Raw genomic sequence first — 57,671 nt, 5'->3', positions numbered from 1 at the left:
ACCGATCCCGCGCTCCACAGCAGCGACGGCACGCCGGGCAGGGCGCCGCGCCACATCGCGCCGAAGATCCGGAACAGCAGCTGCGGATAGCGCATGTTCGGCAGCGAGGGGTCCTCGTGCACAAGGAATTTCGTGCCGCGCCCGACCAGGCACAGGAAGATCGGGAAGACCATCAGCATCAGCGCGCAGCGGCGCAGGTAGCCGATGTCGAAGTAGCGCGCGACATCGTGGGCCACGTGCCGGTGCTCGACCTCCTCCGCGCCGTGCCAGCGGAACAGATCCAGCACCCGCGGATCGGCGCCGAACTGCTCCAGGTCGGCGTTGAGCACCCAGTCGCCGAGGAAGGCGAAGAAATGCTCCAGCGTCGCGATGACGCCCAGGCGCTCGACGAGGGTCTGGAACACCGCGGCGGCGTCGCGTCCGGGGCGGGGACCCAGGGTGTTGCGGAACAGATACTCCATCTGCCGCACATAGGCCTCGACGTCGATGCCGTGCGTGGTGAGCACCTGCTCGAGCACGCCGTTGTGCGTCTCGGCGTGCATCGATTCCTGCCCGATGAATCCGAGCATCTGCTCGTGCAGCTTCTCGTCGCGCACCAGCGCCAACGCCTCGGAGAAGGCCAGGCAGAACATCCGCTCCCCCTCGGGAAGCAACAGATTCAACGCGTTGATCACGTGCGAGGCGATCGGCTCGTCCGGCATCCAGTGCAGCGGGGTGTCGCGCCAGTCGAACTGCACGTTGCGCGCGTGCAGAGCTACCTCGCCCGGATCGGCCGCCTCCTGGCGGGTACGCCAGGCAGACAGCATGGGAAGTAACTTCATCGGGCACTCCTGGTCATCGTCGACGCGGTCGCTACATGAGCGTAGCAAAATTTCGCGTGTATATGCGACCAGGAGTAACAGCTATAGTCGAAAGGGCGTCATCGCTGCTTGACCAGCGGAACGCTGTAGATCTTGCCCTTCTCGTCGGTGGTCGTGGCCTTGGTATAGAGATTGGCCGGCTGGGCGGGATCGGACAGCACGACGTGCACCGGCTTGGTGATGTAATGCCCGGCGGCGCAGTTGGGAATGCAGGTGTTGTCGCGCTCGGTACCCTCGCCCTCGGCCTTGTCCGCCGTCCAGGATTTCCAGGTGATCTTGTCGACCTCGGCGCCCAGATCGGCACAGGCAAGGATCAGGTTCACCGGCCGCACGGCCGGCTTGTCGAAGGAACAGTCGATCACTTCCGGGAGGTTCTTCGGCTGCGCGGAGGCATCGGTGCCCGACCCCGGGGGATTCGATGTGCCCGAACCGCACGCCGCGGCCGTCGCGGCCAGGCACGCCAGCACCAGCGCGCCCGCGATACGCGGGCGAATCGATCCCATCACCGTCATACTCTCGCTCCCAGCCCGTGCCGCCGCATCCGCGGCCCGTCGTCGATTCCGGCAGGCTAGCGCACACCCGCCCCGGGTGGCACCCCCACGCGCCGGATCGCGCTGCCCACCGGGTAAGACGGTAGCGCCGCTCCGGTGACGATGCTAGGAATGGAGAGACGGAAGATCGCGTTGGAATCGCCATCGGTGAACCACTCCCGTGGGCGCCCGCAGCGATGAAAAGTCCACGCTAGGAGAAACATTGACCGGGGGCGCACCGGAGACCGGCGGCCGGGGGGCACGCAGATGGTGACGATCCTCGGCGGCGGCATCGCGGGGACCGTGCTCGCGGGCGCGCTGGCCCAGGCGGGCCATCAGGCGATCGTCTACGAGCGCCGGCCCAACGTGCGCGGCGGCGCGTTCCTGTTCCTGGACGGCCGAGCGCACCGCACGCTGACCGAGCTGGGGGTTCCCGCGGACGAGCTGGAGCGCGCGTCGTATCCGACGACCGGGTTCCGGGTGAGCTCCCCCGCCGAGGAGATGCGGGAGAATCCCGCCGCGGGCCACCGCCTCTACCACCGCACCGACCTGATGCGGGTGCTGACCGAATTCGCCGACGACTCCAAGGCCGAGATCCACTACGGCACCGCCATCACCGATCTGGATCCCGACACCGGCGTGCTGTACCCGGGCGGCACCGCGGCCGAGCTGCTCATCGCCGCCGACGGCATCGATTCGATCGCCCGCACCCGCCTCGAGCCCGCCCGGCAGCCCGAATACGCCGGCCAGGTGGTGCTGTATGCCACCGCCGCACCGGGCACCCGGCCCAACACCGCCCCGTCCGTCCTGCATTTCCATCGCCGGGTGGACGCGAGCCCGGCCACCTTCGGGCACTTCTGGAACGATCAGGTCACGGTGTGGTTCGTGCGACTAACCCGCGAGCCGATCCCGGTGGGCTACACGGGATTTCATCCGCTGGCCCGCTGGATCGCCCCGATCCGCCAGGCCCTGCCCACGATTCCGTTCCTGCTCGACACCCTGCTCGAGGCCACCACAATGGTGCACGTCTCCAATGCCCGCACGGTGCCGCTGACCCGCGCGCTCCCGCCCCGCGCGCCGGTGATCCTGTGCGGCGACGCCGATCACGCGCTCAGCCCCGCCGCCGGGGTGGGCGCCCGCGACGCCATCGAGGATGCCGCGGCGCTGTGCCGGGCGCTGCTGTCCGGGGCCGATCCCGCCGCCGCCATGCGCCGCCGCCGGGAGGAAGTTCTCGCCGTCCACGGGCGAGCGAGGCGGCAGCGGGAGCCGGCTCAGAACGCGAACACGTATGTGCTGCGGTTCAGCTCCCCGCAGGAGTTGGGGTAGGTGTGCCGATACGAGACCGAGGCGCCGTTCCAGACACCCTCGGCGGTGATGGTGACGGGATCGTAGATCATCGGGCAGAAGCGCATCGGGTGGCCGTGCAGGCGCTCGAAGTCGCCGCCCACCGCGGCCAGTTCGCCACAGGCCGCCGCGGCGTTCGGATGGGTGCCGCCCACCGTCGGGGAGCAGACGAGTAGCACCGTGCGCGGACCCGCTGCGGGCACAGTGCTCTTGGACACCGTCAGCGTGAGGGCCGAGGGCAGCGGGGTCGAGGACTGGGCCTGCGCGGGCGCCGCGGCGACTCCCGCGACGGCCACGGCCAGGACCGCGGCACGGAGGGCGATCATCGGCTTCTCCTCATCGTCGAGTTGTGCATGGACTGTCGATCGCGGCGGGCGGAATGTTTCAGGCGGGGTTCTCGTCCGGGGGGCTGATCGTGTCGCGCCACCGGTCGGACCACTTCCACAGCCGCTCCAGGGCGCGGCCCAGTTCGACTCCCGGATAGGTCAACTCGTAGGACTTGTCGGGTCGCTTGACGATGATCCCGGCGCTCTGCAGCGTCTGCAGGCGCACCGACAGCATGCTGGAGGAGCAGTTGCCCATCCGGCGGCGCAGCTCCAGGAATCCCAGCGGCCCGGGTTCGAGCTCCCAGATCACGCGCAGCATCCAGCGCTGGCCGAGCAGCTCCATCGCCTGCTTCGGCCCTGCGGCCGGGTCGCGCCCGGTGGACCCCGAATCGTTTGCGCTTCTCATTTAGAACCAGCATAGTGGTTCTGAAATAGAAGCAGCGGAGGAGGGCGGGCATATGGAGTCGAGCAGAATCGCGCTGGTGACGGGCGCCTCGCGCGGCATCGGGGCCGAGACGGCGCGCGTGCTGGCCGCGCGCGGCGATCACGTGGTGCTCAACTATCGCGAGAAGCGCAGGCGCGCACAGGACCTCGCCGACGAGATCGCCGCGGCGGGCGGCAGCGCCTCGATCGCGGGCGCGGACCTGTCCGACGAGGCCGCCGCACGCGGGCTGAGCACGGAGATCGCCGAGCGGTTCGGGCGCCTGGATGTGCTGGTGCTCAACGCATCCGGCGGACTCGAGCGCGGCGCGAGGCCGGACTACGCCATGGCCATCAACCGGGACGCGCAGCTGCGCCTGGTGCAATTGTTCCTGCCACTGATCCCCCGCGGCGGCCGCATCGTCTTCGTCACCAGCCACCAGGCACATTTCCACGGCCGCAAACCCGTCCCGTCCGAGTACGAGCCCATCGCCGCGAGCAAGCGCGCCGGCGAGGATGCGCTGCGCGCTTTGACCGGCGAATTCGATTCCCGGGGAATCGGTTTCACGATCGTCTCGGGCGACATGATCGACGGCACCATCATCGTGCGGCTGCTGGAGCGCCGCGATCCGGACGCGGTCGCCGCCCGGACCGAGCACGGCGCGCTGCCGACGATCGAGGAATTCGCGACCGCCGTCGCCGATGCCACCACGGGCAATCACGCCTCCGGGCACACGGTATACATCGGCGGCGCGGACTACCTCGCGCAGTGGCCGCCATCCCCCGCTACAGCCTGACGTATCGCCGCACCGCCGTCTCCAAGGCGGTCAGATCCTCGCCCGTCAGGAACCCGACCATGTCGTACAGATACTGGGTATCGATCGAGCGCATCTGGTCCACCAGCAGCCGCGTTCTCCGCTCATTGAGCTCGATCTCCGGCCGAAAAGGTGACGCCTGCGCGCTGGTGGATGTCGGGACCACGGTGACCACCGTCCAGTCCGTCACCGAAAGCACGACCCCCGTACCTGCGGCCGCGCTGTTCGTGACCCCGTTTCTCGTCGCCGAGATTGATGCGGTGTACCGCGCCGCGGATCACGCTCACCACTCATCCGGTTCGTCGCCGAGGTTCTCACCACTGGCCATGATGGCTCGCGCCGTCTGCTGGGCTTCGCGTTCCCACTCGATCCGCTCCAGAGCAGCCAGAGCCCTGCGAATGACGTCCGCGATGGATTCGTCGCGATGCTGAAGCTTGGCCAGTAGCTGCTGGTCGTGCTCGTTGGCCCGGAAGTTGATCGCGCTCATACACCCATGATCAACCCGGGGCCGGTACCACGGTCGATCAACCGGCATCGATCAGGCGACGGCTTCCAGCACCTCGTCCCGGGACAAGAGCCCCGCGTAGAAACCGTTGCGTTCCAGCAGTTCCCGATGGGTGCCTCGCTCGACGACGTGCCCGGAGTCCAGCACCACGATCTGGTCGGCGTCGCGAATCGTGGACAGGCGGTGCGCGATCGTGATGGTGGTGCGGTCCTGTGCCAGCGCGTCGATGGCGGCCTGCACCTCGCGTTCGGTACGAGTGTCCAGGGCGCTGGTGGCCTCGTCCAGGACCATGATCGGCGGATTGCGCAGGATGGCGCGGGCAACGGCGAGACGCTGTTTCTCGCCGCCGGAGAAGCGATAGCCCCGCTCGCCCACGAGGGTGTCATAGCCGTCGGGCAGGCTCGCGATGTGCTCGTGAATCTGCGCGGCCCGGGCGGCGGCGATCAATTCCTCGTCCGTCGCATCGGGTTTGGCGAAGCGCAGGTTGTCCGCGACCGAGGCGTGGAACAGATAGGTCTCCTGGGACACGACGCCCACGGCCGCCGACAGATCGGCGAAACTCAGCTCGCGCACGTCGATTCCATCGATGGTGACCGCTCCGGTGCTGGCGTCGTACAGCCGCGCCACCAGATAGCCGAGAGTGGTCTTGCCCGAGCCGGTCTCGCCGACGATGGCCAGCGAGGTCCCCGCGGGAACCGTGATGTCGACGTCGCTGAGCACATTCCGGTCCTGCGGATCGTAGGCGAAGCCGACCCGGTCGAATCGCACCGCGCCCGAGGCGGCCGGTAGCGGCACCGGATCGGCCGGTTCCTCGATATCGGGGCGCAGATCCAGGTATTCGAAGATCCTGCCGAACAACGCCATCGAGCTCTGCATATCCACACCGGTGGACAGCAGCTGCACGGCGGGGCGCAGCAGCCCGGTCTGCAGCGTGGTGAAGGCCACCAGGGTGCCGATCGAGACCAGCGGATGCCCTGAGGCCACGGTGAGCCCGGCGGCCCAGTAGATCACCGCGGGCATGGCCGACATGACGATCTGAATCGTCGCCTGCCGCCAGCGCCCGGCCATGCTCGCACGGATCTCCATATCCACCAGCCCGCGCGATTCGCGCGAGAAGTCGTCCACGAGTTCCGGCGCGCGACCCATGGTGCGCCCCAGCAGAATTCCGCTCACCGACAGCGATTCCTCCACGATCGCCGACATTCCCGCGAGCTGGCGCTGGCGCTGGCCGGTGATCCGGCGGCGCTCGTCGCCGACGCGGCGGCTGATCCAGACGAAGAAGGGCAGCATCAGCATCGAGACGGCCGTCAGGCGCCAGTCCAGCGCGATCATCGCGATGATCGCCGCGGCGACCGAGGTGAAGTTCGATACCAGCGAGGTGGCGGTCGAGGTGACCGTGGACTGCATGCCGCCGATATCGTTGGCAATCCTGGACTGCACCTCGCCGGTGCGGGTGGTGGTGAAGAAGGCCAGCGGCATGCTCTGCAGCCGCGCGTACACCGCCGCGCGCAGATCGTGCATGACCTGCTGGCCGACGGCGGTCGAGATATAGGTCTGCAGCACGCCGAACACGCTGGTCAGCACGACGACCGCGATCATGCCGGCGGCGAGCAGGGTCAGCAGGCCGACGCGGCCGTGCGGCAGGGCGTCGTCCAGGACCGCGCGCAACATGAACGGCGAGGCGAGGGAGACGACGGACGACAGGGCCACCAGCGCGGCGACCAGGGCCAGGCGGGCGCGATAGGGACGGAAGAGCCGGAGGATCCGGCGGAGCTGAGGTGGGGATTGGGCTGCCATAGGCGCCTCCTTCCGGGAACTACCGCTCATAACTGAGCTTGGCTCACAATTATTCCATAGAACAGTGAGCTAAGCTCAGAGTTATGGGTGAAGCCACTCCGACCGACACCGCGGAGATCGATCTGCCCGAGCTGTTCCTGCGGACCAGCAAGCGCATCCGGCGCAATCAGATGGCCCGCCTCGCCCCCCTGGGCCTGACGCCCGCCCAGAGCAGGGCGCTGCGCATCATCGGCCAGGATCCCGATCCGCTGCGCATGTCCGCACTCGCCGATCGCCTGGGCATCGTGCCCCGATCGGCCACCACGGTCGTGGATGCGCTGGTGTCCGCGGGCCTGGTCACTCGTGCGCCGGACCCGGCGAATCGCCGCTCCACGTTGGTGTCTCCCACCGACGCGGGCCGCCGCACCCTCACCCGGATGTCGCAGGCGCGCCGCGATGCCGCCAGCGAGACGTTCGCGGCGCTGTCGTCGGCGCAGCGAGAAACGTTGCGGGAGTTGCTGGCCGCCCTCGAGCCGGGGGATCCGGCCTGAGCATTGCGGTCATCGGGCTCTCCCGGCCGACCCGTCCCGGAAAGGCCTATCCCGGCCGTCATACCCTGCAGTGAATTGTCCATGCGACGCGCCCGGCGGATTGTGGAGCGCGTGAACGATATTCGATACGGACTACTGCTTCCCGCCGGTCAGGCTCAGCTCCAGGCCGGCGGGTCGGCCGCCGCGCTGCTGGACCTGGTGGTGACCGCGGAACGACGGGGATTCGATTCGATCTGGGTGGGCGATTCGCTGCGCCGGGCGCGCATCGAGCCGCTGACCCTGCTCGCGGCCGCAGCTGCGGTCACCGAGCGGATCACGCTCGGCACGGCGATACTCATGCCCGCCTACCGGCAGCCGGTGCACACCGCGCTGACGATCGCATCGCTCGACCTGCTGTCGCGGGGACGGCTCGTGCTGGGTGTCGGGGCCGGATTCCCGGGTTTGAGCGAGAACGAGTTCGAGCTGTCCCGGGTGGAATTCCGAACGCGCTTCTCCCAGCTCGACGACACCGTCCGGCTGTGGCGGCAGCTGTGGTCGGGAGACTCGAACCCCTTCCACGGCAAGGTTTTACACTACGACTGGCTCCCCGAGGTGCCGAGCCCGCATCGCCCCGGCGGCCCGCCGATCTGGCTGGGCGGCATCACCCCGGCCGCCCTGAGACGCACCGGCCGCCTCTACGACGGCTGGCTCCCCTATCCGCCCGAGGTTTCCGACTACGCCACGGGACTCGAGGCGATCCACGCATCGAGCGCCGAGGCCGGGCGCGACGAGAAGGACATCACCCCAGCTCTTTTCGCGACGGTCTTCATCGACGACGACGCCGAGCGCGGCCGCGCCGCCCTGGCGGCCTTCTGCGAGGCGAACTACCGCATGCCGCTGGAACAGGTCGGGCAGATCCAGGTGATGCTGACCGGATCCGCGAATGAGGTTGCCGCACAACTAAACCGGTACGTCGACGCGGGCGCGCGGCACCTGCTCATCCGAATCGCCGCGATCACACCCGATTCGTTCGCCACCCAGCTGGACCGCGTCACGCAGCTGATATAGCGGCACCGAAATCACCGAGCGGTTCGGCGAGGCGGAGTTGGTACCGTGCGAGGCAGTACTATTCACCGCGGGGCGTTCGCCCTACAGCCCGGGCGGCGCACCCGGATCACCCCGTCAGTGCCGACGAATTACCGTGCGGGAAGGACGGTCCGGGCCGGTTCCAGCGTGGACTCCATGGGTGGCGGACCCAGCGTCTCCCCCGGCTGCAGGCGGTGGATCGAGGCGTCGGTGCCGCGCAGTTCCGCGCCCGAGCCGCCGCGGCGTACCGCGACGATCTCCGCCGCGACGGCCACGGCCGTCTCCTCGGGGGTGTGCCCGCCCAGGTCCAGGCCGATCGGCGAATGCAGCCGGGACAGTTCGGGTTCGGTCAGCCCGGCGGCGAGCAGCCGGGCGGTGCGGTCGCGGTGGGTGCGCCGCGAGCCCATCGCGCCGACATACGCGACGCGGCGGCGCAGGGCCACCTCCAGCACGGGCACATCGAATTTGGCGTCGTGGGTCAGCACACAGATCACCGTGCGGGAATCGGTGCGCGTCTGCTCCAGATAGCGGTGCGGCCAGTCCACGGCGACCTCGTCGGCCTCGGGGAAGCGGGCCGTGGTGGCGAAGATCGGCCGGGCGTCGCAAACAGTGACGTGATAGCCGAGGAATTTCCCGATTCGTGCGACGGCGGCAGCGAAATCGATGGCGCCGAAGACGATCATGCGCGGCGGCGGCGTCGAGGATTCCACGAACACCGTGACTTCCTCGGCGTCGCAGCCGATCACGCGAATCCCGGTGGCGCCGAGGTCGAGCATGGCCCGGGCATCGGCGACGATCCGGGCATCGGCGGCCGCCACCGGGCCGGGCGCGCTCCCCTCATCGAGTGCGCCCGCCCCGGACTTCACGAGCCAGTCCGGGCCGACCGCCAGCATGTCGCCGGAGGTCGTATCCCGTACCAGCGCAACGGCTTCCTCGGTCCGCAGCGCCTTGTCGAGAACAGCGTGGTCGCGTGAGCCGACCGGGTGCACGAACACCTCGAGCACTCCGCCACAGGTCAATCCGACCGCGAAGGCGTCGGAATCGCTGTAGCCGAACGTCTCCCGCACCGGAACCCCGGTGGCCAGCGCCTCGCGGCACAACTCGTACACCGCGCCCTCGACGCACCCGCCGGAGATCGACCCGATGACGACGCCGTCCTCGTCGACCGCCATCGCGGCCCCGATCGGGCGCGGCGCGCTGCCGGTGACGCCGACGATGCTGGCGACGGCGAACCGCTTGCCGGCGGCCTGCCACGCGAGAATGTGCTCGGTCAGCTCACGCATTCCTCTTTATCCTCTCAGGAGTACTTCGATTCCGGATATGGCGAAGTAGCAGGCGAACACCGCAGTGACCACCCACACCAGCCAATGGATCTCCCGGAACTTGCCGCGCGCGGCCTTGATCACGGTGTAGGCGATCAGGCCCGCACCCACACCGTTGGTGATCGAGTAGGTGAACGGCATCGCGACGATGGTCAGGAATGCGGGGATGGCGACCTCCAGGTCGTTCCAGTCGATCTTGCGAGCCTGAGTCATCATCAGCGCCCCGACCAGCACCAGCGCGGGCGAGGCCGCCTGGATCGGCACCACCCCGGCGATCGGGGTGAAGAACATGACAGCCGCGAACAGCCCGCCGCTGACCAGGCTCGTCAGACCGGTACGGGAACCCTCACCGACACCCGTCGCCGATTCGACGTACACCGTTGCCCCCGCGCCGCCGGACACGCCGCCGATCACCTGGGCGATGCCGTCCAGGGTCAGCACCTTGCCCATGCCGGGCATGTTGCCCTTCTCGTCGACCAGGCCCGCCTCGTCGCAGACACCGAACACGGTGCCCATCGCGTCGAAGAATCCCGTCAGCACCAGCGTGAACAGCACCACGCCCGCGGTCAGCGCGCCGGCGGTGTGAAAGCCGCCGACCGGATCGACGTGCGCCATCAGCCCGAAGTTCGGCGCCGCGAAGAAGTTGTGCGGAACGTTGGGAACCGCTGTGCCCCAGTCCTTGTCCGGAATCTTGGCGACCGCGTTGATGATGATCGCCAGCACGGTCGAGGCCGCGATGCTGATCAGGATCGCGCCCGGCACCTTGCGGATGTACAGGGCCAGCATCATCAGCAGGCTGAATCCGAAGACCACCACCGGCCAGCCCGCGAGGTGTCCGCCGACACCCAGTGTCACCGGCGGCCCGTCCGAGGGACCGTGGCCGACCACGCCGGCCGACACCAGGCCGATCATCGCGATGAACAGGCCGATTCCCACACAAATGGCGTTCTTTATCGCTAGCGGAATCGCATTGATGATCATCGTCCGCAGGCCGGTGGCGGCCATGATCACGATGACCACACCCATCAGCGCGACCAGGCCCATCGTCTGCGGCCAGGTCATGTGCGGTGCGGCCTGATAGGCGACCACGGGCACCACGCCCAGGCCCGCCGCCAGGGCCAGCGGCACGTTGCCGACCAGGCCCATCAGAATTGTCGACAATCCTGCGGCAAATGCTGTCGCCGTGGTGATCTGTGCCTTGTCCAGGTGCGCACCGTGGATGTCGGTCGCGCTGCTCAGAATCAGGGGGACCAGCAGAATGACGTATGCCATCGCTAGGAAAGTGGTGATACCGCCGCGAATTTCGCGCGAAACGGTGCTGCCCCGCTCCCGGATCCGGAACAGCCGCTCCAGCGGCGGTCTCCCGGGTTCGGTGCTGACTTCGGGGCGGGTATCTACTTGGGTCATGGCTGCCCTCCTTTGGGCATAGCCGACCTGCGGTCCGAGCCGTCTCCGGACTTGGGTGCGGTTTGCGGTTGTGCGGCTCCGGCCCGCCTTTGGTCCCCCGGGGATGGTAGCCAGCGGAGCTTGCGGAGCTGGCGGGGTGGGTGAGTTCAGGCGGGCCGGAAACCCCTGTTGATCAACAGCTTTCGATGATGTCCGTCGGACGGACCGGCACACGGTTGATGTACCCGGCACCTCCGGCAGCCCGGATGGCGTCGCGGATCGCGGCGACGACAGCCGGGGTGGAGGAGAGCGTGGGCGGCTCTCCGGCGCCGCGCAGCCCGTATGGGGCACGCGGATCGGGGTTCTCGAGGATGACCAGGTCCTGCTTGGGCACATCGAGGATGGTGGGAATCAGATAGTCGGTGAACGAGGGATTGCGGACCTTACCGTCGGAGACCAGGATCTCCTCCATGACCGCGAGGCCGAGGCCCTGCACGGCGCCGCCGTGGATCTGTCCCTCGAGCTGCAGCCGGTTCATGATCTTGCCGACGTCCTGGACCGCGTCCAGGCTGACGACCTTCACCAGACCGAGATCGACGTCGACGTCCACCACAGCGCGGTGCACGCAGACGGCCAGCTGGGTGTGGCTGTCTCCCTGGCCCGTCACCGGATCCATGCCGGTGGTCGGGTGGTGATGGTATTCGCGGGTCTCCTCGACAAACCCCTCATCGAGCACGTCGACGAGTGCCGCGAGCACCTCACCGGAGTTCGAAACGACCTTTCCGCCAACGAGATTCGCCGCGTCGGTCAGGCCCCTGGCGCGGGCCCGCACGAGCACCGAATCCCGCACGGCCCGGCACGCGTTCATCACCGCGCCACCGGTCATGTAGGTCTGGCGCGAGGCCGAGGTGGAACCGCCGCTGCCGACCCCGTTGTCCGCCGGATGGATGGTCACCCGCTCGATACCGAGTTCGGTGCGCGCGATCTGCGCCTCCACGGTCACCAGGCCCTGCCCGACCTCCGCGGCCGCGGTGTGCACCAGCGCCACCGGCTCGCCGCCGATGACCTCGAGCCGCACTCGGGCGGTCGAGAGGTCGTCGAAACCCTCGGAGAAGCAGATGTTCTTGATGCCCACGCCGTAGCCCACACCCCGCACGACGCCCTCGCCGTGGGTGGTCTGCGACAGCGCGCCCGGCAGGTTGCGAATGTCGGAGGCATCGACCGCCGCGGGCAGCGGCAGCGCCTTGGCCTGCTCGAGCATCGACACCAGCGGCGTCGGCGCGTGCAGTACCTGTCCGGTGACGATGGCGTCGCCCTGCTCGGTCACATTGAGCTGGCGCACGTGTACCGGGTCCAGGCCCAAGGTGTCGGCGAGCTTGTCCATCATCGACTCGTGCGCGAAACATGCCTGCACGCCGCCGAATCCGCGCATCGCACCGCACACCGGGTTGTTGGTGTAGACGCCGTAGGTGTCGACCTCCACGTGCGGGATCTTGTACGGGCCGATGGACATCGAGGCCGCGTTGCCGGTGACGTTCAGGGTGGCCGAGGTGTAGGGACCGCCGTCCAGCACGATCTTCACCTTGGCGAAGACCAGCCGGCCCTCGCTGGTGGCGCCGTACTCGTACCACATCTGCGCCGGGTGTCGGTGCACATGCCCGAAGAAGGACTCCTCGCGGTTGTACACCATCTTGATCGGCTTGCGCGTGTACAGCGCGAGCATGCCGGCGTGGATCTCCATCGACAGATCCTCGCGGCCGCCGAAGGCGCCGCCGACACCCGCCAGCGTCATGCGAATCTGGTCCTCGGCCAGGCCCAGGCACGGGGCGATCTGCGTCAAATCCCAATGGAGCCACTGGGTTGCGACGTAGAACTCGAGGCCGCCGTCCTCGGTCGGAATGACAAGGCCGGACTCCGGGCCCAGGAATGCCTGGTCCTGCATGCCGACCTCGTACTGCTGGCTGATCACGACGTCGGCCATCGCGCGGCCGATCTCCAGATCGCCGACGCGCACCGGCTGATAGCGGGTGATGCCGCCGCGCTCTTGCACCGCAAGGGTTTCCGGGTCCTCGATGACCGCCACGGGATCGGTGATCGGCTCGAGCACCTCCCACTCGATGGCGATCTTGTCCATCGCCCGGCGGCAGGTCTCCGGGTGGTCGGCGGCCACCAGCGCGATCGGCTCGCCGTGGTGACGCACCTCGTCGAAGGCCAGCACCGGCTGGTCCCAGGTGTGGTCCAGGCCGAAGTGCTTGCGGCCCGGCACATCCTCGTGGGTGAGAACGGCCTCGACGCCGGGGACCCGCAGAGCCTCAGTGATATCGATGGACAGCATGCGTGCGCGCGGGTGCGGGCTGCGCAGCGTCATGCCCCAGAGCATGCCGTCGATCCACAGGTCCGAGGAGTAGGCGAAATCGCCCTTCACCTTCAGAATGCCGTCGGGGCGAAGGGGACTCGCGCCGATGCCGTCCTTGCCGGGCGCGGCGACATCGGTCGGAAACTTCGTGGTACGTGCCGTTGTCATCAAGAATCCTCTCGCAGGAAGCGACGACGAGCCTCGACACCGGCCTGGGCCAGGCGTTCCTGGTCGGCCGTGCGCAGCTGGCCGTTGTCCACGACGGTGTTGCCGCCGACCAGCAGCCGCGCCAGCGGCGGGGTCGGGCCGAAGACCAGGGAGCAGATCGGATCGTCGATCGCGGCGTAGAACCCGTCGACGCGCCACATGGCGATGTCGCCGAGCTTGCCGACCTCGAGCGAGCCGATCTCGTTGTGGCGGCCCAGGTTCCGGGCGCCGCCCAGGGTGCCGATCTCCAGCGCCTGCCGCGCGGTGAGCGCCTTCGGGCCGTGCACGGCGCGCTGGAACAGCAGCGCCTGGCGCATCTCTCCGGCCATGGCGGTCATCTCGCTGGAGGCGTTGCCGTCCACCCCGAGGCCGACCGGGGCGCCCGCGGCGAGCAGATCCTTCACCCGCGCAATACCCGCACCCAGACGGGCATTGGAGGTCGGGCAGTGCGCCGAGCCGGAGCCGGTGTCGGCGAAACGCTGAATGTCCTTGTCGTGCAGGTGTACCGCGTGCGCGAACCACACATCGTCGCCGAGCCAGCCGATCCTTTCCATGTATTCGACCGGGGTGCAACCCATCTGCTCGATGCAGTGCTCCTCCTCGTCGAGGGTCTCGGCGAGGTGGGTGTGCAGGCGCACGCCCTTGGTGCGGGCCAGCGCGGCCGATTCGCGCATCAGGGTCTCGCTGACCGAGAACGGCGAGCACGGCGCGACCGCGACGCGCAGCATCGAATCGAACGACGCGTCGTGGTAGGTGTCGATCATTTCGACTGTGTGCGCGAGGATTTCATCGGTGGTCTCCACGCACTCGTCCGGCGGCAGGCCGCCGTGGGACTGTCCGCGGTCCATCGAGCCGCGGCACGGGTGGAACCGGATGCCGACCTCGCGGGCGGCGGTGATCTCCGCGGCGAACAGATCGCCACGGCCCTTGGGGAATACGTAGTGGTGATCGGTCGAGGTGGTGCAGCCGGTCAGCGCCAGCCAGCCCAGCCCCGCCGCCGCCGCGCCGTACACGGCCTCGGCGTCCATGCGCGCCCAGATGCGGTACAGGCCGGTCAGCCACTCGAAGAGGGTGGCGTCCTGGAACAGGCCCTGCGTGGCCCACTGGTACAGGTGGTGATGGGTGTTGACCAGGCCGGGCGTGACCAGGGTGCCCGTGCCGTCGATGCGCTCGGCGCCCTCGATGGCCGGGGCGGCGCCCGAACCGAGCGCGGCGATGCGGCCGTTCTCGATCACCAGGTGGCCGTTGGCGATCTCCTCGCCGACAACCGGTGCGATATAAGCGTTTTCGATGACTACCGTGCTCACTTGGCCGTCGCCTTCCGCTCGGCCGCCAGATGCACGGCATTGAGAATCTTTTCGTAACCGGTACAGCGGCACAGGTTGCCGGACAACGCCTCCCGGATCTCCCCGTCGGAGGGTTCCGGAACGCGCTCGATCAGATCGTGGGTCTGCACGAGCAGGCCCGGCGTGCAGAAACCGCACTGCACCGCGCCGGCGTCGACGAACGCCTGCTGCACCGGATCGAGCTTGTCCCCCTGCGCCAAGCCCTCCACCGTGCGCACCGAGCGCCCGTCGACCTGCCCGGCCGCGACCAGGCACGCGCACGCCGGGACACCGTCCAGGTACACCGTGCACGAACCACATTCCCCCTGCTCGCAGGCGTTCTTGGAGCCCGGCAGCCCCATCCGCTCGCGCAGCATGTAGAGCAGGCTCTCGCCCTCCCATACATCATCAACAGTTTCGTCGGCCCCATTGACCTGGAAGTTAACGCGCATTACTCCGCCCTCCACTGCATCTTCTGATCAACAGTTTCGTCGGCACCATCGACCTGGAAATTGACACGCATCAGGCTGCTCTCCGCTCTGCCGCAAAGTCGTTCCAGGCCCAGGCGAGGGTGCGGCGCGCCATCACCGAGAGAGCATGCTTGCGATAGTCCGCGGTGCCGCGGACGTCGTCGATGGGCTTGGCCGACGCGGCGACCAGCGAGCCGAATTCGCGCAGCACGGAGTCCGCCAGTGGAGCCGGGTCGTCCCACGGCAGCGCCTGCGCGAGAAATTCCTCGGCCGGGCGGGCGCGCAGCGGGGTGGGGCCGGAGGATCCGATTCCTGTTCCCGCGGAACGGCTTTCCGGATGCAATGCGACCGCGAAAGAGCACACCGCGATCACCATCGCGTTGCGGGTGCCCACCTTCGAGAAATACTGCGGGCCCGTCGCCGGTTCGAGCCAGGTCGCCCGAATCAATTCATCGGCCTCGAGGGCATTCTTCTTCACCCACACATAGAAATCATCGATCGGAATCATGCGCGATCCGCGCGCGGCCGATTCCACCTCGATCACCGCATTCGCGGCCAAAAGCGCGGGGTGCGCGTCACCGGCCGGAGAAGCGCCGCCGAGATTGCCGCCGACGGTGCCACGATTGCGAATCTGCGGCGAACCGACCGTCCGCGAGGCCTGCGCCAGACCGGGCACCTGGCACCCGAAGTCACGAATGATCTTCACATACGACACCCCCGCGCCGATACGAAGCTTGCCGTCGATTTCCTCGACGCGCCGCAGCTCACCGCACGGATTCAAATCCAGCAGCGCCGCCGGGCGGCTGTGATCGAAATTCATCTCGACCATCACATCCGTGCCGCCCTGAATGGCACGGGCCTCGGGATGGGCCGCCCGCAATTCGAGCGCTTCGGCCCAGTTCCCGGGTCGAAGGAATTCCATCGTCACTCCCCCCTGGCTTTCGCAGGTGTGCACCGCTGCACCGTCATCTGACCTCCATGGCATAAAACGTGTAGGCCCAGTACACCTGTCGGCGGGCGCCCGCGGCCACGACCGGAACTCCGAACTGTGCGCTGCTTCACACCGGATCGTTTGTGGTTATCTCCAATCGCCATCCCGGCGGCGTTACCCGCTCGGCGGATGCGACAGCCGGGTTACCGGCCTGTCACCTGCGGATCGGAGACAAGCAACCATCCGGACTGTTAGCGTTCGAGATCATGCGTCTACGTTCTCTGCTCGCCATGACGGATCTGGGACTGGAGCTCGTCACGGGGGAAGAGGAGCTCGACCGGTTCGTGCGGTGGGTGGTCACTCAGGATCTACCCGACCCCAGCCGCTACCTGTCGGGCGGCGAGCTCGTGCTCACCGGCATGCAGTGGCGCTCGGCCCCGCAGGACAGCGACGCGTTCGTCGCGGCGCTCGCGCGCGCCAAGGTCGCGGCGCTGGCCACCGGTGACGCCCGCTACGGCGAGCCGCCCGAGGACATCATCGAGGCCTGCCGCAAGTACCGGGTGCCGCTGTTCCGGGTGCCCGAACAGGTGGCCTTCGCGACCGTCACCGAGCGCATCACCCGGCTGCTGTCGACGGGGCGCGCGGCGGATCTGACCGCGATCCTGGACCGGCACCGCCAATTGGTATCCGGGACCGGACTGGGCTCGGTGCTCGAGCTCATCGAACGCGATCTGGACATGCGCTGCTGGGTGATGTCCACCACCGGGCGGGTGGTGGCCGGGCCGATCGCCGCGCCGCCCGCGCAGACGGTGACCGCGTTCCTGTCCGCCCGGCGGCTGCCGTGCGTCATCCGCACCGGGCCGCGGCCGTATTCGCTGTTCGCGGTCGACGAGCACGGCACCTCGCGCGCGGCGGACTGGATGCTGGTCTTCGATTCGGACTGTTCCGACTGGCCCGAGCAGCGGCGCGCACTGGCCGGGGAACTGGCCGCGATCGCCTCGCTCGAGCGCGTGCGCCACGACGATCGCCAGAGCGCCGAGGGGCGGCTGGCCGAGGAGCTGATCCAGCTGATCGTCTCCGATGCCAAACCGGCCGAGATCGTTTCGCGCCTCGAGCTGACCGGGCTCGGGGTCGCCGACAGCTATATCGCGGTAGCCGCTGCGGCCGAGGATACATTGCGGCCCAGGGAATTACGCGCCCTGTTGCGCGAAATCCTTTACGGCAGAACGCCGGCCGCCGGAGTGGTCGACGGCGAGGCGATCGCGCTGATCCCCGCCGACGATACGGTGCTGACCTCCATCGGCCGGGCCCTGGAAACCCTCGAGCCCGGCCTGGGCGGCGCCCACCTCTCGATCGGGGTCAGCGGCGTCGTGGACGGCGAGGGCCTGCGCGGCGCGGTCGAGGAGGCCCGCTACGCCCGGCGCATGGCCGCCGGGCGCGGGCGGGCCGCCGCCCTGGTCGGCCACGACGAGCTGGCCACCCACATGATGCTGCTGTCCAGCGTGCCCGACGAGGTGCGGCGGATGTTCCGGCTGCGCCTGATGGACCCGCTGATCAGCTACGACCAGGACAACGGCGCCGACCTGGTGCACACCCTCGAGGTGTTCCTGCAGACCAACGGATCCTGGACCCGCAGTGCCGAACTGCTGCACGTGCACGTCAACACGCTGCGCTACCGGGTCGCCCGCATCGAGGAGCTCACCGGGCGCGACCTGTCGCGACTCGAGGACCGCGTGGACTTCTTCCTGGCGCTGGCCCTGGGCTGATCACTTTCCCGGCGCGTAGGTGGTGAGTTTGTCCGGGATGATCCGGACGGCCAGCCGTTCCGCGCCGGGTTCGTCCGGGTGGGAGCCGCCGCCCATGTACCGGGCGTACATCTCGTTGCCGACAATGTTCTCAGGATCGTCGGCAATCTCCACGTGGCCGCGAATCTCGACATACTGCCCGCTCGTCCGGCTGACCACCAGCAGGCTGACCCGGGGGTCGCGCTGCATATTGCGGGTCTTCAACCGGCCCTTGATCGTGCTGAACAGGACGGTATCGCCGTCGTCCTTCACGAAGATCACCGAGGACTGCGGTCGCCCGTCGGAGTTGGTGGTGGACAGGATCGCCGCATGCGGGCCGTCGATCAGTTCGCGGGCTAGGGTGTTCAGGGATGTGGTCATGATGTGCTCACCTTGGTCGGTCGGGTAGGTACGAACAGGCAGACCACGCCGGTCCCGGAAAGGAATCGGGTCGGGGCGAACAATTTCGTGCCCGGTTCGGGCCCCGAGGACCGCCCCGGCAGAGAGGATCATCGTGCGGGCGCAGGACCGCTCACCGCATGCCGAGTTCACCGGGCGGACCCAGCCGTACCGGCGCGAGCTGCTGGCACACTGTTACCGCATGCTCGGCTCCCTCGACGATGCCGAGGATCTGGTCCAGGAGACCTACCTGCGGGCCTGGCGCTCCTACGGCGATTTCGAGGAGCGGTCCTCGATGCGGACCTGGCTGTACCGGATAGCCACCAACGCCTGCCTGACCGCGCTCACCCGGCGCGGGCGGCGAGTGCTCCCGTCCGGGCTGGACGCCGCCAGCGAAAACCCTTATGCCGCACCATCTGCCGCCGACGGCGACGTCGACTGGCTGGACCCGCTACCGGATCCACTGATCACCGCCGAATCCGACGATCCGGCAACGGTTGCCGCCACCCGCGACAGCCTGCGGCTCGCGCTCATCGGCGCGCTGCAGCATCTGTCCGGCCGTCAGCGCGCGGTGCTGCTACTGCGCGAGGTGCTGAATTTCTCGGCCGCAGAGGTGGCCGAACTGCTGGATACCAGCCCGGCCGCGGTCAAGAGCACGCTGCAGCGGGCCCGGGCGCACCTGGGTGAGATCGCCACGACCGCGAGCGGACCGGCCCGTCCGACGACCTCGCAGGCGCACGCGCTGCTGGCGGAGTACATCTCAGCGTTCGAGAACTCCGATGCCGCGGCGCTGGAGAAGATCCTGCATCGCGACGCGGTGATCGAGATGCCGCCCTCGCGAACCTGGTTCTCCGGCAAGCGAACCTGCGGCGCATTCCTGGCCGCCCAGGCGGTCGGCGTGCCCGGCGACTGGCGCATGCTGCCCACGACGGCCAACGGTCAGCCCGCCGCGGCGGCCTACCACCGCGATGCCGACGGGGCATACGTGGCATTCGGCATCGCGGTACTGACCACGACGGACGATGCGATCACCGGCATTTCGGTGTTCGAAGATCCGGACCTCGTGCGCCACTGCGGCTTCGACGCGGTCCTCGCCGACGGGTGAGCACCACCACCGCGCCGGCGACGCCAGGCCGGGGCCGTAGCGCCGGGGCGGCCCATCGCATCCGGTCCCCGCGCGGCAGCGCTCAGCCGAGCAGGGCGGTGAGTCCCCCGGCCAGGAATGTGACCTGATCGTCGAGGTATTCGGCGAGGTCGTCGGCCGAGGGAACCGCGCCGCGGCGCGAATTCCACTCCTCGGCCCGGCTCAGGCCCTGGAGAAAGACCATGAGGGCCACCGACCAGCGCCGCTCCAGCCGCAGCGGATCCGTGGCGGGGAAGGCGCGGCGCACCTGAACCAGCAGCTCGGACCGCAGATCGTGCTCGGTCGCGTCGAGGGCGGGATGGTTCTGGGTCGACATCTGCGCGACGATCTTGACCCAGCGGATCCCCCGGGTGCGATGGCGCCGCAGCAGTTCCCGGTAGGGCTCGGTGACCGCATCCACCAGATCCTGCGCGGTGGGCGGGCCGGGGCACGCCGCCAGCACCGCGGTACGAGCTCGAATCCCATCGCGCACAGCGGTTCCCAGGTCGAGCAGGACCGCGGGATTCGATGCGCTGGACCGCAATTGGGACGTCTACGAAAAGGTCTGCGCCGAGCACGGACACACCTCGGACCGCTCGACGTGGCGGCTGGTCACGCCGATGTTCCTGGCCGAGACCCAAGCCGAGGCCGAGCGCGCGGTATCGCGGCGGATCGGGTCCATGGCTGCCTACGTCAATCGCCAGACCGGGCGGGATCCGGACTGGGCGTACACGCCCGCGGGCATCATCGGGCAGTGGCGCGACGACTCGCTCGGCGAGTTCGGCCAGTCGATGTCGCCGCCGCCGCGGGCTACCCGCTCGCCACCTTCGACAATGCCAGGCCGGTCGTCCTGGGGCACGAATACGCGGGCACGATCGCCGAAATCGGGCCCGGTGTCACGGATTTCGCGATCGGCGATCGGGTCGCCGGAATCGGCCTGGCCACCGACACCGCCAGCGGCATTCCCACGATCATCGGATACTCCAACGAGTATCACGGCGCATTCGGCGAACAGATCGTGGTCGACGGCTACTGGGTGCGCAAGGTCCCGGATTCGTTGTCCTTGGAGCACGCCACGCTCGCCGAACCCCTGCACGTCGGGGAGATGCACGTGCAGCAGTCCGGGCTCACGGCCGCGGACTCGGCGCTCGTGATCGGTTGCGGCACCATCGGTCTCGGCGCGATCGTCGCGGCCAAGGCGCACGGGGCCCGGCGGGTGATCGCCTCGGAGCCCTCGCCCAAGCGCCGGGAGCTGGCCCTGCGGATGGGCGCGGACATCGTCGTCGATCCCGGCGAGCGCGACCCGATCCAGGCGTGGAACGAGCTCGCCGGCGGCGACGGCGTGGTCGGCGGCGGCGCCGGATTCTCCGACGAAACCATCATCCCGGTGACCGCCCAATTCCGCCGCATCGCAGTCAATTTCGGGCACGGTCCGTATTCCGAGCCCTACGACATCACCCTGGCGCGCCTGGCGAGCGGTGAGATCGACGCCGAGGCGATCATCACCGGCCGCATCGGCCTGGACGGCGTCGCGGACGCATTCACCGCGCTGCGCGACCCGCGCGAGCACGTGAAGATCCTCGTGCGCCCCGGCGGCTGACACCGCACCCGGGCCGTCCGGGTGCCGAGCGGTAGGGTTGGGCGTTATGGCATCGCCTCAACCTGCGCTTTCGACCCCGGGCACCCGGCGTCTGGCGCGGGCGTGCCGGGCCGACATCACGGCGATGACCCGGCGGCTGATGGCGGCGATCTTCACCGACAACCCGGAGTGGACCGATTACACCTCGGTGCCGCGCGCGGATCTGCGCGACGGGTGCCGCCGATATCTGACGCGGATCCTGGATCTGCTCGGCGGGGACACCAGCGATCCGGAGCACGACGACGTGGCCGCCGCGATCGGCAAGCATCGCGCCGAGCAAGGGGTGCCCATGGAGGCGATGCTGCGCACCTTCCGGCTCGGTGGCGGCATCGTCTGGGAGGCGCTGCTGGACCAGGCCGAGCTCGGCGATCCGGCCAATGGCGTTGGGCCGCAGGAGATCCGCGAGGCCGGGACCGCGATGTGGACGGTGATCGACGGGCTGTCCTCGGCGCTGGTCACCTCCTACCGCAACACCGAACTCGAACAGGTGCGCCGAGACGAACGGCGCCGCCACGCGCTGATCGAGGATCTGCTGGCCGGGCGGGCCCACGACGCCGCCTTCGCCGCGCGCGCGGCGCGCGAACTGAATCTGCCCGCGCAGGGCGCGTATCTGGTGGTCGCGGCCCGCGGCGGGGGCAGGCCCCTGCACGCGGGGTCGGAAACGGCGTTGGCGGCCTCGGGAATTCGCTCGGTCTGGCACGACCGGGTGGACACCACCATCGGGCTGGTCTCGCTCGAGAGTCGCACGGCCGCGGCTGTGCTGCAACAGGTTCGGCCACAGGTGCGGGGACGCGCCGGAGCGTCCCCGGCCGTTCCGGGTCTGGCTCACGTGGATTCGGCGCACGCTCTGGCCCTGATCGCGTTGCAGACCGTGCCCGCCGAGGCGACCGGGCTGGTATCGCTGGACGAGCGCTATCCCGAGGCCCTGCTGGTCCGCTCCCCCGACCTCACCGATCTGCTACTCACTCACACGCTCGGCCCCATACTCGACCTCCCGGGCCGCGAACGCGAGGTGCTGCTGCGCACCCTCTCGGTGTGGCTGGCGCAAAACTGCTCGGCCGCCAACGCCGCACCGCGCCTGCACTGCCACCGCAACACCGTGATCAACCGGCTCGCCCGCATCTCCACCCTGCTCGACCGCTCGCTCGACGGCCCGCGCACCCAGCTCGAACTGTCCCTCGCGCTCACCGCGCTGGGCCTCGACGACGCCGCGACCTGAGCGCCGCAACCTCCCGCACACCAACTCCCGCCACGCCTGAACAACGGTTGACATATATCGGCATAACGGGTGGCCCGAGCCCGGACGCCGGACAACCCGGTGGTCTCATCGCGACCGTACTCACGAGTACTAATTGGGCGCTGCGCCCAATTGCCGGATGCGATTCCTAGGCTTGTGAGTCATTGTTTGTGCACTCGGTAGCGACGACACTCGGTCAGGATGACCCACACCACAACCGGTACGGGGTCGTATTCGTTCGAGACGAGGAGCACCACGAGTGCCGGAATTCGATCTTTTGGTGATCGGCGGCGGTCCCGGCGGCTATGTTGCCGCAATCCGCGCGGCCCAGCGCGGGCTGTCGGTGGGGCTGGTGGAGAAGGAGCGGCCGGGCGGGGTGTGCCTGAACTGGGGCTGCATACCCACCAAGGCCATGCTGCGATCCGCCGAGGTCTTCCAGACCCTTTCCAGCGCAGCGGATTTCGGCGTGTACGCCGACAACGTCCGCTTCGATTTCGCCGCCGTGCGCCAGCGTAAGGACGGCATCGTCAAGGAGCTCACCGACGGTGTCGCGGGCCTGCTGAAGGCCAACGGCGTCACGGTGATCGAAGGCCACGCACGCTTCACCGGACCGACAACCGTGCAGGTGTTCGAGGCCGGAACCTCGCCGATCTTCGAGGGCGGCCCGCGCTACGCCGCCGCCCCGACCGCGACCGCGATCCGCGAGATCACCGCCGCCGACGTGATCGTCGCGACCGGTTCGGTGCCCGCCCAGCTGCCCCTGCCGGGCGCGGACCTGCCGGGCGTGATCACCTCCGACGGCGCGTTCGGGCTGACCGAGGTGCCCCGGCGCCTGGTCGTCATCGGCGGCAGCGCCGTGGGCGCGGAATGGGCCAGCCTGTTCCACACCTTCGGCAGCGAGGTCACCGTCGTCGAGATGCAGGATCGCCTGGTTCCGTTGGAGGACAAGGAGATCGGTACCGCGCTGGGCCGCTCGTTCGGCAAGCGCGGCATCACCGTGCTCACCGGCTCCACGGTCAGCGGCATCGCGCAGGCCACCGACGGCCTGCGCGTCACCGTCGGCGGCCCGCAGGCGCGCGAGATCGACGCGGACGTCGTGCTGGTCGGCGTCGGCCGCCGCCCCAACACCGCCGAGCTGGGCCTGGATATTGCCGGAATCGCCACCGACGCACGGGGTTTCATTCCCGTCGACGAGCAGTTGCGCACCGGTGTCGAGCACGTCTACGCCATCGGCGACGTCACCGGCAAGGCACTGCTGGCGCACGTCGCCTCCCATCAGGGCCTGACCGCCGCCGACGCCATCGCCGGGCACGACGCGCACATCGACTACGCGGTGATCCCCGCCGCCACCTTCACCCACCCCGAGATCGCCAGCGTGGGCCTGACCGAGGAGGCCGCCCGCGCGGCCGGGCACGAGGTCGTCACCGCGAGATTCCCGTTCGCGGCGCTGGGCCGGGCCAAGACCTTCGGGGAGACCGAGGGATTCGTGAAGATCGTTGCCGGGCAGCAGCATCAGGAGGTGCTCGGCGTGCACATCATCGGCCCGTCGGCCAGCGACCTGATTGCCGAAGGGGCCCTGGCGATCTCGCTCGAGGCCACCCTCGAGGAGCTCGCCGACACCATCCACGCCCACCCCACCCTCGGCGAGATCGGCATGGAGACGGCCCTGGCCGGGCTCGGGCTGCCGGTCCACATCGCGCCGCCCCGCAAGCGTTGAGGAGCAACGTGACCACCACCACCGCACCCCGCAAGGCCGCGCGCAAGGCCACCGGCCCCGCCGCGCCGACCGCGAATGCCAAGTCCGCCAGCGGAACCGACCTCGCCGAGCCCCCCTTCGGCGGCGAGAGCCCCGATCGCCTGCGCGAGCTGTACCGCGACATGCTGTTCGTGCGCCGCTTCGAGGAACGCACCGCACAGGCGTACCAGCAGGCCAAGATCGGCGGCTACTGCCACCTCAATCTCGGCGAGGAGGCGACCGTCGTCGGCATGGGCGCGGCCATGCGCCCGACCGACTACCTGTTCACCAACTACCGCGAGCACGGTTACGCGCTGGCCAAGGGCATCGAGCCGGGCCGCGTCATGGCCGAGCTGTACGGCCGCTCCACCGGCACCTCCAAGGGCTGGGGCGGTTCGATGCACATGTACGACACCGCCACCCGGCTGCTGGGCGGCTATGCCATTGTGGGCGGCCAGGTTCCGCTCGCGATCGGCGCGGCCCTCGCGATCGACTACCGCGGCGACGACGACGTCGTGGTGTGCCAGATGGGTGAGGGCACAACCAATATCGGCGCGTTCCACGAGTCGCTGAACATCGCGGCACTGTGGAATCTGCCGGTGGTGTTCCTGGTGATCAACAACCAGACCGGCATGGGCACCACGGTCGAGAAGTCCTCGGCCGAACCGGATCTGTACAAGCGCGCGGCCTCCTATCGCATGCGTGGCGAGCGCGTGGACGGCACCGATGTGCTGGCCGTGCGGGACGTCGCCGGCGAGCTCATCGAGGGGGCGCGGCGCGAGGGCAAACCGGCACTGCTCGAGGCGGTCAGCTACCGGCTCAAGGGCCACTCGGTGGTCGACCCGGCCAAGTACCGCACCACCGAGGCGGTGGAGACCGCCCGCGAGCACGACCCGATCACGCTGTGGCACAGCAGATTGCTGGAGGCGGGCGTCCTCACCGAGGAGTCGGCCAAGGCGGTCGAGGCCGAGGTGAACGAAAGTGTCGCCGCCGCGGTCGAATTCGCGGACTCGAGCCCGCATCCGGATCCGTCGAGCCTGTTCGACTACACGTACGCGACCCCGGCGCCCGGAGAGCAGCGCCGCCTGCCCGCCGACCCGCTGTTCCGCTGAAGCCACCCACCCCGCCGACTCCGCTACTCAGTCGGCCCACCATTCCCGTGTCTGAGGTAAACCGTGCCTGTCATTAGCTATCGCGAGGCCCTTCGCGAAACCCTGCGTCGGGAGATGCGACGCGACGACGACGTCTTCCTGATCGGCGAGGAGATCGGCGTCTTCGAGGGCTCCTACAAGATCACCGCCGGCCTGCTGGCCGAATTCGGTGAGAAGCGCGTGCGCGACACCCCGATCGCCGAGGAGGGTTTCGTCGGCGCCGCGATCGGCGCGGCCATGCTCGGGCTGCGCCCGGTCGTGGAGATCATGACGATCAACTTCTCACTGCTGGCCCTGGATCAGATCGTCAACCATGCCGCCAAGATCTACGGCATGTTCGGCGGGCAGACCAATGTGCCGATGGTCATCCGCACACCCGGTGGCGGCGGCCAGCAGCTGGGCGCTACCCACTCGCAGAACATCGAGCTGTACTACGCGTTCGTGCCCGGCTTGAAGGTCGTGGCACCCAGCACCCCCGCCGACGCGGCCGGACTGCTCAAAGCGTCCATCGAGGACGACGATCCGGTGCTGTTCCTGGAGAACCTCTCGCTCTACAACACCAAGGGCGAGGTGCCGGAGGATCCCGAGCCGATCCAGATCGGCAAGGCCAAGGTGACCCGCGAGGGCACCGACATCACCCTGATCGGCTATTCCCGCATGGCCACGGTCTGCACCCAGGTGGCCGAACGCCTTGCCGCCGAAGGCATCTCGGCCGAGGTCATCGACCTGCGCAGCCTGCGCCCGCTGGATCGCGACACGCTCGTCGCGTCCGTGCGCAAGACCGGATGCGCGGTCATCGGCGAGGACGACTGGCTCACCTACGGCATCGGCGCGGAGATCGCGGCGTCCATCTCCGACGGCGCCTTCGACTACCTCGACGCCCCGGTGCGCCGCGTCGCGATGGCCGAGGTGCCGCTGCCCTACTCCAAGCCGCTCGAGCGCATCGCGCTGCCCTCCGCGGACTCGCTGTACACCGCGGCCGTGGAAACCCTTGCGGCCGTGGGCCGCCGACGGAGCTGAGAGGAGAGACTCATGCCTGAAATCACCATGCCCCGCCTCTCGGACACCATGGAGGACGGCGTCATCGCGTCGTGGCTCAAGAAGGTGGGCGATCCGGTCGCGCGCGGCGAGGTCATCGCCGAGATCGAGACCGACAAGGCGCTGATGGAGCTGGAGGCCTACGACGACGGGGTGCTCGAACAGATCCTCGCCGACGCGGGAGCCCGGGTGCCGATCGGTGAGCCGATCGCACTGGTCGGGGACGGCAGCGGGGCCGCGAGCGCCACAAGCGCACCGGCCGTGGGGAATCCGGCCGCGACCGGCGGCGCCGCGGATTCCGCCGCTGCCGCCGCCCCCGCGCCCAGCACTCCTGCCCCGGCATCGGCTCCCACCGCGGTTCCGGAGCCCGCCCCCGCGCCGGCCGCCGGCGAACGCCGCAAGTCGTCGCCGTTGGCGCGCAAGGTCGCCCGCGAGCTCGGCGTCGACATCGCGACCGTCACCGGCACCGGCCCGGGCGGGCGGATTACCCGCAACGACGTCGAATCCGCCTCGCGCACCGCGGTATCCGCGCCCGTGGCCACCGCGTCGGCCGCCTCGCCCCCCGTGACGCCGGCCCCCGCCGCCGTCCCCTCGGGCGAGTACGACGAGATCCCGCTGACCCGGATTCAGCAGGTCTCGGCCACCCGCCTCACCGAGAGCAAGCAGCAGGCCCCGCACATCTATCTGACCAGCGCGATCGATGTCACCGAGCTGCTCGCCTTCCGGGTGCAGATCAATGCCACGCTGGAGGCCGCCGGCAAGGGCAAGGTCAGCGTCAACGACCTGCTGGTCAAGGCGGTCGCCTCGACGCTGCGCACGGACCCCGCGGTCAACGTCAGCTTTGCCGGTGACAAGCTGCTGCAGCACAAGGGAATTCACCTCGGCATCGCGGTGGCGACCCCGGCCGGGCTGCTGGTGCCGGTGATCCGCGACGCCGACCGCAAGAGCGTGTCGGAGATCGCCGCGCAGAGCCGCGATCTGGCCGGGCGCGCCCGCGATCGCAAGCTACGCGCCGAGGAGATGCAGGGCGGCACCTTTACCATCTCCAACCTTGGCATGTTCGGCATCGAGCAGTTCACCGCGGTGATCAACCCGCCCGAATCGGCGATCCTGGCGGTCGGCGGCGCGAGCGACGAGCTCCGCCTCGAGGACGGCGAGGTCGTCTCGCGCAAGATCCTGCGCGTCACCCTGTCCGCCGACCACCGCGCCATCGACGGCGCGATCGCAGCGAAGTTCCTGCAGCAGTTGAAGGATCTGGCCGAGCACCCGCTGCGCATCGTCACCTAGCTGGTGTCGAACGGACCTCCGGCGGGCTGTGGTGTTGTGCCGGCGGTGGTACCAGCTACCAGTCGTTTCGGGTTGTGCCCGTGGCGATTTGGCCTGAGGACGCCGGATGCCTGGCGTCCTCAGGCCCTGCTGCGGTTCAGCCGCCGATGGGGTAACCGATACCGAGGACCGTGGCGAAACGGCTACGGTTCAGAAGGTGAACTGTTGGCCGTAGCCGGTGGTCTGCACTGTTCCCGATGCGGTGCTTATCGTGGCGCTGACGAAGGGGACAGCCGATACCGGCGAGGCACACTGAGCGATGTTCAATGGGGCGTTGTTGAAAGAGATGGTGTACGGAAACGTGGTGTTGTTGTCCAGACCGCTCGTCGTCGTCTGAACGGTGGTGACCTGGCCCGGTGACAAGGTGCCCGCCAACTCTTCTGACAGGCCCAAGGCCCCACCGATGCTCGGCCCGAGGCTCAGGGTGGGTGGGGTGATCGACGCGCTGGGCGTGGTGATCGACGCGCCGGGGAGGCTAGCGGCGGAATTCTGCGGCATCACCGTGCCCGGCGCGAGAGTCGCCCCCAGTGGGAGGGTCGTTCCTGATGCGACAGTCGTCCCCGATCTGAGGGTCGTTCCCGGTCTGAGAGTAATACTCGGCGCGGCAGCCGTACTCGGCGCGGCAGCCGTACTCGGCGCGGCAGCCGTACTCGGCGCGGCAGCCGTACTCGGCGCGGCAACCGTACTCGGCGCGGCAACCGTACTCGGCGCGGCAACCGTACTCGGCGCGGCAACCGTACTCGGCGCGGCAACCGTACTCGGCGCGGCAGCCGTACTCGGCGCGGCAGCCGTACTCGGCGCGGCAGCCGTACTCGGCGCGGCAACCGTACTCGGCGCAACAGTTGTACTCGGCGCAACAGTTGTACTCGGCGCGACAGCCGAACTCGGCGCAACAGTTGTACTCGACGCGGCAGCCGAACTCGGCGTGAGAGCCGCACTCGTCGGGCTGGCGTTGTCGCTCGGTGGGCTGACCGACACGGTGGGCGGGGTGAGCGACGGCGAGATACTGGCCGACAGTCCTTGACTGGGATCGAGGCCGACAGTGACACCGCCGGCCACGCTGATCCCGCAGCCGAGGATGAACCCCGCGACGGCCTGTCCGGCGGACACCCCCCTACCCCCCACGTTCACCGAGAAGTTACCGGACATCTGCGCGGCATGCGAGAACGTCATGAGGTAGTTCGGCGTCCGGTCACCAGGAGGATCGGCTCTGACATTCTCTACCATTGTCGTCAAATGAACTCCCGCACCGGTGGCGTCCCCGCCCCGCCGTGGTGGTGGCGGCGGCGGTTGGGCCCGGCTCGGCTCGGTGTCGCCGGACCACAGGGTCACGGTGGCCAGGATGGCGGCGATCGTGCCGGCCGCCATAACGGCGAATGGAGGTCGCATACCTGCTCTTTCGAAGCGGATCCACATCAGCGCGAAATCACATGAACAGCCCCACTCAGTTACAACCCTACGTAGCTGTCGAATGGCAAGAGTAGCGAAAAATCGGCCGAGTGCTCAGAAGCGGCAGGCGTGTCGGTGATGAAGCACCAAATTCGCTGCGGCGCGCAGTCTTTCCGTTACTCAGCCTTTTCTTGGTGACGCGACCACCTGCGCCGTTGATCCATCTCTCGGACAATAGCTCTCGATCGACCGGCGTCCACCTGACGTGTCGCCATAGGCCAGAAACACGCCGAGCTAGCAGTTCTCGCAGTTCTCCGCCGGGGTTGCCGTGACCGAGCCTAGACTGTCCGCACCAGAAATTGCGACAAACACTCGAGGTCGGGACTCAGGAACAAGAAGACGTAGCGTCCAGGAGGCGGAATGTTGGAAACTGGTCATCGGCGAGTATCGGGTTCGATGTTGGTTGCGAGCGTGCTGCCGCTGGCGGTTGTTCTCGGAACCGGGCACACCAATGCATCCCCCGTGGATGCCGCATGGGCACCGGCCGCGCCACCGACAACAGCGTCACCGACACCAGTGTTCCCGCTATCGTCGCCGAGCATTCTCGCGCCAGACGACCACCCGCTGGCGGGTATCGTGCCGCCGATCACATTGCCGAGTGTCGTGCCGCCGGTGGCGTTGCCGAACATCGCGCCTTCGATTGCGCTTCCAACGATCGCGCTCCCGGTTGTGCCGCCGAGTATCGTGCCCCCGAGCATTATGCGCGCGGTCGCGCCGCCGACCGGCCCGGCCACTGTCGGCGGCCGCCGCGGCGGTCAGGCCGGCACAGTGGGTCCGCACGCCGTCGTCATACCCCAGTCGATTCCGGCTGATAGTCCGGGTCTGACGCATCCGGTCCAGACCATCTGCCAGTACATCCCGGCAGATCCCACCAGATGCACCGCCACCGTCGTGGACGCGGGTGTCGGCGCGGCGATCGGGGCGGGCATCGGGGCGGGGCTCTCTATTCCGCTTGCGATACCGGCCGCCCTGGTCGGCGCCGTTGCCGGCGGTATCGTCGGCATTCCGTTCCTGCCGACCGGTGTGGTCGTCGGCCCGCTGCTCGGCGCGGCCGTCGGGGTCGCCGTCGTTGCCGCCCCCGCCGCCCTGCTCGGTGCGGCGCTCGGAGCGTCGGTCGGGACGATAGTGGGTGTGACCGCGCCCCTCCCGGCAGGGAACCACGCCGGGGCACCGGTCCCTCCGGTCAGCGGTCCAGTCGTGCGTTGAGGGTCTCGGCGATCTGGGCCATCGCGCCCGGTTCGGTCATAGCCAGATGCGCGGCATCGATGTCGACGTTCGAAATCTGCCCGCGGACCAGAGGCGCCCAGCCCTGGTGACCCGCGGCGTCGGATCGCCTGTCCCGTGTCGCGGTGAAGTAGAGCACGTCACCGTCCAACGCCTGAGGTTGCCACACACTGGCCGCCTGGATCGACATGTTGTAGGCGTCGGTCAGGCGCTCGAGCGTTTCGCCGTCGATCCCGAGGCTGTGGCCCAGGTGCTCGTTGATCAGCTCCGCGGCTTCCGCGGCCGTCGCATCGGGCCGAACGAAATCGATGCCCATGACCGGGCCAAGGTTGCTGATCAGTTCTCCGGCCGTGACGGCGGAGACCGCCGCTTCGTCGATACCGTCCGCCTCGGCGTCCAGGAGTGCCAGTAGCGCAACCTGTTCACCCGCGGCGCGTAGCTGGACGGCGATGGCGTGGGCGAGCAACCCACCGAGCGACCAACCGAGCAGATGATAGGGGCCGTGCGGCTGGATCGTCCGGATCTCCTCGATGTAGCGTTCGGCGATTTCCCCGACCGATGTCGGACCGGGGATCTCCCCGCGGACCTGCGGCGCCTGAATGCCGTAGATCGGTCGATCGGCGGACAGGTACTGGTCCAGGGTGCGGTAGCACCACGACAGGCCCAGAGCCGGATGGATACAGAACAACGGTGGTCGCTGACCGGTCGTCCGGATCGGTAGCAGCACGTCGAAGCCGGAAGCGATTTGGTCGGCGGTGTCACCGGAGTGCATGCCGGATTCGATCCGCCGCGCCAAATCGGCCGGACAGGGATCCGACAACATCCAGCCGATCGGAATCTCGTAGTCGAGCTCCTTCTTCAACTCGGTCACCACCTGCACCGACATGAGTGAGTTACCGCCCAACGCATAGAAGTCGTCGTCGGCGCCCACCCGATCCACGCCGAGGACCGTTCCGAAGGCCCGCGCCACCTTGCCCTCCAGCCACGAGGAGGGCTCCCTGAATTCCCCAACCGCGAGTACCGGATCCGGTAGCCGGTTGCGGTCCAGCTTGCCCGACACGGTGAGCGGCACCGTGTCGAGCACCGTCACGGTGGTGGGCACCATGTAATCGGGCAGCTTGGTTGCCGCATAGGCCACAACCGCCGCGGTGTCGATCGTCGCGCCCGCGGCAGGCACGAGGTAGCCGACGAGATGATCCACGGTGCCGCTGGAATGCACCACGGCGATCGCTCGGGCGACACCGGTATGCTCGGCGAGTACTGCCTCGATTTCACCGAGTTCGATGCGCAGGCCGCGCAGCTTCACCTGGAAATCGGTGCGGCCCAGGTATTCCAGTTCACCGGTGCGGCGCCAGCGCACCACGTCGCCGGTGCGGTACAGGCGATGCCCCTCGCCGTACGGGTCGGGTATGAACCGTTCCGCGGTGAGGCCCGGAAGCGACTGATAGCCGCGCGCGAGCTGGGCACCCGCCAGGTACAGCTCCCCGGCAACACCGGGCGGTACCGGATGCAACCGGTTGTCGAGTACGTATGCTCGCGTGTTCCACACCGGCGAGCCCACCGGCATGCTCCCGCTGTCGGCGTCGGCCGCCCGATGCGCGGTCGCGGCCACAGTGCCCTCGGTCGGCCCGTACAGATTATGCAACTCGACCTCGGGCATTATCCGCCGCACCGCGGCCACCATCTCCGCGCCGAATGCCTCACCGCCCACGAGTATCGCCCGCAGCGACCCCAGTGACTGCGCCGGTGCCGCGTCCGCGAGCACCGCCAGCATCGACGGGACGAGCGCCGTGATCGTGACCTGCTGGGCGGCAATGGTTTCGGCGAGATAAGCAGGATCGCCATGCCCGTCGGGACGCGCGATCACCAGCCGCGCACCGACCGCCAGGGTCGCGAACAGCTCCCACACCGACATATCGAACGTCGCGGGGCTCTTCTGCAACACCACGTCCGCCTGCGTCAGCTCGTAGGCCGCGCTCAGCCACCGCACCTGGTTCACCACCGAACAGTGGGTTATTGCAACACCTTTCGGCCGTCCGGTAGACCCCGAGGTGAAGAGCACATACGCGAGATTGTGCGGCCGCAGCGGCGCGAGCCGATCGGCGTCGGTGACCGGCGCGTCATCGAATCCGGACAGCTCCAGCCCATCGAGGGACGACAGCTCCAGCGCCGGTGCGGCGGTCGAGAGCATGTACGCGATGCGGTCGGCCGGCAGGTCCGGATCGACCGGCAGGTACCCCCCGCCGGCGGCGTGCACCGCGTACATGGCGGTGACCTGGTCCAGCGAACGCCGCATCCGCAGCGCCACCAACGACTCCGGACCCACACCGCGGGAGATCATCCACCGCGCCAGCCGGTATACGCGAGAAGCGAATTCCGCGTAGGTCAGCGACTGTTCGCCGAAGATCACCGCAGGCCGATCCCTGTGCACCTGCTCCGAATGCGCGAAGAGCGAGGCGAGTGTCTCGCCCGGAGGCAGCGTGCGATCGGTCGAATTCCACTGTGCCAGAACCGTTTCCCGTTCCTGCACACTGAGCAGATCCACATCGCGGACCTGCTGTGCCGGATCGGTCACCAGGGCGCTGAGCAGCCGCAACAGGCGATCGACGATCGTGGTCACGGTCGTCGCGTCGAACAGATCGCTCGCGTAGGTTACCCCGCCGCTGATGCCGGCCGGGGCGCCGGTGGAGTCGTAGGAATCCGACACCGTGATCTGCAGGTCGAACAGGGCGGTGTCGACGTCGGCCGTCACGATCGACGCCGAGAGCCCCGGCAGGTCGAACTGGGCCCGGGCGACGTTCTGGAAGGCCAGCATCACCTGGAACAGCGGATGGTGTGCATGCGACCGCGTCGGGTTCAGCTCCTGCACCAGCCGCTCGAACGGAACATCGGCGTGCCCGAATGCGGCCAGATCGGTTCCCCGCACGTGCTCGAGCAATTGGGTGAACGTCATCGCCGGGGTCAATCGAGTCCGCAACACCAGGGTGTTGACGAACATCCCGACCAGATCGTCGAGTTCGGGCTCCCCGCGGCCCGCATAGGGAGTGCCGATGGCGACGTCGTCCGTACCCGCCAACCGGGCCAGCGTGGCCGCCAACGCGGCGTGGAAGACCATGAACAGCGTCGTCTTGTGTGCCTGCGCGACCTGCTGCAGTTCTGCATGCAGGTCGGCATCGACCGTGATCGGTACGGTCGCGCCCGCGTAGGACTGCAGGGGCGGCCGCGGTCGATCGGTCGGCAGTTCCAGCATGGCTGGAAGATCCGCCAGTTCCCGTGTCCAGTAGTCGATCTGGGCGTGCAACAGCGACCGGGGATCGTCTTCGGTCCCCAGCACCGTCCGCTGCCAGATCGCGTAATCGGCATATTGCACCGGCAGTAGAGACCAGCTCGGTGCCTCCCCGAGCAGGCGGGCTGCGTATGCGGTCATCATGTCCCGGGCCAGCGGGCCCAGCGACGACCCGTCGCAGCAAATATGGTGCGCCACCACGGCCACGACCCAGTCGTTCGGCCCGAGCTCGAACAGCCGTACCCGCACCGGGATCTCGACCGTGACGTCGAAGACGGTCGCGGCGAACGCCGACACCGCCTCGGCCAGTTCGGATTCCGCGACCGGGATGACGGTCGTCGGCGTCAGTGCCCGGGCGACCGGTAGGACGACCTGCGACGGCGCGCCCTCGGCATACGGGTATACCGTCCGCAGTACCTCGTGCCGGTTCAGCACATCCTGGATCGCCGCGCGCAACGCATCGAGATTCAGCTCTCCGGACAGCCGCAGCACGATCGGAATACTATAGGCGGCCGAGTCGGGTTCGAGCCGGTTCAGGAACCACATCCGCTGCTGTGCGTACGACAGCGGAATTCGTTGCGGCCGTGGCTGTGCGCTCAGCGCCACGCGACCGGTGTCGGCATGCGACTCGGCGCGCGCGGCCAATCGCGCGACCGTCCGTGCCTCGAAGATCATCGACACCGGGATGGTCGCATCGAGCGCGCCGCCGATTCGCGCGGCCACCCGGGTGGCGACCAGGCTGTTGCCACCTAGTTCGAAGAAGTCGGTGTCGACGCCCACGGGTCCGTCGACGCCGAGCACGTCGCTGAAGACGCCGGCCACGATTTCCTCCACCGGTGACGCCGGGGCTCGGAATCGCTTGGCCTCGACCACGGGTGCGGGCAGAGCTGCGCGGTCGAGCTTTCCGCTCGGCGACAGGGGAACCTCGTCGAGGATCATCACCGAGGCGGGCACCAGGTACGAGGGCAGCACCTTGGTCAGCGCCGACCGCAACGCCTCGCCCGACACACTCGCCCCGGCTTCGAGGACCACATAGGCCACCAGCATCACCTGACCCGCCTCCGTTCGCCGCGGTACGGTGACCGTGTATGCCACATCCGCCCGCGCTCGCAGTGCCGCGTCGATCTCACCCAGCTCGACCCGGTAGCCGCGGATCTTGACCTGGAAGTCGTTGCGCCCCAAGAACTCGAGCGCGCCATCGGCATTCCAGCGCACCACATCGCCGGTGCGGTACATCCGACTTCCCGGCTCCCCGAACGGGTGTGCCACGAATCGCGCCGCATTCGTCGCCACCATCCTCAGATACCCGCGCGCCAGTGCCGGTCCGGCCAGATACAACTCTCCGGCCACTCCGACCGGCACGGGCTGCAAGCGGCCATCCAGGACCAGCGCCTGTGTTCCCGGCAGTGGGGCACCGATCGTCACCTGGTCACCCGCGTGCAGCGCACCCGTCGCCGTGGCAATAAAGGTCGCCTCTGTCGGCCCGTACAGCACCCGGAACTTCCGGTCGCCCGCGAGGTCGGTGCCCGCCCACCGCTGCACCAGATCCGATGGGACCTCGTCACCACCGGCCAGCACCATCTGCAGGTCGTCCAGTCCGGTCGGATCGACCGACGCGAGCGCGGCCGGGGTCATGAACGCATGGGTCACCCGCTGGTCGCGCAACAGCTCGGCCAGCTCACCTCCGCCGTAGATCCCGGCCGGCGCCACGACCAGCGCACCGGCCCCGCTGACCGCAATCAGGATCTCCATCAGCGCCGCGTCGAAGGACGGTGACGCGAAGTGCAACACCCGGGACGTATGCCGGAGCTCGCCGCCGGTGCGCCACCCGGAGACGAAATCGGCGATGCCGGAATGGGTGTTGACGACGCCCTTCGGCACTCCGGTGGATCCTGAAGTGAAGACCACGTAGGCGATATCCGAGGCCCGCAGCGGCCGCGTCCGCTCATCATCGTCGATCGGGCCGCTCGCCGACGCGTCGATCTGCGCGGCGACAGCCGGATCGTCGAGCACGATCCAGTTCACCGAACCGGGCACCCGCTCACGCGCCGAGGACACCGTAACCCCCAGTGCCGCATCGGAATCCGAAACCATCTGCGCGATCCGGCCCGCGGGATAGCCGGGGTCCACCGGTACGTAGGCCGCACCCGTCTTGACCACCGCCCACCACACCAGGACGGACTCCATCGATCGCGCCATCGCCACCAGCACCGGATTCTCCGGTCCCGCACCCCGGCCGATCAGTAGCCGCGCCAGCCGACTCGACCGGTCGTCCAGCTGCGCATACGACAACATGGCCGCTCCCGAGACGACGGCGATACCATCGCCGTTGTCCCGCACGGCCGCCGCGAACACCTCCGGCAACAATTCGGGTCGGTTCGGAACCTCGGCGGGGCGTGCCCCCACCCGCGAGGTGAGCGCCGAGCGCTCCGGTGCCTCCAGCCAATCGATGTCCCCGACCGCTATGGCCGGATTCTCGACGACGGCTTCCAGCACCCGCACCAGACGCCGGACGAATTGCGCCGCCGTCGCCTCGTCGAACAGATCCCGCGCATACGTCATCATTCCCGAAATACCTTGCGCCACACCGGCATCACCGGAGGAATCGGACAGGACCAGCTGCAGGTCGAACTGGCTCGCCCCGGTATCCACCTCCGTCCGGGAAATCACGACATCGGGCAGCGCCACATCCACCGTCGACACATTCTCGAACGCCAGGGCCACCTGGAACAACGGATGCCGCGCCGCGGACCGCTCCGGATTCAGCTCCTGCACGACCCGCTCGAACGGCACGTCCGCGTGCTCGAACGCCTGCAGGTCCGTCTCGCGGGTGCGCATCAGCAACTCGGCGAACGGCTCGGCCGCATCCACCCGGGTACGCAACGCCAGCGTGTTCACGAACATGCCCACCAGATCGTCCAGGCCGGGCTCGCCCCGTCCCGCGATCGGGGTGCCGATCACGACGTCGTCGCTGACACCGAGCCGTCCCACCAGTGTGGCCAGGGCCGCATGCATCACCATGAACAGCGATGTCCCTCGTGACCGCGCCAGCTGCAGCAGCCGCCCGTGCAACCCGGCATCGATCCGCACCGGTACCCGGCCTCCCGACAGCGATGCGACCGCCGGACGTGGCCGGTCCGCCGGAAGGTCCAGCCGGTCCGGTGCTTCCGCGAGCGTCGAGCGCCAGAACTCCAGTTGCTCGGACATCAGCGACGCCGGATCGTCTGCGGCCCCGAGCATCTGCCGCTGCCACCACGCAAAGTCCGCGTACTGCACGGGCAGTGGCTCCCACTCCGGCGCCTGCCCGGCCAGGCGCGCGGCATACGCCAGCATCACGTCGCGGGCCAGTGGCCCCATCGACTGTCCGTCGCCGGCGATGTGATGAACGACCAGCACCAGCAGGAATTGTCCGGTGTCGCTGTCGCGTTCGGCACCGACGTCGAACAGTGCCACGCGCATCGGTACCTGGGTGGTTACATCGAATCCGCCGCGCACGAACTCGCTCACCGCATCCGCGATGGCATCCGCCGGCACTCGCATCGGCCGCAGCAACACCGCGGGCTCGTCGAGCACGACCTGCCGCGGCTCACCGGAGGTTTCCGGGTAGATCGTCCGCAATACGTCGTGACGGGCCATCACATCGGCGAGCGCGGCCGCCAGCGCATCGGTGTCCAGCCGTCCGGACAACCGCAGCATCACCGGAATGTTGTATGCCGCGGAGTCCGGCTCGAACCGGTTCAGGAACCACATCCGCTGCTGCGCCAGCGATAGCGGCACCGGGTCGGGGCGCACTCCCGGCAGCAGCGGCAAGCGGCCCTCCCCACCGAACGAGCCTGCGAGCACGGCCAATTTGCCCACGGTCGGCGCCTCGAATACCGACCGCACCGGCACTCGCACGTCCAAGGCAGCACCGATACGCGCCACCACCAGCGAGGCGCTCAGCGAATCGCCGCCCAGCGCGAAGAAGTCGTCGTCGACTCCCACCCGTTCCACCTCGAGCACCTGCTCGAAGGTCCGCGCGACCATTTCTTCCAGGCCCGGCGACGGCGCCCGGAATTCGCGCCTGACCGCGACCGGCTCGGGCAACCGCCCGCGATCCAGTTTGCCGTTAGGGGTCAACGGCACCTCGTCCAGTAGCATCACCGCGGCGGGCACCATGTATGCGGGCAACGCCGCGGCCAGCGCCGCGCGCAACTCCTCGCTCGACAGGTTCGTCCCGGGTGCGGGCACGACATAGGACACCAGCGTCACCGCCGGCCCACCATCCTCGCGCGGCACCGTGACCGCGTACGCCACATCCGCACGCGCCCCCAGTACCGCGTCGATCTCGCCCACCTCGACCCTGGTCCCACGCACCTTCACCTGGAAATCGTTGCGCCCCAAGAACTCCATGTCGCCGTCGGCGGTGCGGCGCACCACATCGCCGGTCCGGTACATGCGCTGACCCGGCGCACCGAACGGGCAGGCCACGAACCGCGCCGCGGTCAGCCCCGTCCTGGCGATGTACCCGTCGGCCAGGCCCGTGCCGAGCAGGTACAGCTCGCCCGTGACACCGTGTGGCACGGGCCGCAACCAGGTATCCAGGACCACGGCCGCGACGGTGCCGACCGGCCTGCCGATCGTGATCGCAGCACCGGGGGTCAGGGCCTCGCTCGCCGTCGCCCAAATGGTGCTTTCGCTCGGGCCGTAGAGATTGACCATGGTGCGATGCGACGCCCACCGATCGACCAGTTCCGGCCCGACCGGTTCACCGGCCGTGGCCAGCACACGCAGCGCGTGCAGGCCCTCGTGCGGAATTGTCGCCAGCGCCGAGGGGGTCATGACGGCATGCGAAACGCGTTCGCGACCTATCAGTTCCGCCAACGCGGGACCGGCGTAGAGATCGCCGGGCGCGACGATCAGCCGACCGCCCGAGCCGTGCGCCAGCAACAACTCGAATATCGAGGCGTCGAAGCTGGGCGAGGCGACCTGCAGGACCACCGACGTCGGGTCCGCGCCGAGCACTCGCCGCTGTGCCGCGACGAGGTCGGCCAGGCCCCGATGGCTGACCAAGACGCCCTTGGGCGTTCCGGTCGACCCGGAGGTGTAGCTCACGAATGCGGTCTGATCCCGCCGAATCGGTTCGCCGCGTTCGACATCGGTGATCGGCGTGGCAGGAACCGAGTCCAGGGTGCCGACTGTCTGTTCCTGGTCGAGGATCAGCCAATCGACGTCGTCGGGAAGAGCCATCACGGTGGACGTGTCGGTCAGCCCGAGCGCGGTGTTCGAGTCCGACAGCAGAAATTCGATTCGCTCCGCCGGCAGGGTCGGATCGATCGGCAGGATTGCGGCGCCGGTCTTCGCCACGGCCCACAGGGTGACGGTGGCCGCCAGGGATCGCGGAAGCACGGAGGCGACGACCCTTCCGCGCCGGGCACCATGGCGCAGTAGGACCCGGGCAAGACGAGTGGAACGTTCGTCGAGCTGCCGGTAGGTCAGAACCATCGTCTCGTACCGCACGGCGATGGCGTCGGGTGCGGCGGCGACGGACTGGGCCAGTATTCGATCCAGCGAATCCGGGATCGCGTGTGCCGCACTCGAAATCGGCCACGATGGGCCCGACTGTTCGGCGAGGGAAAGTTCGCCGAGCCGCCCGGCGGCGTTGGCGGCGATCCAGCCCAGCAACTCGACGAAGCGATCGAGGATGCGGCGCGCCGATGCGGTATCGAATTCGCGGTCGTGGAATCGGAGGATGATCTGCAGCCCCGCCATCTCGAATACCGCGGTCTCGCTGTGCTCGACCTGCATCGGCTCCACGACCAGGCTCAGCGGATACGGAGTCGCGTCCACACCACTGAGCTCGTCCACCTGTAAACCTACCGATTCGACAAGCTGCTGCAGTGCCGCCCGGTCGACGGGGAACGACTGGAACGTAATAGCGGTGTCGAAGAGTTCGGGCAGGCCGACGCTGCGGTGGATCTCGGGCAGTCCAACGTAATGATGATCCAGCATGCTGGCGTGTCGGGCCTGAATATCGGTCAGCAGCTCACGCACGGTCGCGGTGGGGTCGAGCCGGACTCGTGTGGGAATCGTATTCAGGAACATGCCGAGCGTCTGATCGACCTGTGACAACTCCGCGGGCCTGCCCGAGACCGATGACCCGAAGATCACATCGGTCTCACCGGTCAGGATGCGCAGATTCAGCGCCCAAGCAGCGGCGACGGCGGTATTGATGGTGACCGCCGCCTCCGCTGCCGTGCGACGCAGCTCCTGGAAACTGCCCGCGGTCAGCTCGGCCCGGACCTCGGCAGCGGACACCGAGCCCGTCGCGCCGGCTCCGCGGGACACGCGGGTCGGTGCCTGGACATCCGAGAAGGCTTGCGCCCATGCCGCCTTGGATACCGCGCTGTCCTGCCGGCCCAGCCAGGCCAGATAGTCGCGGTAGGAGGGCGCAGGTTCGGCGGCGTCGATATGTGCGGGTGATCCGTAGTAGTCCAGCAGTTCTCGCATCAGCAGCGGCATCGACCAGCCGTCCAGGATCACATGGTGGTTGGTGACCAGCAGCCGGAAAGCCCCCGCATCGAGGCGGATCAGTGTGAATCGGATCAGCGGAGGAGCCGACAGGTCGAAGCCTCGCGCCGCGTCCGTTGCGGCAATGGATTCCGCATCGTGCGGGGTTTGCGAACCGTCGACGGTGAGATCGATTTCCTGGAAGGCGATCTCGGCATGGTCCAGCACGACCTGGCACGGCCCGGACGCCGTCTCCGCGAAGGCAGCCCGCAGGATGTCGTGCCGGTCGACCACGGCCTGAGCGGCGCGCCGCAGGCGCTCGGCATCGACCGCACCGGAAAAGTCGATCACAGTCTGGACGGTGTAGTTGTCCCCGCCGTCCGGGGCGAACGTCGAATGAAAGTGCAGACCGGATTGCATGGGCGACAAAGGCCACACCTCGGACAGGCCCGTGTACTGCCGTTCGAGCCGATCGACGTCCCGTGGTGTGAGCGCGACGAGCGGAGAATCCGAAGGACGCTCGGCTGCCGGGAGTCGAACGGGTTCCTCGATGTCCACCGGTGCCGCATCGCCTCCCGCCATGGCGGCGAGGGTGGCAACCGTCTTGCCTTCGAACACATCTCGCGGTGTGAGGGTGAGCCCGGCCGATCGCGCCAGAGCAACCAGCCGCATCGAGACGATGCTGTCCCCGCCGAGCGCGAAGAAGTTGCTGTCGGCGGACACGGTGTCGAGACGGAGCACCTCGGCGAAGAGTCTCGCCACGGCCTGCTCCATCGGCGTCGACGGCGGCCTTCCGCCGACGGCGTCGGGACCGAACGTGCGCTGCTGCAATGCTTTCCGATCGATCTTTCCCGTAGGCGTGCGGGGCATCTGCTCGAGCTGCACGATCACCGCGGGATTCATGTAACGGGGTAGCCGGAGCGCGAGATCGTCGCTCAGGGCCGCCACATCCACCGCACCGCCCTGCGCGCAAACGACATAGGACACCAGGATCGGTTCGCCGGCAGGCCCTTGCACCGCAACGGTGGCCACACTCGCCACATCCGGGTGCCGGGCCACGTGGGCATCGATCTCCTCCGGCTCGATCCGCAGTCCGTGAATCTTGACCTGCTGATCGCAGCGACCCAGGTACTCGAGCTCCAACCCGGCGCGACCGCGCACCCAGCGCACGGAATCACCGGTGCGATAGATCCGCTCGCCGTGGGCGGACCCCGGATCCGCGACGAAGCGCGAGGCGGTCACGCTCGGTCGGTCGACGTACCCGCGGGCAAGTCCCGGCCCGCCGAGATAGAGCTCCCCCGCGACCCCGACCGGCACCGGCCGCAGCCACGTGTCCAGAACCATGGCGGATGCGCCTCGGATCGGGCCACCGATCGTCACCGGTTCGCCGGGGACGAGGTCATCGGACCCGGTAGCCCAGATTGTGTCCTCGGTCGGTCCGTAATGGTTCATCAGCCGCCGCCCGGGCCCCCACCGGTGTACGGTATCGGGTCCGGTTGCCTCGCCGACGACCGCGAGCGTAGTCAACGACGGTATCCGGGACGGAGTCATGGTGTTCAGCACGGACGGTGTGATAACCGCGTGCGAAACCTGTTGCGTCCGAATCAATTCCTCGAGGTCGATCCCGGCATACACCTCCGATGGCGCCACGGCCAGACAGGCCCCGTGGCCGTGCGCCAGCAGTAATTCCGAGACACAGGCGTCGAATCCGGGCGATGCGACCTGCAGCACCACCGAATCCGGACCGACGCCGAATGCATCGGTCTGTGCCGCGACAAGATCGGCCAGCCCGCGATGGCTCAGGTGAACCGCCTTCGGTTTTCCGGTCGACCCGGACGTGTAGATCATGTACGCCGTGTTGTCGACCGACAGCCTGTCGAACGAGGCCGGGACGCCGGCCCCTGGGGGGAGATCCTGCTCGGCATCGAGCACCAACCAGTCGACGGTGTCCGGAAGGTGCTGCGCGAGTGCACCGGTCGTCACGCCCAGACCGATCCGCGAGTCGGACAGCAACTCCGCCGTCCGCGCGGCGGGACTGCCCGGATCCAACGGCAGGAATGCCGCCCCCGTGCGTGCCACCGCCCAGATCGCTGCCACCAGTTCGGCCGAACGGGGAAGGACAAGTGCGACAACCGATTCGGGACATGCGCCGCGGCCGGCCAGCAGCCTGGCGAACGCGTCGGCACGACGCGCGAGCTCTCCGTAAGTCCAGGTGGTCGCACCGCACCGAAGGGCCGCCGCATCCGGGTAGCGCTCCGCGGTGCCCCACAGGATCTCGCGCAACACCAGCTTCGTGACCGGCTCTTCGCCGTTGATCGACAGCAGTTCCGTGCGTTCGGATTCCCGGCAGGAGGAGATCGTGGAGACCTTCCGGGCGGGATCGGCGACGATCTGGGTGACGAGCAGCGCGAATCGCTCGAGCAGGGTGCGTGCGTCGTCCGAATCGAACCGGTCCGTGGTGAATTTCAGCGTCACCGTGAAAGTGCCGGGCCCGCCGTCGTCCGGACGGCCGCTACGGCTCGACGGCGGGGTCACCTGCAGACTCAGCGGATACGGCGTGGCGTCGTGTGCGTCGACATCGACGAGTCGCAAACCGGCGTCGCGGAGACTGCGTGCCAACAGGTCCTGGTCGAGCGGGTAGGACTCCAGCACCGTCGCGGTGTCGAACATACCGGAGATGCCGGAGGCCCGTTGCAACTCCGCCAGGCCGACGTGCTGATGATGCGTCATGGCGGCCTGCTCGGATTGCACGCGCGCGAGCAGATCGGCGACGGTTTCATCGGGCTGCAGCCGGACTCGGACGGGCAGGGTGTTGACCAGCAACCCCACCATGCGCTCGATGTCCGGAAGTTCCGGTGGGCGATGGGACACCGTATTGCCGAACACCACGTCCGACCGTCCGGTCAGGACGGCCACCAGCAAGGCCCACGCCACCTGCAGGGTCGTGTTGGCAGTGACCTCGTGCGAGCGGCCCAGATCGAGAATCGCCGCGGTGGTCGCGGCATCCAGATTCAGCTCGACTTCGCCGGCGTGCGCGGTGAGGGCCTGATCCGGCCCGGTGGTAACCCGCGTGGGACTGTCGATTCCGGCGAGCATCTCCCGCCAGGCGGCCGTTGCGGCATCGCGGTCCTGAGCGTGCAGCCACTGCAGATACTCTCGGTACGACCGCGGGGACGCGAGTTCGGCAGTGTCGCAGTCGGATGCGTACAACGAGAGCAGCTCGTGAATCAGCACGGGCATCGACCAGCCGTCCAGCACGAGGTGGTGGTTGGTGACCAGCAGCCGGAACATATCCATTCCGGTGCGCACGAGGTGAAAACGCACCAGCGGCGGATGGGCCGGATCGAACGGTGCCGCCGCCGAGGCCGCGAGCCGCGCAAGTGCGTCGGTCCGCTGGCCGACTTCGCTGATCTCGGTGATGCTGGACTGGCGCCAATCGACCTCGGCGTCCCGCAGCACGATCTGACGTGGCCCGTCGGCGCTCTCGACGAATGCGGTCCGGAGGCTGTCGTGCCGGTCGATGAGCAGCTGCGCGGCCCGCCGCATGCGTTCCGCGTCCACCTGCCCCGCAAACGTGAGGGCTGCCTGCACGATGTAGCCGTCTTCGTCGCCGGCGTTGTCGTAATTCGTGTGGAACAGTAGCCCGGATTGCAAGGCGGTAAGTGGCCAGACATCGGTCATGGTCGGGTAATCCCGCACCCATCGGTCGACCTCGTCCTGCGATGTCGCCACGAGCGGGAAGTCGGACGGAGTGAAGACCTCCGCGGTGTCCGATCGGGCGTGCGCGGCAAGCGCTTCCAGGGCTTTCTGCAATAGCTCGGCGAGCTCGCCGACCTCCTCACCGCTCAACACCTGTGCGGCGAACTCCCATGTCACATTCAGTTCGAGCCCGTCGCGTCCCTCCTCGGCGATCGCGTTGATGTCGAGTACAGCGGGCAGCACCATCGCCGGATCGCTCGTGGCGGTGAGGGCGGTGAATTCGGTCGTCGGTGTCCAGGGTCCCGAGAGCTCAGCGGCCCCCACTCGCCCGAGGTAGTTGAAGCTGATCTGTGGTTCGGGCAGGTGTGCGAGCTCGGCGCTGCCCCCGGGATCGAGACGGCGCAGCATGTCGTAGCCGATCCCGTTGTCGGGCACCGCTCGTAGCTGCTCCTTCACCTGCATGATCGCCAGTCCCGCACTCACGCCGCCTGCGAGGGCATCGGCGGCATCGACGTTCGTCGCATCGATGCGGACCGGGAAGCGCGTGGTGAACCAGCCCACTGTTGCGCCGAGATCGGCACCCGGGACGGCCTGTTCCTCGCGGCCGTGCCCCTCCAGCGAGATCAACTCTGCGGTGGCCGCCATCCCGCGCCGGCGCCGCCACTGCCCGAGTGCCAGCACCAGCGCGGCCAGCAGGGGATCATTGGCGCCGCAGTGGAAGCGGGCTGGGATGGTGGTGAGAACCGCCTCGGCAACGGCGGCGGGTATGCGCTGCTGCAACCGGCCCGCCGTAGCTGCGACGTCACGATTGGGCTCGAGCCGGCGCGATCCGAGGAGCTGATCGCCTCGTTCGAGGACGTCTTTCCACGTGTCGAGCTCCGTCGACCGCCTGCTCGGTGCCTGCTCGACGAGGCCGTGCGCCCATCGCCGGAACGAGGTGGTGATCGGGCCCAGATCTGGTTCCTCGCCGGCGGAAACCTGCGACCAGGCTTTCGCGAGGTCGGCGAGGATGATGCGCCACGAGACCGCGTCGACGGCGAGGTGGTGGATCACCAGCCACAGCAGGTCGGGTCGCGAGCCATCGTCCTGCATCCACACCGCCTGAATGAGCACACCATTGCTCGGATCCAACCGATCCGCGGCCGCTTGCAGGTGCCGGTCGATCTCGGCGGCATCGCGGCGATCGAGCCGAACGTCAACCAGGACGGTGTGCGCGTCGACCGCTTCCCGATCGAGCACCTCGACGTATGGATCGACCGACTCGTCGCCGCGCAGCGCCGCGCGCAGCATGTCATGGCGATCCAGCAGGGATCGAAGGGCGCGCACGAGACCTGTTCGATCCACCCGCTCCGGCAGCTGCACCAGTGCGGCCTGTGCAAATCGGTCGTAGTGACCCCGATCGAGCATGGCGTGCACGATCGGGGACAACGGCATCGACCCGACGCCGCGGCCGGGCAACTCGGCCAAGGTGGGGGTAGCGCCGGCTGCCGTCGCCATGGCCGCCAGGCCAGCAACGGTCTTGTGCACGAACACATCCTGGGTGGAGAAGCTCAATCCCATGGCCTTGGCCCGGGCCACCAGCCGAATCGAGAGAATGCTGTCGCCGCCGAGGGCGAAGAAGCTGTCCTCCGCCCCGGCCTGCGGTACCCCGAGCACCTCGGCGAACAGCCCCGCCATCACCTTCTCCCGGGGGGTGGCCGGCGGCCGGCCCGCCGGCGCGGTCCCGAATTCGGGCTTGGGCAGAGCATCTCGATCGAGCTTGCCGAACGCGTTGACCGGAAGTGCGTCCAAGGTGAGCAAGACCGCGGGGACCATGTGCGACGGCAGGGATTCGCGGGCGAAGCGCTGCAGGTCCAGCGGATCGATCCGACGGCCGCTGACCGGGACGACGTACGACGCCAGCACGGTCGTGCCGACATTGTTCTGCACCGGCACCGTAACCGACAGATCTACATCCTCGTGCGTGGTGAGCGTGGCGTCGATTTCACTCGGTTCGATCCGGTAGCCGCGGATCTTCACCTGGAAGTCGCTGCGTCCTATCAATTCCAGCGCCATCTCGGAGTCGTCTCCGGTCCAACGCGCGATATCGCCCGTGCGATACATCCGTTCGCCGGCATCGCCGTATGGATCGGCAACGAACCGTGCGGAGGTTTCGCCGGACAGATGGCTATAGCCCCGGGCCAAACCCGGTCCGGCCAGATACAACTCGCCGGCGGTGCCCTTGGGCACCGGTTGCAGCGTGCGGTCCAGCACCATGGCCGAGACTCCGCGGATGGGTCCACCGACCGTGTGCGCCCGGTCGGCTCGCATCATGGCGGTGACAGCGGTCACGGTGGTTTCGGTGGGCCCGTATTCGTTGTACATGGACAGAGAATGGGTCCACCGCTCGATGACGTGCTGTGCACACACATCGCCACCGACCACCACCGACCGCAGCTCGGGCGTCCGATTCGGGTCCACGGTGGCCAGCATCGTGGGCGTCAGCGTCAGGTGGGTCACGTGCTCGTCGGCCAGCAGCTGCGTGAGCGGCTCACCGCCGGTCACGTCGGGCGGCACCACCACCAGCGCGGACCCGCTCGCGAAACAGGTCAGAAACTGTTGCAGGGACGCGTCGAAACTGGGCGAGAGGGCATAGGACACACGCGATGTCGTGTCGAGGCCGTAGGTCGCGGCGCGGTCGGCAATCAGATTCGCCCAGCCGGTGTGCGTGACCTGAACGCCTTTCGGCAATCCGGTCGAGCCCGAGGTGTAGGTCAGGTATGCGACGTTGGACGGCCGCAGCGGGCGGATCCGGTCATCGTCGGAAACCGGTCCGTCCGCGGCGTGCCCGCATTCGCGTCGGGTCGCGGGGTCATCGAGCACCACCTGGCGCACCGTGACCGGGAGCCGCCGCAGGAACTCCTCGACGGTGATCGCCACTGTCGCGCCACTGTCGGCGATCATGTGCGCTGTCCGCTTGGCCGGGTAGTCCGGGGACAAGTGCACGAACGCGGCCCCGCATTTGGCCACGGCCCAGGTCGCCACGACCGATTCGATCGAGCGGGGCAGCATGATCGCCACCGCGGTGTCCGGCCCGCACCCCAGAGCGATCAGATGCCGGGCCAGCTGCGAGGATCTGGCGTCCAGCTCGCCGTAGGTCATCGACCGGCCGGTCGAGGCGATCGCGCACGCATCAGGATTCCGGTGTGCGCTCTCGGCCAGAATGTCCGGAAGCAGCTGTGTTCCGATCCCGCTGGGCCCCCGCACGGGCAGCAGCGCGGACCGTTCCTGTCCCTCGAGCAGCGGCAGTTTGTCGACCGGGAATCCTGCACCGCCGGCGAGGAACTCACGCAGAAACATCAGGAATCGCCGGTGCTGGCCGGCGAGCTCCGCGGCGCTATAGGCGGTCGGATTGCCCTGGAAATCGATATGGGTGCTGTCCCGGCCCGCGCCCGGGTAGATGTTGATGAAAAGGTCGGCGGTAGGGCCCGAGGTGAGGACGTTGAGGCGTCCGGTCGTCTTGCCGAGTACAACCTCGTTCTCGACCATCATGATATTCACTGCCGGCCCGAAGGATGCCGTCTCGTCGCGCGCAATGCCCATATCGTGGAATATGTCTTCCTGGCGATACCGTTGCCGCCGGAGGGCACTGGTCAATTCGCTCTGCACGGCGGTGATCAGTTCACCGACAGTGTGGCCGGCGACCTGCACGCGCAGCGGGACGACATTGGCCACCATTCCGCCGGAACGGCGCAGCACCGCGGAGTGCCGACCCGAAACGGGCAGGCTCAGCAACACCTCGTCGCTTCCGGTCATTCGCGCGAGATAGGCGCCGAACGCCGCGACGATGATCGGCGTGACACTCGTACTGCGTTCGAGCACAACGGTGTCCAGCAGATGCGCGGTGCCGGGCGGCAGCGGTGTGCTGACGAGCGTCGGATGAATGGTGGGTTTGCCCACGCGATCTGCCAGGCTCACGACAGGAGGAGCACCGGCGAGATGCTCCATCCAGTACTGCCGGTCGTTGTCGAAGCGCTCCGAATCCCGGTATGCCAGATCCTGTTCGACGACGTCCCCCAGATCTTGCGCCGCGCACGCTGCGGGCTCTTCGTTGTTCACCCACGCGTTGTACAGGTCGGTTATCCGGTGGAGCATTGTTACCGCGGCAAATCCATCGAGAGCAATATGGTGGGCACGCTGATACCACAGAAAATGATCCGATCCGACCTGGAACACAATACTTGTCATAAGGTGGTCGTTCAGCAGGTCCAGGGGAGCGGAATAGTCCTCGACCATGAGCCGGTGCGCGGTCGCAACCGGATCGGCGTGCCCGCGCAAATCCATGGCCGATACCGGTGCGCCGTGCGCTCCGTCGACGAACTGCCGTGGCTCCCCGTCGATCTCGACCAGGTGCAGGTGGCCGGATCCGAACTCGCGACTAGCGGTTCTGCATGCCTCGACGAGCAATTCCGCATTCAACTCGCCGACGATCTCGACGTATTGCGCCACCGATATCGGTGACGATTTCGAGAGATGCTGGGCAAACCAAATTCCCCGCTGCGCTGCGGTCAGCGGTCGAACGTCGAAGGATGGCAGTCGCGGGGTGGAGCGCTTGTCGGAACCGTTACCATAGGCCCCATTGACAGAAGGCCTCACGGACTCGAGGTTGGATGATTTTGATTGGTCCGGACGACTATCGACGCCACTCTTCGATTGGCGCATTTCGACCTCCACCGATTTCTTCATTCTTGAATCCGGGCCGTCTAGTTACATTGCCGCAACGCTGCTGATATCGGCTCGTTAGTTGTTTGCAATGCGGTAGCTGTGACCTAGTGAGTCAAGCGGGAAGATGCCTCCATTACGCGATCGGCTCCCGATCTTGTCGGCACACACCGACGCCCTCGTTGCCCGGACGTTTCAGTCATCCGTCCATCGTCTGATCACTTGCTACGTCAATCCCAGGGACCAAAGTCACAAGCGCAGGGGGTCATTCGGCATCCGGCGGCAAACGACGGGCGCGGCCTCCCGTTGCGCGGCCGGGATGCCTGTCGCGTGGCCAGGATGCCGATGTTAGGGTCTGACGTGGCGATATGACGTGGCGCTGGCGGTCTAGTCCATCGCGTTGGCTACCTGTTAGCTAACGCTTACTTGGCGGTTGGGTCATCAAAAGCGGTTCGATCGGACGTACGAGTAACGCCGTCGGCAGGTTCAGCGATATGACAGCTATTGGCTGCAGAGTGCGGCTCGACGGAGCTGTCCGCCTTCTCACCGAAAGTTAGTGCATTTGTCCGATTTCACCGGTTTTCGATCGCCAGCACGTCGGCGGGCGCGGTACAACCCGTTTCGTGCACCGGTCCACCGTGCGTCGACCCGCGAATCCGGCGGCAGCGACCGGTTTTTCGGCGCCTGCCAGGGACGTGTGCGGTGAATTTCGGTCCGGCACGACCGCAACCGGCGGGCAAGCGCCTTTCGAATCGTCGGCGCTCAGGTCGTCGGCCGTGGACTCGATGTCCCGATCGTGGCGTAAAGCGAGATGTTGATGGAGCCTCGCCACAGGTGCCGGGGCTCTATCTGCTCGGAATCCCAGTTGCGGGTGGCGCGCGCCGCGTCGCCGTATCCAGGCCCATCGCCGACCCGGATCCAACGGCACCGGCGCCCCGGGCGAGTGCCGGGGCGCCGGTGCGCTGCGGTGTCCTAGCCACACCTCAGCACCCCCGCGCATCGTTGAGCGGGACGAATAGCAAGGCCCTACAGGAGCTTCCGCACCGTCAGGTCCGCGGCGTACTTCTCGATGAGGTCCCGGGTCAGGTGCGGGATATCGCCGCCGGGCCCGAGCCCGGCGGCCTGCACCGCGGCCTGGAACTTCTTGGCGGGCAACGCCGCACCCGAGACCGGCATCCCCGGCGCGCGGTAGGCGTGCAGCAGCGGCAGCAGCGAATGCTGGCGCTGCCGTTCGGGCAGCGCGCGCACGGCGGTCTCGAAACGGGCGAACCACTCGACGTAGTCGTCTATCCGCTCGATCGGATGGCCCGCCTCGATCAGCCAGTCCACGAACTCGTCGAGGGAGATCCCGTCGTCGTGCGGGTTGAGCACGTCGAAGGTCTCGAAGCCGTCGGCGACCTGCGCGCCGAGCACGGTGATCGCCTCGGCCGTGAAATCACCGGGGAGACCGTCGTAGTGGGAGCGCCGCCGGTTGCCCTCGGCATCGGTGGCGTAGAACGACTTCGGCGCCAGCCCGGTGGCCAGCAGGCTCAGCAGCAGCCGGGTGAACACGTCGGGCACGTTGAGCTGGCCGGCATAGCGCGAGTGGGCCAGGATCATGTCCGAGCGGAACACCGCCACCGGCAGGCCGTACTTCTCGTGCGCCTCGCGCAGCAGCACCTCACCGGCCCATTTGCTGTTCCCGTAGCCGTTGGCGTAACCGTCGTCGAGCGAGCGCACGGCGCTGATCTCGCGGATATCGCCGTCCTCGCTGAACGTCTCGGGCCGCACCTGCGAGGCCACGGCCACCGTGGACAGATAGGTGACCGGCTTGATCCGCGCGGTGAGCGCGAGCCGGATCACCTCCGCCGTGCCGACCACGTTGGGGCCGAACAGCTGTCCGTACGGCAGCACGTGGTTCACCAGCGCCGCCGGATGCACGATCAGGTCGGCCGTCTCGGCCAGCCGCCGCCAATCCCGCTCACCCAGGCCGAGATTCGGCTCGCCGATGTCCCCGGCCAGCACCTCGAGGGTGCGCCGCGCCAGCTCCCGGTAGTGCCGGGTCAGCTCCGCATCACCACTGTCGAACACCTCGTCGAGCCGGGCGCGCGCGGCGGCCGCGTCGCTGCCGCGCACCACACAGATCAGCCGGCCGCCCGAATCGTCGAGGCGCTGCAGCCATTCCAGGCACAGGAACCGGCCCAGATAGCCGTTGGCGCCGGTCAGCAGTACGGTCCGCGGCGGCTGCTCCGCGCGCGGCAGGGCGGCGGCACCGGCCAGGGTGGACGCGTCGATGAAGGTGCCGAGGGTCAGGTCGGCGGCGCGGATCTGCGATCCCGTGCCGTGCACCGACACGGCGGTCGGACGGGTTCCGCCCGACCGCCGCTCGTTCTCGATGTACCACGCCAGCTGAGCCAAATCGGTTGCGGGACTGACGATCACCCCCACCGGCACCTCGACCGCAAAGATCTCCTGCAGCAGGGTCGAATACGTCAGCGCGGAGAGCGAATCGCCGCCCAGGTCGGTGAAGTGCACGTCGGGGCGCAGATCGGTGACCGCACAGCCCAGCAGCGCCCGCGCGGCCCGGCCGACGGTATCCAGCACCGGCAGCTCCCCGGCCTCGCGGCGCAGCGCGGCCAGTTCGCTGTCCTGCTCGCTGGCCAGGTCGGCGTAGAGCTGCTCGAGTCGTTCGCCGTATCGCGCCTTCAGCTTGGGGCGCAACAGCTTCGCGATGCCCGAGAGCAAGCCGTTGTCGATGGTGAACGGCTCGGTCTCGAGCAGGAACGCGCGCGGGATTTCGTAGGAGTTCAGCTCGGCCCGCCGGGCGATCTGCTGCAGGGACTCGGCGATGGCCGCGGTCAGCTCCGCGGTATCGGGGTGCGCGGCAACCGCATCGGCGGTCGGCACGATCACGGCCAGCAGATTGGCGCGCTCGCTGCTGCCGTAGACGTAGATCTGCCGAACCAGCGGACTGCCCGCGTAGATGGCCTCGAGCTTGGACACTGCGACGAACTCGCCCTGGGAGAGCTTCAGGACGTTGTTGCGGCGGTCCACATACACCAGCTGGTCCGGGCCCAGCTCGGCCATGATGTCGCCGGTGCGGTAGTAGCCCTCGGCGTCGAAGATCTCCTCGTTCAGCTCGGGCCGCTTGTAGTAGCCCGGGATCAGGGTCTCTGACTTGATCAGCAATTCCCCACGCGGATAGGGCTTGTCGGTGCTGAAGTAGCCCAGCTCGGGCACGTCGACGAGCCGGTAATCGATGACCGGCGGACGCAACACCATATTGTTGATCAGCACGCCGCCGGCGGATTCGGTCGAGCCGTAGCCGTCGACCATCTCGAATCCCAGCACCGAGGCCATGAATTCACGCAGCTGAGCGGACAGCGGCGCGCTGCCGGTGATGGCCATGACGAACCGGCCGCCCAGCACTTGGTCGCGCAGTTCGGTTTTCACCTCGCGCTCCACAGATTCCGGGGCGCCGCCCGCGGCCACCCGGCGGTCGACCTCGCTGCGGAACCGCTGGAACAGCATGTCGACCACGCGCGGCACGAAGAACAGCATGGTCGGGCGGGCCAGCGCAATATCCTCGAACAGCGTCGACATATCGCTGCGCGCCGCGAAATAGACCGTGCCGCCGCGGGTCAGGGCGGAGACCAGATTCCCGCGCCCGGCCACATGGCTCAGCGGCATGAAGCTGAATCCGATCGTGGGCAGGGGTATATCGGCGCCCTGCCGCCACATCCGGGCGACCAGCCGCTCGGGATACATCGCGCCCTTGGGCGCTCCGGTGCTGCCGGAGGTGTAGATGAGCACGGCGAGCGCCTCGTCCCCCGCACCGGAATGCAGTGGCGCGGGGGGCAGTTCGCTGCCGCGAACGATGACCTCGTCCAGGACCTGGACCACCACCGGGCTGTCGGCCAGGCGGGTCCGGGCCGACTCGACCGCGGCGCGGTGGTCGTCGTCCTGCCGATGATGGTCGAAGACGATCAGCGAGCGCACCGCATCGCAGTCCAGCGCCAAATCCACTGCCGCATCGAGCTGTTCGACGCTGGCCGCCAGCACCCGGGGCCGTGTCTCGGCGACGATCGGCGCGAGGTGCGCCATCGCCGCGCCCGCCTGCAACGGCACCGACACCACCCCCGACACGGTGCAAGCCAGATCGATCACGGTGTAATCGGTGCTGGCAAATCCGATGATCGCCGCGAAATCCCCTGGCCGCATGGGCGATTCGGCATCGGAATACCAGACCGCGGCCACCGCGGCGATGCGCCGCCACAACTCGCCGTAAGTAATGGCGTCGTAGCGTGGCAGCAGCCGACCCCGGGTATGCCCGGTCTCGTCGGTAATGTATTCGACCGCACGCATTCCCAGCGCCGACCGCTCCGCATAACTCCCCATCAGTGTCGCAATCGACTGCGCGAGAGGCACTTCCGTCCTTGCCATCTCCGCACCGACCGCCGTATCCGGAACCGCGGCGCGAACCTGCTCGTCGCGGGCGATCAGGTCCGTGACCCGCCGCACGAGCTCCTGCCGCTGCTCTTCGTCCGTCCCGCGCTGAAATTCCGCCAACATAGCCCCTATCTCCCTCGGACTGGTTCACCAGCCGGCCATCACCGGTCGCGAACAACCGTATTGATGCATGTGCCCCGCAAGTAGTTTCAGTCGCTAACTATTCCTCAACCTTCGTCCCCGATTCGGTTCAATGTCAAGTAGCTCGGTACCGGCCAGTTCTGGGAGCCACTGTCTGAAATATCACTCCACGGTGCCGAAATTTCTGCTAACCCGTGTCGATGACGAACTGAATCCGCAGGTCACAGGGCCTTATCTCGCGTCGGTCTACGCTGGACAGCGGGGCCGCACCAACGGAAGGGGCACCCGATGTTCGAACGGTTCTCCGACTCCGCGCGGCGCGTGGTGGTTCTCGCGCAGGAGCAGGCCCGCAGCCGTCATCACGACGTCATCGGCGCCGAACATCTGCTGCTGGGCGTCATCGAATCCGCCCGGGAAGATCGGGCGCCGGGCACACGCGCCGCCCTGGAACGGCTGGGCCTGACGCCGCAGGCCGCCCTCGCGACGATTTCGCTCGACCCCGGACCGGCGAATCACATTCCGGACGCCCATCTTCCGTTCACCGCCGAGGCCAAGACGGTGCTGGAGAACTCGCTGCGGGAGACGATCGCGGTGGGCGAGGGCGTCATCACCCCGGATCACCTGCTGCTGGGCCTCATCCGAACCGTCGGCAACACCGGCGATTCGACCGCAGCCCAGGCGATTTCGTCTCTGCGTCTCACCGCGGAACCGCTGCGGCAGTCGCTCGGCGGGCCGCACTTCTCGCTGTCCCGCCTGGCCACCAAGACCCTGGCGCGCGCGAGCATGGAGGCCCAGCGTTTCGGCAACCCCGACGTCGACACCCCGCACCTGATGCTGGCGCTGCTGGCCACCGACCCCGACCTGTGCAAGCGGGTCTTCGACGCGGCCGGCGCCGACCCCGAGCGCATCCGCGCCGAACTCGACGCCGTGCTGGGCGCGGACGAATAGGAACGAGTCAGGCCGAGAGCTCCGCGAGCAGCCGCCACGTGCGCAGCTGATCGTCCGGACCACCCAAATCGGTTTGGGTGATGAGCAATTCGGTCGCGCCGGCATCGATGTAGCGTCGCAGTCCACGGGTCACGTACTCCTCGTCGCCGATCAGCGCCAGGTCGGCGGCGTACTCGACACCCTCGAGGTTCAGGACCGCGCGATACGACGGGACGGACTCGTAGAAGGCCATGGATTCCGCGGCCCGGGCGCGCACCTCCTCCGGGCGGTCGGTCACCACCGCCGTCACACCGGCCACGATCTGTGCGGCACGAATCGGCCGCTCCGGACGGGCGCGCTCGAACCGCGGCACGATATGCGAGCTCAGGGTCCGCGGACCGGCCAGATTCGGAATCACGCCGTCGGCCAATTCGCCTGTGACCCGCAGCGCCTGCGGTCCCAGCGCGGCCACCAGCAGCGGCACATTCGCGCCGCCGTGCACGGTCGTCGGCAGGGGTGGGCGGGCGTGCACCTGCTCGCCCGCGAGATCCACCCCGCCCTCCTCGATCAGCGACCGCACGGCGGTGAGATATTCGCGCAACCGCGCCACCGGGCGATCCTCATGAATGCCGAATGCCGCCGATTCCAGTGCGGGCGAACCCAATCCGAGTCCGAGCCGGAATCGTCCTCCTGAGGTGGCCTGTACCGTCTGGGCCTGCGAGGCCACCACCACCGGATGCCGCGGATTGATCGGCACCACCGAGGTGCCGACCCCGATGTCGCCGACCGCCTGGGCCACCACCCCCGCGAGCACCAGTGAATCCAGGTCCATCCGCTGCCCGAACCACACCGACCGCAACCCCGTCGACCGCGCCAGCGCCACCAGCTCGATCACATTCGCCACGTCGTTGGCGACCCCGGGCCGCGGCCATACCGAAACCCCGATGGGGACACGATTGTCCATGCAACGAGACAACAGCGGCGGGCGCTGCTGGATTCCGGGCGCGAATTCGCGGTGAACTACCGGTCGCCGCCTCGTGACCTCGGCGGATGCGAGATGCTCTCGATGCCCGCCGGACATGTGCGGGCACCGGGATGTTCAGCCGCCGCCCGTACCGTGACCGGTATCGGACCGGACCAATTGCGGAGGCCGCCAATGTCGAATGCACGCCTGCGAGCGATCTGGATGGGGAACGTGGCCACGGGGGCGCTGGGGGTCACCGCCCGCACGCCGCTGCGGACCTCGCACGCCTACACCCTGTACCGCGCCGAACGAGTTGCCGCACAGTCCGATTCGATCGTCGCCTCGGATCTCGAGGTCGTCACCGTGACCGACACCTCGGCGATCCTGACCTGGACCACGCGGGCACGCGATCGCACCGGGCGGCTGCGGCCCGCGCCCGCCGACACCGAGGTCCGCTTCGCCTCGCGCGGCGCGTTCCGGACGCACTACCTCGACTCCCGGCCCACCGCATACCACTACGCGGAGATCACCGGGCTCGAGCCGGGCCGGTCCTATCGGTTCGAGGCGCGTTCGGCCGGCCGGGTCGCCCTGCCGGCCCACACCCGGGTGACCCGCCGGGCCGGAACACCCGAATCCACAGGCATTTTCACCACCCTGACCCCGCCCCCGGGACCGCTGCTGCGCACCATCGTGCTGGCCAACGACGTCCACTACGGCGAGCGGACGAGCGGGCTGCTGGTCGCGGGGCTGCCGCCGGGACTGCGCCACGAGACCGACGAACATTCCGAATTCATGCTGGACGCGCTGCTGCAGGACGTGCGCGAACGCGACCGCGCGGCCGATCATCTGATCCTCGCGGGCGACCTCACCGACTGCGGCGCCCTCGACCAGTCCCGCGCGGTGCGCGCCCGCCTGGATGCCTGGGGCACGCTCGGCCGGGACTATTACGTCTGCCGCGGCAATCACGACGCTCCGCGGGATCCGCACCGCGACCACTGGGGCAGCGTCTTCCACGGCCTGCAGCAACTCGCCGACTACGACGCCGCCGGCCTGCGCCTCCTCGCCCTGGACACCACGCGCCTGCGCGGTGCGGGAGGCACCATCACGCCGTCCCAGCTGGCCCGGCTGCGCGAGGTGCTGCGCGCCGACCCCCACCGGCCCACCCTGGTCTTCGGCCATCATCCCGTGACCTCCTACTCCGCGGTGAGCAATCCGGCGGGTCCCGGCTTCGTCCTGGACCGCGTCACCGCCGCCGAACTCCACGGCCTCTACCGCGGCGCCCCCGGGGTCTTCCTGCACCATGCCGGGCACACCCACCGCACCCGCGTCAGCCGCCCCGACTCCGATATCGACGTGGAGTTCCTCGAGGTCGGCGCCGTCAAGGAGTACCCGGGCGGCTACAGCCTGCTGCGCATCCACACCGGCGGCTACATGGCGAACTTCTACAAGACCCGCAGCGAGGCCGCCCGGCAGTGGAGTACCCGCACCCGCCGTCAGTACCTGGGCCTGCATCCGGACCACGCCCTCGGCAGCTTCGCGGATCGCAACCACGTTGTGCTGCGCGACTTTTCGGGAGTCACCCCGGCGACACGCCCGGGCGTACCGCTCGCCGGGCATTAGCCGAAACTCCGATACTCACCGAAACACAGTTCTGGGCCGCGGCGTCTCACCCGAGGCACGGCCGTCGCATCGTATGGTGCGATAATCGGCCGCGCGACACCAACGAATAGCAGGTCGCCGGGCTACTGCGGCTCCCTCTGCGCCCCGCCGCGGCCCGGCGGGTGGCCACCGTCCACGCGGTGGTTGGCCCGTCGGTAGCTCGCGCCGCCGACGTTGCTACCCGGCAGGGCCCGCCCCGACCGGGGCGCAGTCTCCGTTTACTCTTGGTTCCGGGAGCAACTACCGACCCGTCGCCGCGTATTCGAGTAATTCGGTGCGCCAATGTGATCGAGGAGAGTATTCAGTGCGAACCGATGGGGATACCTGGGACATCGTCAGCAGCGTGGGCGTCACGGCGCTGGGCGTCGCCGCGTTCCGCGCGATCGAGACGATGAAGCCCGATCCGCTGATCCACGACGACTGTGCACGGCTGTTCGTCGAGGCCGCGGGCGAGCCGCGCTTCCGGGAGCTGCTGGCCTCGCCGCCGGACGACGGCCGCCTGCCCACGGGCATGATAGGGCTGCGCACCAAGTACTTCGACGACTTCTTCATGACGGCCTGGTCCGCGGGAATCCGGCAGGCGGTGATCGTCGCCGCGGGGCTGGACGCCCGCACCTACCGGCTCGACTGGCCGGACGGCACCACCGTATTCGAGATCGACCAGCCCAAGGTGCTGCAATTCAAGCAAGAAGTGATGGCCGCCGATCACATCCGGCCCCGCGCCGAATTGCGCTCCGTCGCAGTGGATCTCCGTGACGACTGGCCGGCTGCGTTGTCCGCGGCGGGATTCGACGCCGACCTGCCCACCGCATGGTCCGCCGAGGGACTGCTGCCCTATCTGCCCGGCGCGACGCAGGATTCGCTGTTCGAGCGGATCGATACGCTGTCCGCGCCCGGCAGCAGGCTCTCGGTGGAGGCCTTCGGCCACCGGCCCGACCACGCCCGCATGCGGGCCACGGAGATGCGGATGTTCGAGAACAGCGGGCTCATTACGCCCCCAACGCTGTTGGCAACTTCTGCTTCGATGTCACGCTGACCTACCGTCGGCTGGAGCGTCCTCGACGCCGTACGACGGCGGTGTGA

Annotated in this window: 34 protein-coding genes and 1 pseudogene (1 of these 35 running past the window's edge); 16 read left to right on the top strand and 19 right to left on the bottom strand. The window is 68.3% G+C overall.

Going from position 1 to position 57,671, the window contains the following annotated elements:
• A protein-coding gene (locus tag ABH933_RS00175; protein ID WP_429413610.1) for a metal-dependent hydrolase crosses the window boundary here: on the bottom strand, positions 1–821 show its 5' portion. Its footprint begins 97 nt before the window's first position; only the first 821 of its 918 coding nucleotides appear in the window; it begins with the start codon at positions 819–821; its stop codon lies off the left edge, out of view.
• 98 nt (positions 822–919) lie between these two features.
• Positions 920–1,372: a hypothetical protein gene (locus ABH933_RS00170; protein WP_429413607.1), complete on the bottom strand. Its 453-nt coding sequence runs from the start codon at positions 1,370–1,372 to the stop codon at positions 920–922.
• A 285-nt stretch (positions 1,373–1,657) separates the two neighbouring features.
• Between ABH933_RS00170 and ABH933_RS00165 the strand changes: the two genes are divergently transcribed.
• Entirely contained in the window at positions 1,658–2,716 is a 1,059-nt protein-coding gene (locus ABH933_RS00165; RefSeq protein ID WP_429413604.1) for an FAD-dependent oxidoreductase, read from the top strand.
• Here the strand turns inward: ABH933_RS00165 and ABH933_RS00160 are convergent.
• Positions 2,662–3,060, bottom strand: coding sequence for a subtilase-type protease inhibitor (locus ABH933_RS00160; protein ID WP_429413601.1), 399 nt, complete (start codon positions 3,058–3,060; stop codon positions 2,662–2,664). The two genes, ABH933_RS00165 and ABH933_RS00160, sit on opposite strands and share 55 nt — an antisense overlap.
• A 58-nt stretch (positions 3,061–3,118) precedes the next feature.
• Complete coding sequence (locus tag ABH933_RS00155) at positions 3,119–3,466, bottom strand: winged helix-turn-helix transcriptional regulator (protein ID WP_429413598.1); 348 nt, start codon at positions 3,464–3,466, stop codon at positions 3,119–3,121.
• Positions 3,467–3,518: 52 nt separating this feature from the next.
• On the opposite strand from ABH933_RS00155, the gene ABH933_RS00150 reads away from it, so the two are divergent.
• Positions 3,519–4,277: an SDR family oxidoreductase gene (locus tag ABH933_RS00150; RefSeq protein WP_429413595.1), complete on the top strand. Its 759-nt coding sequence runs from the start codon at positions 3,519–3,521 to the stop codon at positions 4,275–4,277.
• Here ABH933_RS00150 and ABH933_RS00145 read toward each other — a convergent pair.
• From ABH933_RS00145 to ABH933_RS00135, 3 genes are all read right to left on the bottom strand, one after another.
• Positions 4,267–4,494 (bottom strand): type II toxin-antitoxin system PemK/MazF family toxin, encoded by a 228-nt coding sequence (locus tag ABH933_RS00145; protein ID WP_429413592.1) that lies wholly within the window; start codon positions 4,492–4,494, stop codon positions 4,267–4,269. The genes ABH933_RS00150 and ABH933_RS00145 overlap by 11 nt on opposite strands.
• An 84-nt stretch (positions 4,495–4,578) precedes the next feature.
• Positions 4,579–4,782, bottom strand: a complete 204-nt coding sequence (locus ABH933_RS00140; protein WP_429413589.1) for a hypothetical protein — start codon at positions 4,780–4,782, stop codon at positions 4,579–4,581.
• Between the two features lie 51 nt (positions 4,783–4,833).
• Entirely contained in the window at positions 4,834–6,597 is a 1,764-nt protein-coding gene (locus ABH933_RS00135) for an ABC transporter ATP-binding protein (protein WP_429413586.1), read from the bottom strand.
• Positions 6,598–6,680: 83 nt separating this feature from the next.
• Between ABH933_RS00135 and ABH933_RS00130 the strand changes: the two genes are divergently transcribed.
• On the top strand, positions 6,681–7,127 hold the full coding sequence (locus tag ABH933_RS00130) for a MarR family winged helix-turn-helix transcriptional regulator (protein ID WP_429413583.1): 447 nt from the start codon (positions 6,681–6,683) through the stop codon (positions 7,125–7,127).
• A gap of 111 nt (positions 7,128–7,238) precedes the next feature.
• A complete protein-coding gene (locus ABH933_RS00125; RefSeq protein WP_429413580.1) occupies positions 7,239–8,174 on the top strand; it encodes an LLM class flavin-dependent oxidoreductase in 936 nt (311 codons plus the stop codon).
• A gap of 128 nt (positions 8,175–8,302) precedes the next feature.
• Here the strand turns inward: ABH933_RS00125 and ABH933_RS00120 are convergent, their stop codons facing one another.
• The 6 genes from ABH933_RS00120 to ABH933_RS00095 all read right to left on the bottom strand — a co-directional run bounded on the left by ABH933_RS00120 (position 8,303) and on the right by ABH933_RS00095 (position 16,180).
• Complete coding sequence (locus ABH933_RS00120; RefSeq protein ID WP_429413577.1) at positions 8,303–9,475, bottom strand: XdhC family protein; 1,173 nt, start codon at positions 9,473–9,475, stop codon at positions 8,303–8,305.
• A gap of 6 nt (positions 9,476–9,481) precedes the next feature.
• On the bottom strand, positions 9,482–10,921 hold the full coding sequence (locus ABH933_RS00115) for an NCS2 family permease (RefSeq protein ID WP_429413574.1): 1,440 nt from the start codon (positions 10,919–10,921) through the stop codon (positions 9,482–9,484).
• Positions 10,922–11,093: 172 nt separating this feature from the next.
• On the bottom strand, positions 11,094–13,424 hold the full coding sequence (locus ABH933_RS00110; protein ID WP_429413571.1) for a molybdopterin cofactor-binding domain-containing protein: 2,331 nt from the start codon (positions 13,422–13,424) through the stop codon (positions 11,094–11,096).
• A complete protein-coding gene (locus ABH933_RS00105) occupies positions 13,424–14,770 on the bottom strand; it encodes an 8-oxoguanine deaminase (RefSeq protein WP_429413568.1) in 1,347 nt (448 codons plus the stop codon). The genes ABH933_RS00110 and ABH933_RS00105 overlap by 1 nt, the downstream gene beginning before the upstream one ends.
• On the bottom strand, positions 14,767–15,240 hold the full coding sequence (locus ABH933_RS00100; RefSeq protein ID WP_429413565.1) for a (2Fe-2S)-binding protein: 474 nt from the start codon (positions 15,238–15,240) through the stop codon (positions 14,767–14,769). Before ABH933_RS00100 ends, ABH933_RS00105 begins: the two co-directional genes overlap by 4 nt.
• Before the next feature lie 70 nt (positions 15,241–15,310).
• Positions 15,311–16,180 (bottom strand): FAD binding domain-containing protein, encoded by an 870-nt coding sequence (locus tag ABH933_RS00095; RefSeq protein WP_429413562.1) that lies wholly within the window; start codon positions 16,178–16,180, stop codon positions 15,311–15,313.
• 275 nt (positions 16,181–16,455) lie between these two features.
• Between ABH933_RS00095 and ABH933_RS00090 the strand changes: the two genes are divergently transcribed.
• On the top strand, positions 16,456–17,955 hold the full coding sequence (locus ABH933_RS00090) for a PucR family transcriptional regulator (protein WP_429413559.1): 1,500 nt from the start codon (positions 16,456–16,458) through the stop codon (positions 17,953–17,955).
• On the opposite strand, the gene ABH933_RS00085 is transcribed toward ABH933_RS00090, so the two are convergent.
• Positions 17,956–18,354 carry a pyridoxamine 5'-phosphate oxidase family protein gene (locus ABH933_RS00085; RefSeq protein WP_429413556.1) on the bottom strand — a complete coding sequence of 133 codons (399 nt, stop codon included), beginning with the start codon at positions 18,352–18,354 and terminating at the stop codon, positions 17,956–17,958.
• Positions 18,355–18,487: 133 nt separating this feature from the next.
• Here ABH933_RS00085 and ABH933_RS00080 point away from each other — a divergent pair, with 133 nt between their 5' ends.
• Entirely contained in the window at positions 18,488–19,477 is a 990-nt protein-coding gene (locus ABH933_RS00080) for a sigma-70 family RNA polymerase sigma factor (RefSeq protein ID WP_429413553.1), read from the top strand.
• An 82-nt stretch (positions 19,478–19,559) separates the two neighbouring features.
• Here the strand turns inward: ABH933_RS00080 and ABH933_RS00075 are convergent, their stop codons facing one another.
• Complete coding sequence (locus ABH933_RS00075; protein WP_429413551.1) at positions 19,560–20,039, bottom strand: TetR/AcrR family transcriptional regulator; 480 nt, start codon at positions 20,037–20,039, stop codon at positions 19,560–19,562.
• A gap of 210 nt (positions 20,040–20,249) precedes the next feature.
• Here ABH933_RS00075 and ABH933_RS00070 point away from each other — a divergent pair, with 210 nt between their 5' ends.
• From ABH933_RS00070 to ABH933_RS00045, 6 genes are all read left to right on the top strand, one after another.
• Positions 20,250–21,095, top strand: coding sequence for a zinc-binding dehydrogenase (locus ABH933_RS00070; RefSeq protein WP_429413548.1), 846 nt, complete (start codon positions 20,250–20,252; stop codon positions 21,093–21,095).
• A 46-nt stretch (positions 21,096–21,141) separates the two neighbouring features.
• Positions 21,142–22,353: a PucR family transcriptional regulator gene (locus ABH933_RS00065; protein ID WP_429413545.1), complete on the top strand. Its 1,212-nt coding sequence runs from the start codon at positions 21,142–21,144 to the stop codon at positions 22,351–22,353.
• A gap of 277 nt (positions 22,354–22,630) precedes the next feature.
• Positions 22,631–24,088, top strand: coding sequence for a dihydrolipoyl dehydrogenase (gene lpdA, locus ABH933_RS00060; RefSeq protein ID WP_429413542.1), 1,458 nt, complete (start codon positions 22,631–22,633; stop codon positions 24,086–24,088).
• An 8-nt stretch (positions 24,089–24,096) separates the two neighbouring features.
• On the top strand, positions 24,097–25,218 hold the full coding sequence (pdhA, locus tag ABH933_RS00055; protein ID WP_429413539.1) for a pyruvate dehydrogenase (acetyl-transferring) E1 component subunit alpha: 1,122 nt from the start codon (positions 24,097–24,099) through the stop codon (positions 25,216–25,218).
• 72 nt (positions 25,219–25,290) lie between these two features.
• The gene (locus tag ABH933_RS00050) at positions 25,291–26,277 is read left to right on the top strand and encodes an alpha-ketoacid dehydrogenase subunit beta (RefSeq protein WP_429415606.1); all 987 of its coding nucleotides are present in this window, start codon (positions 25,291–25,293) and stop codon (positions 26,275–26,277) included.
• A gap of 12 nt (positions 26,278–26,289) precedes the next feature.
• Positions 26,290–27,582 (top strand): dihydrolipoamide acetyltransferase family protein, encoded by a 1,293-nt coding sequence (locus ABH933_RS00045; protein ID WP_429413536.1) that lies wholly within the window; start codon positions 26,290–26,292, stop codon positions 27,580–27,582.
• A 189-nt stretch (positions 27,583–27,771) separates the two neighbouring features.
• On the opposite strand, the gene ABH933_RS00040 is transcribed toward ABH933_RS00045, so the two are convergent.
• Complete coding sequence (locus tag ABH933_RS00040; RefSeq protein ID WP_429454916.1) at positions 27,772–28,989, bottom strand: MspA family porin; 1,218 nt, start codon at positions 28,987–28,989, stop codon at positions 27,772–27,774.
• 765 nt (positions 28,990–29,754) lie between these two features.
• Between ABH933_RS00040 and ABH933_RS00035 the strand changes: the two genes are divergently transcribed.
• Positions 29,755–30,276, top strand: coding sequence for a hypothetical protein (locus ABH933_RS00035; RefSeq protein WP_429413534.1), 522 nt, complete (start codon positions 29,755–29,757; stop codon positions 30,274–30,276).
• Here the strand turns inward: ABH933_RS00035 and ABH933_RS00030 are convergent.
• Both ABH933_RS00030 and car read right to left on the bottom strand, forming a co-directional pair.
• Positions 30,254–48,469: an amino acid adenylation domain-containing protein gene (locus tag ABH933_RS00030; RefSeq protein ID WP_429413531.1), complete on the bottom strand. Its 18,216-nt coding sequence runs from the start codon at positions 48,467–48,469 to the stop codon at positions 30,254–30,256. The two genes, ABH933_RS00035 and ABH933_RS00030, sit on opposite strands and share 23 nt — an antisense overlap.
• 1,026 nt (positions 48,470–49,495) lie before the next feature.
• Positions 49,496–53,020, bottom strand: a complete 3,525-nt coding sequence (car, locus tag ABH933_RS00025; RefSeq protein ID WP_429413528.1) for a carboxylic acid reductase — start codon at positions 53,018–53,020, stop codon at positions 49,496–49,498.
• Positions 53,021–53,326: 306 nt separating this feature from the next.
• Here car and ABH933_RS00020 point away from each other — a divergent pair, with 306 nt between their 5' ends.
• Positions 53,327–53,986, top strand: a complete 660-nt coding sequence (locus ABH933_RS00020) for a Clp protease N-terminal domain-containing protein (protein WP_429413525.1) — start codon at positions 53,327–53,329, stop codon at positions 53,984–53,986.
• 7 nt (positions 53,987–53,993) lie between these two features.
• Here the strand turns inward: ABH933_RS00020 and ABH933_RS00015 are convergent, their stop codons facing one another.
• Positions 53,994–54,929 carry a TIGR03564 family F420-dependent LLM class oxidoreductase gene (locus ABH933_RS00015; protein WP_429413522.1) on the bottom strand — a complete coding sequence of 312 codons (936 nt, stop codon included), beginning with the start codon at positions 54,927–54,929 and terminating at the stop codon, positions 53,994–53,996.
• Between the two features lie 192 nt (positions 54,930–55,121).
• Here ABH933_RS00015 and ABH933_RS00010 point away from each other — a divergent pair, with 192 nt between their 5' ends.
• Together ABH933_RS00010 and ABH933_RS00005 are read left to right on the top strand one after the other, a co-directional pair.
• Complete coding sequence (locus ABH933_RS00010) at positions 55,122–56,549, top strand: metallophosphoesterase (RefSeq protein WP_429413519.1); 1,428 nt, start codon at positions 55,122–55,124, stop codon at positions 56,547–56,549.
• 343 nt (positions 56,550–56,892) lie between these two features.
• A pseudogene (locus ABH933_RS00005) lies at positions 56,893–57,504 on the top strand (SAM-dependent methyltransferase); the annotation flags it as partial.
• Positions 57,505–57,671 lie beyond the last annotated feature (167 nt).

This window comes from Nocardia sp. GP40 (assembly GCF_050434125.1).
GTDB classification, from domain to species: Bacteria; Actinomycetota; Actinomycetes; order Mycobacteriales; family Mycobacteriaceae; genus Nocardia; species Nocardia albiluteola.
The sequence above is the reverse complement of the archived record's forward strand: the minus strand, read 5'-3'. Positions and strand labels throughout refer to the sequence as shown.

What these genes read in the sequence shown, in the direction of transcription:
- ABH933_RS00170 (WP_429413607.1), bottom strand. Translation starts at nt 1,372, where the DNA reads ATGACGGTGATGGGATCGATTCGCCCGCGTATCGCGGGCGCGCTGGTG.
- ABH933_RS00165 (WP_429413604.1), top strand. Translation starts at nt 1,658, where the DNA reads ATGGTGACGATCCTCGGCGGCGGCATCGCGGGGACCGTGCTCGCGGGC.
- ABH933_RS00160 (WP_429413601.1), bottom strand. Translation starts at nt 3,060, where the DNA reads ATGATCGCCCTCCGTGCCGCGGTCCTGGCCGTGGCCGTCGCGGGAGTC.
- ABH933_RS00155 (WP_429413598.1), bottom strand. Translation starts at nt 3,466, where the DNA reads ATGAGAAGCGCAAACGATTCGGGGTCCACCGGGCGCGACCCGGCCGCA.
- ABH933_RS00150 (WP_429413595.1), top strand. Translation starts at nt 3,519, where the DNA reads ATGGAGTCGAGCAGAATCGCGCTGGTGACGGGCGCCTCGCGCGGCATC.
- ABH933_RS00140 (WP_429413589.1), bottom strand. Translation starts at nt 4,782, where the DNA reads ATGAGCGCGATCAACTTCCGGGCCAACGAGCACGACCAGCAGCTACTG.
- ABH933_RS00135 (WP_429413586.1), bottom strand. Translation starts at nt 6,597, where the DNA reads ATGGCAGCCCAATCCCCACCTCAGCTCCGCCGGATCCTCCGGCTCTTC.
- ABH933_RS00130 (WP_429413583.1), top strand. Translation starts at nt 6,681, where the DNA reads ATGGGTGAAGCCACTCCGACCGACACCGCGGAGATCGATCTGCCCGAG.
- ABH933_RS00120 (WP_429413577.1), bottom strand. Translation starts at nt 9,475, where the DNA reads ATGCGTGAGCTGACCGAGCACATTCTCGCGTGGCAGGCCGCCGGCAAG.
- ABH933_RS00115 (WP_429413574.1), bottom strand. Translation starts at nt 10,921, where the DNA reads ATGACCCAAGTAGATACCCGCCCCGAAGTCAGCACCGAACCCGGGAGA.
- ABH933_RS00110 (WP_429413571.1), bottom strand. Translation starts at nt 13,424, where the DNA reads ATGACAACGGCACGTACCACGAAGTTTCCGACCGATGTCGCCGCGCCC.
- ABH933_RS00100 (WP_429413565.1), bottom strand. Translation starts at nt 15,240, where the DNA reads ATGCGCGTTAACTTCCAGGTCAATGGGGCCGACGAAACTGTTGATGAT.
- ABH933_RS00095 (WP_429413562.1), bottom strand. Translation starts at nt 16,180, where the DNA reads ATGGAATTCCTTCGACCCGGGAACTGGGCCGAAGCGCTCGAATTGCGG.
- ABH933_RS00090 (WP_429413559.1), top strand. Translation starts at nt 16,456, where the DNA reads ATGCGTCTACGTTCTCTGCTCGCCATGACGGATCTGGGACTGGAGCTC.
- ABH933_RS00085 (WP_429413556.1), bottom strand. Translation starts at nt 18,354, where the DNA reads ATGACCACATCCCTGAACACCCTAGCCCGCGAACTGATCGACGGCCCG.
- ABH933_RS00065 (WP_429413545.1), top strand. Translation starts at nt 21,142, where the DNA reads ATGGCATCGCCTCAACCTGCGCTTTCGACCCCGGGCACCCGGCGTCTG.
- ABH933_RS00045 (WP_429413536.1), top strand. Translation starts at nt 26,290, where the DNA reads ATGCCTGAAATCACCATGCCCCGCCTCTCGGACACCATGGAGGACGGC.
- ABH933_RS00040 (WP_429454916.1), bottom strand. Translation starts at nt 28,989, where the DNA reads ATGGCGGCCGGCACGATCGCCGCCATCCTGGCCACCGTGACCCTGTGG.
- ABH933_RS00030 (WP_429413531.1), bottom strand. Translation starts at nt 48,469, where the DNA reads ATGCGCCAATCGAAGAGTGGCGTCGATAGTCGTCCGGACCAATCAAAA.
- car (WP_429413528.1), bottom strand. Translation starts at nt 53,020, where the DNA reads ATGTTGGCGGAATTTCAGCGCGGGACGGACGAAGAGCAGCGGCAGGAG.
- ABH933_RS00020 (WP_429413525.1), top strand. Translation starts at nt 53,327, where the DNA reads ATGTTCGAACGGTTCTCCGACTCCGCGCGGCGCGTGGTGGTTCTCGCG.
- ABH933_RS00015 (WP_429413522.1), bottom strand. Translation starts at nt 54,929, where the DNA reads ATGGACAATCGTGTCCCCATCGGGGTTTCGGTATGGCCGCGGCCCGGG.
- ABH933_RS00010 (WP_429413519.1), top strand. Translation starts at nt 55,122, where the DNA reads ATGTCGAATGCACGCCTGCGAGCGATCTGGATGGGGAACGTGGCCACG.